The organism is Azohydromonas caseinilytica, from assembly GCF_012927045.1.
Taxonomy (GTDB): Bacteria; Pseudomonadota; Gammaproteobacteria; order Burkholderiales; family Burkholderiaceae_C; genus Azohydromonas; species Azohydromonas caseinilytica.
In genome coordinates, this window is record NZ_JABBFW010000017.1 from 1 (window position 1) to 56853 (window position 56853).

At 68.7% G+C, this 56853-nt stretch carries 49 protein-coding genes and 5 pseudogenes (1 of these 54 only partly in view); 23 read left to right on the plus strand and 31 right to left on the minus strand.

Features of this window, described 5'->3' with window-relative positions; translation table 11 throughout:
* Positions 1-370: 370 nt before the first annotated feature.
* Positions 371-1090, minus strand: a complete 720-nt coding sequence (locus tag HHL10_RS20145; protein WP_169162199.1) for a pirin family protein — start codon at positions 1088-1090, stop codon at positions 371-373.
* A gap of 112 nt (positions 1091-1202) precedes the next feature.
* Positions 1203-1685 (minus strand): MBL fold metallo-hydrolase, encoded by a 483-nt coding sequence (locus HHL10_RS20150; RefSeq protein ID WP_169162200.1) that lies wholly within the window; start codon positions 1683-1685, stop codon positions 1203-1205.
* A 139-nt stretch (positions 1686-1824) separates the two neighbouring features.
* Between HHL10_RS20150 and HHL10_RS20155 the strand changes: the two genes are divergently transcribed.
* The gene (locus HHL10_RS20155; protein WP_169162201.1) at positions 1825-2091 is read left to right on the plus strand and encodes a dodecin; all 267 of its coding nucleotides are present in this window, start codon (positions 1825-1827) and stop codon (positions 2089-2091) included.
* Positions 2092-2755: 664 nt separating this feature from the next.
* Entirely contained in the window at positions 2756-3952 is a 1197-nt protein-coding gene (locus HHL10_RS20160; RefSeq protein ID WP_169162202.1) for a porin family protein, read from the plus strand.
* A gap of 253 nt (positions 3953-4205) precedes the next feature.
* Here HHL10_RS20160 and HHL10_RS20165 read toward each other — a convergent pair whose 3' ends face one another.
* Positions 4206-4778, minus strand: coding sequence for an MBL fold metallo-hydrolase (locus HHL10_RS20165; RefSeq protein WP_169162198.1), 573 nt, complete (start codon positions 4776-4778; stop codon positions 4206-4208).
* A gap of 24 nt (positions 4779-4802) precedes the next feature.
* On the opposite strand from HHL10_RS20165, the pseudogene HHL10_RS31235 reads away from it, so the two are divergent.
* Positions 4803-5063 (plus strand): annotated as a pseudogene (locus HHL10_RS31235) (YciI family protein); the annotation flags it as partial.
* A gap of 92 nt (positions 5064-5155) precedes the next feature.
* Here the strand turns inward: HHL10_RS31235 and HHL10_RS20175 are convergent.
* The 3 genes from HHL10_RS20175 to HHL10_RS20185 all read right to left on the minus strand — a co-directional run bounded on the left by HHL10_RS20175 (position 5156) and on the right by HHL10_RS20185 (position 8291).
* Complete coding sequence (locus HHL10_RS20175; RefSeq protein ID WP_169162204.1) at positions 5156-5623, minus strand: RrF2 family transcriptional regulator; 468 nt, start codon at positions 5621-5623, stop codon at positions 5156-5158.
* A gap of 67 nt (positions 5624-5690) precedes the next feature.
* Positions 5691-7967, minus strand: coding sequence for a nitric-oxide reductase large subunit (locus HHL10_RS20180; RefSeq protein ID WP_169162205.1), 2277 nt, complete (start codon positions 7965-7967; stop codon positions 5691-5693).
* Positions 7968-8003: 36 nt separating this feature from the next.
* Positions 8004-8291, minus strand: a complete 288-nt coding sequence (locus HHL10_RS20185; RefSeq protein WP_169162206.1) for a DUF2249 domain-containing protein — start codon at positions 8289-8291, stop codon at positions 8004-8006.
* A gap of 319 nt (positions 8292-8610) precedes the next feature.
* Between HHL10_RS20185 and hemN the strand changes: the two genes are divergently transcribed.
* The 3 genes from hemN to HHL10_RS20200 all read left to right on the plus strand — a co-directional run bounded on the left by hemN (position 8611) and on the right by HHL10_RS20200 (position 11751).
* Positions 8611-9996 (plus strand): oxygen-independent coproporphyrinogen III oxidase, encoded by a 1386-nt coding sequence (gene hemN, locus HHL10_RS20190; RefSeq protein ID WP_205833135.1) that lies wholly within the window; start codon positions 8611-8613, stop codon positions 9994-9996.
* A gap of 248 nt (positions 9997-10244) precedes the next feature.
* Entirely contained in the window at positions 10245-10700 is a 456-nt protein-coding gene (locus HHL10_RS20195; protein WP_169162207.1) for a hemerythrin domain-containing protein, read from the plus strand.
* A 331-nt stretch (positions 10701-11031) separates the two neighbouring features.
* Positions 11032-11751 (plus strand): response regulator, encoded by a 720-nt coding sequence (locus HHL10_RS20200; protein WP_169162208.1) that lies wholly within the window; start codon positions 11032-11034, stop codon positions 11749-11751.
* 239 nt (positions 11752-11990) lie between these two features.
* On the opposite strand, the gene HHL10_RS20205 is transcribed toward HHL10_RS20200, so the two are convergent.
* Both HHL10_RS20205 and HHL10_RS20210 read right to left on the minus strand, forming a co-directional pair.
* Complete coding sequence (locus HHL10_RS20205) at positions 11991-13409, minus strand: TAXI family TRAP transporter solute-binding subunit (RefSeq protein ID WP_169162209.1); 1419 nt, start codon at positions 13407-13409, stop codon at positions 11991-11993.
* 169 nt (positions 13410-13578) lie between these two features.
* A complete protein-coding gene (locus HHL10_RS20210; RefSeq protein ID WP_205833138.1) occupies positions 13579-13743 on the minus strand; it encodes a hypothetical protein in 165 nt (54 codons plus the stop codon).
* 269 nt (positions 13744-14012) lie between these two features.
* On the opposite strand from HHL10_RS20210, the gene HHL10_RS20215 reads away from it, so the two are divergent.
* From HHL10_RS20215 to HHL10_RS20225, 3 genes are all read left to right on the plus strand, one after another.
* Positions 14013-14303 (plus strand): hypothetical protein, encoded by a 291-nt coding sequence (locus tag HHL10_RS20215; RefSeq protein ID WP_169162210.1) that lies wholly within the window; start codon positions 14013-14015, stop codon positions 14301-14303.
* Positions 14304-14371: 68 nt separating this feature from the next.
* A complete protein-coding gene (locus HHL10_RS20220; RefSeq protein WP_169162211.1) occupies positions 14372-17311 on the plus strand; it encodes a Tn3 family transposase in 2940 nt (979 codons plus the stop codon).
* 128 nt (positions 17312-17439) lie between these two features.
* Positions 17440-19107: a site-specific integrase gene (locus HHL10_RS20225; protein WP_169162212.1), complete on the plus strand. Its 1668-nt coding sequence runs from the start codon at positions 17440-17442 to the stop codon at positions 19105-19107.
* Positions 19108-19344: 237 nt separating this feature from the next.
* On the opposite strand, the gene HHL10_RS20230 is transcribed toward HHL10_RS20225, so the two are convergent.
* Together HHL10_RS20230 and HHL10_RS20235 are read right to left on the minus strand one after the other, a co-directional pair.
* A complete protein-coding gene (locus HHL10_RS20230) occupies positions 19345-19830 on the minus strand; it encodes a MaoC family dehydratase (RefSeq protein WP_169162213.1) in 486 nt (161 codons plus the stop codon).
* Positions 19811-20446: a TetR/AcrR family transcriptional regulator gene (locus tag HHL10_RS20235; RefSeq protein WP_169162214.1), complete on the minus strand. Its 636-nt coding sequence runs from the start codon at positions 20444-20446 to the stop codon at positions 19811-19813. The genes HHL10_RS20230 and HHL10_RS20235 overlap by 20 nt, the downstream gene beginning before the upstream one ends.
* 156 nt (positions 20447-20602) lie before the next feature.
* Here HHL10_RS20235 and HHL10_RS20240 point away from each other — a divergent pair, with 156 nt between their 5' ends.
* Both HHL10_RS20240 and HHL10_RS20245 read left to right on the plus strand, forming a co-directional pair.
* Positions 20603-21760 carry an MFS transporter gene (locus HHL10_RS20240; RefSeq protein ID WP_169162215.1) on the plus strand — a complete coding sequence of 386 codons (1158 nt, stop codon included), beginning with the start codon at positions 20603-20605 and terminating at the stop codon, positions 21758-21760.
* 377 nt (positions 21761-22137) lie between these two features.
* Positions 22138-23070, plus strand: coding sequence for a pyridoxal-phosphate dependent enzyme (locus HHL10_RS20245; RefSeq protein ID WP_169162216.1), 933 nt, complete (start codon positions 22138-22140; stop codon positions 23068-23070).
* Between the two features lie 103 nt (positions 23071-23173).
* Here HHL10_RS20245 and HHL10_RS20250 read toward each other — a convergent pair whose 3' ends face one another.
* The 3 genes from HHL10_RS20250 to HHL10_RS20260 all read right to left on the minus strand — a co-directional run bounded on the left by HHL10_RS20250 (position 23174) and on the right by HHL10_RS20260 (position 26909).
* Positions 23174-23581, minus strand: a complete 408-nt coding sequence (locus tag HHL10_RS20250; protein WP_169162217.1) for an ester cyclase — start codon at positions 23579-23581, stop codon at positions 23174-23176.
* Between the two features lie 141 nt (positions 23582-23722).
* Positions 23723-25720 (minus strand): Ig-like domain-containing protein, encoded by a 1998-nt coding sequence (locus HHL10_RS20255; protein WP_169162218.1) that lies wholly within the window; start codon positions 25718-25720, stop codon positions 23723-23725.
* Positions 25721-26003: 283 nt separating this feature from the next.
* Positions 26004-26909, minus strand: coding sequence for a MurR/RpiR family transcriptional regulator (locus HHL10_RS20260; RefSeq protein ID WP_375138966.1), 906 nt, complete (start codon positions 26907-26909; stop codon positions 26004-26006).
* A gap of 117 nt (positions 26910-27026) precedes the next feature.
* Here HHL10_RS20260 and HHL10_RS20265 point away from each other — a divergent pair, with 117 nt between their 5' ends.
* The 5 genes and pseudogenes from HHL10_RS20265 to HHL10_RS31390 all read left to right on the plus strand — a co-directional run.
* Positions 27027-28991, plus strand: a complete 1965-nt coding sequence (locus tag HHL10_RS20265) for a bifunctional 5-dehydro-2-deoxygluconokinase/5-dehydro-2-deoxyphosphogluconate aldolase (RefSeq protein WP_169162220.1) — start codon at positions 27027-27029, stop codon at positions 28989-28991.
* Positions 28988-29782 carry a 5-deoxy-glucuronate isomerase gene (iolB, locus tag HHL10_RS20270; RefSeq protein WP_169162221.1) on the plus strand — a complete coding sequence of 265 codons (795 nt, stop codon included), beginning with the start codon at positions 28988-28990 and terminating at the stop codon, positions 29780-29782. The genes HHL10_RS20265 and iolB overlap by 4 nt, the downstream gene beginning before the upstream one ends.
* A 41-nt stretch (positions 29783-29823) precedes the next feature.
* The gene (locus tag HHL10_RS20275) at positions 29824-30798 is read left to right on the plus strand and encodes a Bug family tripartite tricarboxylate transporter substrate binding protein (protein WP_169162222.1); all 975 of its coding nucleotides are present in this window, start codon (positions 29824-29826) and stop codon (positions 30796-30798) included.
* Positions 30799-30833: 35 nt separating this feature from the next.
* Positions 30834-31817: a tripartite tricarboxylate transporter substrate binding protein gene (locus tag HHL10_RS20280; protein ID WP_375138967.1), complete on the plus strand. Its 984-nt coding sequence runs from the start codon at positions 30834-30836 to the stop codon at positions 31815-31817.
* 51 nt (positions 31818-31868) lie between these two features.
* A pseudogene (locus HHL10_RS31390) lies at positions 31869-32076 on the plus strand (Tn3 family transposase); the annotation flags it as partial.
* On the opposite strand, the gene arsC reads toward HHL10_RS31390, so the two are convergent.
* The 14 genes and pseudogenes from arsC to HHL10_RS20350 form a co-directional block, all read right to left on the minus strand.
* Entirely contained in the window at positions 32060-32485 is a 426-nt protein-coding gene (gene arsC / locus HHL10_RS20285; RefSeq protein ID WP_169162223.1) for an arsenate reductase (glutaredoxin), read from the minus strand. The pseudogene HHL10_RS31390 and the gene arsC sit on opposite strands and share 17 nt — an antisense overlap.
* 57 nt (positions 32486-32542) lie before the next feature.
* Positions 32543-34324, minus strand: a complete 1782-nt coding sequence (arsA, locus tag HHL10_RS20290; protein WP_169162224.1) for an arsenical pump-driving ATPase — start codon at positions 34322-34324, stop codon at positions 32543-32545.
* Between the two features lie 141 nt (positions 34325-34465).
* Entirely contained in the window at positions 34466-35167 is a 702-nt protein-coding gene (locus HHL10_RS20295; RefSeq protein ID WP_169162225.1) for a MarC family protein, read from the minus strand.
* The gene (locus HHL10_RS20300; RefSeq protein WP_169162226.1) at positions 35164-35643 is read right to left on the minus strand and encodes a BCCT family transporter; all 480 of its coding nucleotides are present in this window, start codon (positions 35641-35643) and stop codon (positions 35164-35166) included. Before HHL10_RS20300 ends, HHL10_RS20295 begins: the two co-directional genes overlap by 4 nt.
* A 78-nt stretch (positions 35644-35721) precedes the next feature.
* Complete coding sequence (locus tag HHL10_RS20305; RefSeq protein ID WP_169162286.1) at positions 35722-35994, minus strand: fumarylacetoacetate hydrolase family protein; 273 nt, start codon at positions 35992-35994, stop codon at positions 35722-35724.
* 32 nt (positions 35995-36026) lie between these two features.
* The gene (locus HHL10_RS20310; protein ID WP_169162227.1) at positions 36027-36731 is read right to left on the minus strand and encodes a GntR family transcriptional regulator; all 705 of its coding nucleotides are present in this window, start codon (positions 36729-36731) and stop codon (positions 36027-36029) included.
* Between the two features lie 56 nt (positions 36732-36787).
* Positions 36788-37540, minus strand: a complete 753-nt coding sequence (locus HHL10_RS20315) for an aspartate/glutamate racemase family protein (protein WP_169162228.1) — start codon at positions 37538-37540, stop codon at positions 36788-36790.
* A gap of 35 nt (positions 37541-37575) precedes the next feature.
* Entirely contained in the window at positions 37576-39006 is a 1431-nt protein-coding gene (gene hydA, locus HHL10_RS20320; protein WP_169162229.1) for a dihydropyrimidinase, read from the minus strand.
* A 33-nt stretch (positions 39007-39039) separates the two neighbouring features.
* Entirely contained in the window at positions 39040-39783 is a 744-nt protein-coding gene (locus HHL10_RS20325; RefSeq protein ID WP_169162230.1) for a maleate cis-trans isomerase family protein, read from the minus strand.
* Positions 39784-39815: 32 nt separating this feature from the next.
* Positions 39816-40994, minus strand: coding sequence for a serine hydrolase domain-containing protein (locus HHL10_RS20330; RefSeq protein ID WP_169162231.1), 1179 nt, complete (start codon positions 40992-40994; stop codon positions 39816-39818).
* 60 nt (positions 40995-41054) lie between these two features.
* Positions 41055-42236, minus strand: a complete 1182-nt coding sequence (locus tag HHL10_RS20335; protein WP_169162232.1) for a serine hydrolase domain-containing protein — start codon at positions 42234-42236, stop codon at positions 41055-41057.
* A gap of 17 nt (positions 42237-42253) precedes the next feature.
* A complete protein-coding gene (locus tag HHL10_RS20340) occupies positions 42254-43558 on the minus strand; it encodes an MFS transporter (protein WP_169162233.1) in 1305 nt (434 codons plus the stop codon).
* A gap of 354 nt (positions 43559-43912) precedes the next feature.
* Positions 43913-44856 (minus strand): annotated as a pseudogene (locus HHL10_RS20345) (transposase); the annotation flags it as partial.
* A 655-nt stretch (positions 44857-45511) separates the two neighbouring features.
* A complete protein-coding gene (locus HHL10_RS20350; protein ID WP_169162234.1) occupies positions 45512-46444 on the minus strand; it encodes a LysR substrate-binding domain-containing protein in 933 nt (310 codons plus the stop codon).
* 129 nt (positions 46445-46573) lie between these two features.
* On the opposite strand from HHL10_RS20350, the gene HHL10_RS20355 reads away from it, so the two are divergent.
* From HHL10_RS20355 to HHL10_RS31395, 4 genes are all read left to right on the plus strand, one after another.
* Positions 46574-47956 (plus strand): L-serine ammonia-lyase, encoded by a 1383-nt coding sequence (locus HHL10_RS20355; RefSeq protein ID WP_169162235.1) that lies wholly within the window; start codon positions 46574-46576, stop codon positions 47954-47956.
* Between the two features lie 111 nt (positions 47957-48067).
* On the plus strand, positions 48068-49288 hold the full coding sequence (gene sstT, locus HHL10_RS20360) for a serine/threonine transporter SstT (RefSeq protein ID WP_169162236.1): 1221 nt from the start codon (positions 48068-48070) through the stop codon (positions 49286-49288).
* A 225-nt stretch (positions 49289-49513) separates the two neighbouring features.
* Positions 49514-49867 carry a hypothetical protein gene (locus tag HHL10_RS20365; RefSeq protein WP_169162237.1) on the plus strand — a complete coding sequence of 118 codons (354 nt, stop codon included), beginning with the start codon at positions 49514-49516 and terminating at the stop codon, positions 49865-49867.
* A 42-nt stretch (positions 49868-49909) separates the two neighbouring features.
* Positions 49910-50230 (plus strand): hypothetical protein, encoded by a 321-nt coding sequence (locus HHL10_RS31395; RefSeq protein WP_375138968.1) that lies wholly within the window; start codon positions 49910-49912, stop codon positions 50228-50230.
* 103 nt (positions 50231-50333) lie between these two features.
* Here the strand turns inward: HHL10_RS31395 and HHL10_RS20375 are convergent.
* A pseudogene (locus tag HHL10_RS20375) lies at positions 50334-50846 on the minus strand (tyrosine-type recombinase/integrase); the annotation flags it as partial.
* Here HHL10_RS20375 and HHL10_RS20380 point away from each other — a divergent pair.
* Together HHL10_RS20380 and HHL10_RS20385 are read left to right on the plus strand one after the other, a co-directional pair.
* Positions 50845-51147 (plus strand): annotated as a pseudogene (locus HHL10_RS20380) (integrase core domain-containing protein); the annotation flags it as partial. The pseudogenes HHL10_RS20375 and HHL10_RS20380 sit on opposite strands and share 2 nt — an antisense overlap.
* A gap of 58 nt (positions 51148-51205) precedes the next feature.
* The gene (locus HHL10_RS20385) at positions 51206-51433 is read left to right on the plus strand and encodes a hypothetical protein (RefSeq protein ID WP_169162238.1); all 228 of its coding nucleotides are present in this window, start codon (positions 51206-51208) and stop codon (positions 51431-51433) included.
* Positions 51434-51448: 15 nt separating this feature from the next.
* Here HHL10_RS20385 and HHL10_RS20390 read toward each other — a convergent pair whose 3' ends face one another.
* Entirely contained in the window at positions 51449-54352 is a 2904-nt protein-coding gene (locus HHL10_RS20390) for a monovalent cation/H+ antiporter subunit A (RefSeq protein WP_169162239.1), read from the minus strand.
* Between the two features lie 342 nt (positions 54353-54694).
* Here HHL10_RS20390 and HHL10_RS20395 point away from each other — a divergent pair, with 342 nt between their 5' ends.
* The gene (locus HHL10_RS20395) at positions 54695-55159 is read left to right on the plus strand and encodes a hypothetical protein (RefSeq protein WP_169162240.1); all 465 of its coding nucleotides are present in this window, start codon (positions 54695-54697) and stop codon (positions 55157-55159) included.
* Positions 55160-55682: 523 nt separating this feature from the next.
* Here the strand turns inward: HHL10_RS20395 and HHL10_RS20400 are convergent.
* Positions 55683-56567 carry a transglutaminase-like domain-containing protein gene (locus HHL10_RS20400; RefSeq protein WP_169162241.1) on the minus strand — a complete coding sequence of 295 codons (885 nt, stop codon included), beginning with the start codon at positions 56565-56567 and terminating at the stop codon, positions 55683-55685.
* Positions 56554-56853 carry the 3' portion of a zinc-binding metallopeptidase family protein gene (locus HHL10_RS20405; RefSeq protein ID WP_310734638.1) on the minus strand. The gene runs 951 nt beyond the window's last position, so only the last 300 of its 1251 coding nucleotides appear in the window; its start codon lies beyond the right edge, outside the window; its stop codon occupies positions 56554-56556. The genes HHL10_RS20400 and HHL10_RS20405 overlap by 14 nt, the downstream gene beginning before the upstream one ends.

Consider the following 56853-nt stretch of genomic DNA (forward strand, 5'->3'; position numbering starts at 1 on the left):
ACAACCGCCAGCGCCGCCATAGCCGGCTGGGCAACGTGGCGCCAGCGGTCTTTGCGCGACAACATTTCCACAACGAAGGGGCGCGGGCGGCTTAAAAGTCGCTGTCCACTCTTGTCAGGACACCTCACGTGGGCAGCTTTCCGGCCCCCAAACGCGGCCGAACCATCTTGCTGCAAGTCCTTGCCGCACTTGGGGAAGCCGCCACAGCGTTGCGGTCGGCCTGAATCGGTACTCGAATAGGAACCTCAGATTAGTGCGCTTATCCGAGAGCCTTGAATGCTCTGCCGGTTTGATGAACGCGGTGGAAACGGTGGAGCAAAAGGCGGCCTTGCTTGCCTTGCCCTGTCTTGCCTATCGGACTGCGAGCGCCTTATGGAAGGTCGAACCACAGCCAAGCGGCCGCCGTCATGGGCTTGATGACGAGGTGGCGAACCGTGGCCAGTTGCAGCGCATTGCCGCCACGCAGTTCCAGCGTCGTGGCCCCTGCCTCCGCGTCTACTTCCACGATGCCTTCGAGCAGTTGCAGCCAGCCGAATCGTCCTGGCGTCAGGGTATATGCACACTGGGTCCTTGGTCCGGCCCGACTGGCCCAGATCCGTACCGGCGCCCGAAGGTGCAGTGTCTCCTCGAGTTCACCAGGGCCTACGATCAGACGGGGCCGAGTCGATCCAGGCTGGAGGGCTCCGCGCAGCAGTTGGTAGCGCGGTGGCGCGCCGTTGGCGTCGGCATGCAACCCGATCTGGAAGAGATGGGTCGGCACGTCCGGCGACGGATTGCGCTCGGCGTGGCGAATGCCGGAGCCGGCGCTGATGAACTGCACGTCGCCCGCATGCAGCAGTTCCCGATGGCCGGCAGAGTCGGAATGCTCGAGCGTACCGGCCAGCATGAACGTCAGGATGTCGAAGTGGTCGTGCGCATGCTTTGGGAATCCGGAGCCGCCGGCGATCACGTCCTCGTTGATGACCCGCAGGGCACGGAAGCCCATTCTGGTCGGGTCATTGAAGCTGCCAAACGAGAACGTGTGGTGCGCGTCGAGCCAACCGGTCTTGGTTCGCCCTCTCGCATGCCGGTCATGGAAGACATCTGCCACAGCTCGACACCTCCAAGGCACTGCGCCGGGCAGGCAAGCGTGGCGCATACGACTCGATGCAGACCAGCTTGCTTCTTCGGCGCCGACTGCAGGGCACGTTGCGACCCTGCCTTCAGATCTCCATCAGATCACGTCCGACGACGACAGGCCCGCCGTAGTGCCGGCGCACCCCGTCGGTCCACATCGCGTCGGTGATCGAGTCGTCGTCACCGGGTACGAAACGCGACAGCACCAGCGTCTTCACGCCGGCGGCGGTGGCCACGCGGCCCACGTCCTCGGGCACGGTGTGGCTGTCCATCATGTGCTTGCGCAGCGTCACCGCGTTGGGCACGCGCGCCAGCAGCCGGTCGATGCCGGGCTCGTACAGGATCTCGTGGATCAGCACGTCGGCGCCTCGGGACAACTCGATCAACTCGGGCGAGTACGTGGTGTCGCCCGAGACGACGATCGAGCGGTCGGCCGTGTCGAAGCGAAAGGCGTAAGCCTGTTCGATGGGCGGATGGCGCACGCGAGCGGCGGTGACCGTCACGTCGGCGTTGCGCAGTACCAGCCCCGGGCGGTCGATCTCGTGCGCCACCAGCAGCCGGAAATGCACACCGCCGACCGCTGCTGCGCACTTGAGGCGGATGCCGCCGGAACCGGCAGGCAGCTTGCCCTGATGGGTGACCGCGACTCGCCGGTGCCTGCCTTCGCAAGGCTGCCGTAGACCAATCCCGCGGCCAGGAGAACAACGCATGTCGAACCACGTCTACAAGCTCATCGACTTGGTGGGCTCATCCACCGCCGGCACTGACGATGCCATCCGCAACGCCATCGAGACCGCTGCGCTCACGCTGCGCCACATCGACTGGTTCGAGGTCGTGGAAACGCGGGGCCATGTGGTGGATGGCCGCATCAGCCACTACCAGGTCACGCTCAAGGTCGGGTTTAGGCTGGCGCCTGAAGAGGAGGGTGGCGCAAACGCGGGTAGCGACATCGGTATCGTCGCCGGCAGGGCCTGAGGCCACTGCTGCGCCTCAATGATCAATCTTTCCCATCGCCGCCGGCTCCGCAACGACCGGCGCTTCTTTCGCTGGCCAGCGAGCAACGGCATGTCAGGCCTGCTCGGCGTGCCCGTGAGAGCAAGGCAATTGGATTGCTCAACAGACGTGACGCGCCCCCCCCGCTGGGCAGCGGCGCCGCCAGCCCTGACTCGGGAGGGGCCGCGTTGGAGTGGGCTGCATCGGGCACGGGAGGATCGCCCAACCGGCTTGCCGTGATGCCGCCCCAGGCCTGCCTGGCCTGAACCACTTGCCGCCGGCGGGCGCTTTTTCCCGGCGCCGCACAAGACTGCGCTGGTTTCCAATGAATCAGAAATTAACCGGGCTGCTTGAATTCCGTATGGATCAGCGTCGTGCTTGGCGAAATCGCTGTTCCGCTTTTAGGGGCGCGTGCACCGGTTAACGATCAGCGTGGCGAAATCGAGACGGCCTGAAGCAAACACCCCGGCCTGCAATACGATGACACGCCACTTCATGAGCCATTTTCCAGGCAAGGCTTGCCAATAGGGGCGTGGATCGAGAATCGCTGACCCGGCTTGAGAGCGGCATCGGAAATTACTGTTGGAGGTTTGCAGTGATGGCGTCAATGCAAGGCGTGCGCCTGTGGTGCGCAGGAGGAGTTTTCTTGCTGCTGGCGGCTGCGGCGCAGGCTCAGACGAGCCCATATTATCTGGGGGCTGCCGTATCGCGCAGCCACGATTCCAACATATTTCGTTTGCCGCAGACATTGGGGCCGCAATCGGATTCCTTCACAACCCGATCCGCATTGGCCGGCCTGGACAAGCCTCTCGGGCGCCAGCGGATATTCACGGATATTGCGGTGCGTCAGCAACGTTTTGGCCGCCTGCAGGAGCTCGACAATACGGGCCATGGCGCCACTGCTGGGCTGGACTGGGAAACCGTGGGGCGGTTTTCCGGCCAGGTGAAGGCCGGCACCGACAAGTCGCTGGCCTCGTACGGTTCGCCCTTTGCCGCGTCCGCCCTGCACGAGCGCAACATCCAGCGCGAGAGAACCTTCAATGCCAGCGTGCAGCGCGGCACGGTGCGCAGCACGCTGCAGCCGTTCGTGGCCTACAACGCCCGCAAGACCGAGTATTCCGCGCCGGCCTACCGCTTCCGCGACAACGAGCGGCGCGGCTTGCGCGCCGGGGTTCGTTGGCGGCCCAGCGACCGTCTGACCGTGGGCGCCGCGGCGGTCGGTGCCCGAGGCAAGTATCCGTATCCGCGCGTCAGGACGACGGCACAGGCGTTGCCCGACGAGTACACCAGCCGCGGCATGGAGTTCACCGGCGACTGGAGCGTCTCCGGTGCGAGCCGGCTCGACGGCCGCATCGCCTACGAGCAGCGCCGTTACGAGTTGGCCAGCCGGCGCGATTTCTCGGGCCTCAACGGACTGCTGCGCTGGCAATGGCAGCCCACGGGCAAGCTCGCGTTCACCACCTCGCTGCTGCGCGACGCGGACGACAGCGATCGCTTCGTCGGTACCGACGTGACGGACCTGGCACAGGCCGGCTCGAGGGTCACCAACTCGGCCATGGTGGATGGCACCTGGAGTGTGACGGCCAAGGTCAGCGTCAATGCCAAGGTCCGCTACAGCAAGCGCAAGCTGGTCAACCCGTCGGTGGACGCCTCGGGGGGAGTGCAGAACCTCCAAGGCAGCGATACGACCCGCCTGTCCAGCGTAGGGCTCACGTGGGCGGCCACGCGCAACCTCTCCGCCGGCTGCAATCTGGGGCGCCAATCACGCAGCACCGATTCCAGCTTGAGCTTTCCGTTCAAGGCCAGCACGGTGAACTGCGAGGTACAGGCGCTGCTCCGCTGAGCCGCGATATTCATCGCAAGCACCACACACTCGGGCACACCGGCACCGATCGAAGCAAGCCGTGGGACGAGCGCAGCCACAGCGCCCAGCCCCGGGCCCTTGCTGGCGTTCGTCGACACGGGGCCCGCCTGACTACCGGCTGGCCGGGTAGTGATCGCTGCGGTGCCCGACGACGGCGTTGGCGTCCGGAGCCGCATGATGGTGGCAACGCCGGCCCGGCCGCCATACGCCGCGGGTTGGGTGCCAGGCGGGCCTACTGCGCGGTGCCTGTCACGCAGCGGGCCAGCTCGCGCAGCAGGGCGCCGCCGTCGCCGTGCCAGGCACTACCGTGCATGCACGCCAGCGTGCGCGGCCGCTCAGCCGCGAGCCGCTGCAGCGTCGCCGCGGTCTGCGGCGCATGGGCGAAGTCGTCCAGCACCTGCCGGAACGCCTCGCTCGGGCCCAGGATGTCGGCTTCGCTGCGCGCCGGCCCGCCGCTGCCCGGCTGGGTGAAGAGGTCGCCGCAGAAGAAGGTGCGCGTGCTTGTGTCCATCATCAGCCCGCATTCCCAGCCGTGGGGCGTGTGCGGCGTGCCGAACCAGCGTACGGTGTGGCGGCCCAGCGTCAGGTCCTCGCCATCGGCCAGCGCCCGCGGCGGCCGGTCGGCGAGATCCTCCATCGATACCATCGCCGCGATGCGGCCGCACAGCGGCTGGGCCTGCGGGGCGACGGCCAGGAACTCGTTCATGGCGCCGCACTCGTCGGCCTCGACGTGCGACAGGGCCACGTAGCGCAGCCGCTGCAGCGGCAGCACGCGCTCTCGGCAAGCGGTGCCAACGCCGCGCATGCAGCACTCCTGCGCCCAGGACGGTCCAAGGGTGTGCGCGTGCGTGCTTCCGGCAGCCAGCGCACCGTGACCGACGGTCCCGCCGCCGAGGCCAAGGCGCTGATCGCCGGCTTCTGGATCTGGGAAGTGGAGTCGATGCAGGAAGCGATCGAGTGGGTCAGGTGTTGCCCGATCCTGATGAAAGGCAAGTCGGAGATCGAGATGCGACAGGTCTTCGGAGTCGAGGACTTCGGCGACGAGGCCTCCACGCCGGAGTTTCGCGAGCGCGAAGAGCGTCTGCGCGCGATCGCTCACCAGCGCGGGGCCTGGGTCGTCTACGTGCAGGCCGACTACGGTGACGATCCGGCCATCGCTCTATACGACAAGCCACATGCGGCTCAGGTGACCGGGACAGTCGACTCGGGCAGCGAGCGGTGGAACTCCAGGGCCTGCACCAGGGCAGGGCGGTTGGCCATCACGTCGGCCAGCGTGTAGCGGTCCAGGACCCCGTGAAACGCCTGCACGGCTTGCGCGAGCACATCCTGGAGCCCGCAGCAGCCCGAAACGATGCAGTGGCCGCCACCCGCCTCGAAGCACTCCGCAGGCACCGCGCTGCCTTCCGTGTCGCGCACGACCTGCCCGAGGCGGATGTCCCCGGGCTGCATGGCCAGCGTCATGCCGCCGCCCTTGCCCCGGATGGTGGCAATCCAGCCCTGCCTGCCCAGGAAGTGCACGACCTTGACGAGATGGTGCTCGGAGATGCCGAAGGCGGTGGCGATTTCCGCGATGGTGGACTTGCGGCCCGAGTTCGCGGCCAGGTACATCAGCACGCGCAGGCTGTAGTCGGTGAAGGCGGTGAGCTTCATGGCGGGTTGCCCGGTGTGTTCCTGGTTCTGATGTGAAAAAGGAGGGCTGGGGCCCTCCCTTGCGGACCTACCGCTCGACCGCGGCCACGGGCAGGGGCGGCACCGGCGCCCCGCGCCTGGCCGCCGGCCGCAGCAGACGCCAGGCGTACAGCGCCAGGCACACGCTGCCCGCGGCGAACACGACGTCACCGGGCACGCGCAGCCACACCAGGGTTTCCATCACGGTGGAGTGGATGACTTCCGGCGAACGGGCGTACCACAGGCCCTTGCTGATGCTGGCCCAGGCCTGGTAGACGCCCGCGGGCAGCAGCGACAGGAACACCATCATCGCCAGGCCCGCGTTGAGGCCCCAGAAGGCGGGCTTGAGCAGCCGGTCCGCATGCAGCGAGCGCTCGAAGAGCCCGCGCAGGCAGAACAGCATCAGCCCGATGCCCAGCATGCCGTAGACGCCGAACAGCGCCGCGTGGCCATGGGCCGCCGTCATGTTCAAGCCCTGCACGTAGTACAGCGCCGCGGGCGGGTTGATGGCGAAGCCCAGCAGGCCCGCGCCCACCGTGTTCCAGAAGCCCACGGCGACGAAGCACAGGATGGGCCACTTGTAGGCATCGAGCCAGGGCACCGAGCGCGAGCGGCGGTACGTCTGCATCGCCTCCAGCCCGATGAGGGTGAGGGGCACGACTTCCAGGGCCGAGAACACGGCGCCCACGGCGATCACGGAGGTCGGCGTGCCGGTGAAGTACAGGTGGTGCAGCGTGCCCAGGATGCCGCCGAAGAGAAACACGATGGTTTCGGCCACGATGGCGCGGTTGGCGCTGGCCGGGCGCACCAGGCCCAGGTTGGTGAAGATCAGGGCGATGACGGCAGTGGCGAACACCTCGAAGAAGCCCTCGACCCACAGGTGCACCAGCCACCAGCGCCAGTACTCGATCATGGAGTAGTGGGTGTGCTGGCCCCAGGTCAGCGACGTGGCGTAGAAGCCGCCGATGCAGGTCGCCGACAGGAACACCATGGCGATGAGGCCGCGGCTCTCCGACGGCCGCTTGAGCGCCGGCCACAGGGCGCGGCCCAGCAGAAACACCCAGAACAGCAGGCCCACGAACAGCAGCAGCTGCCATACGCGGCCCATGCTGGTGAACTCCAGCCCCTGGTTGCCCAGCCAGAACGAGAAGTCCGTGCCCCGGTGCTGGAGCGTGCCCAGCCAGCCGGTGAGGGTCGAGCCCAGCACCACGACGATGAGCGCCCAGAACAGCGCATCCACACCGAGCTTCTGCAACCTGGGCTCGCGGCCCGAGAGCAGCGGCGCGATGTACAGGCCCGTGGCGAGCCATGCCGTGGCGATCCAGAAAATGCCGACCTGCGTGTGGATGGTGCGGCTGGTGACGTAGGGCAGTACCTCGGCCAGCGGGATGCCGAAGAAGGCCTGGCCCTCCACCGCGTAGTGCGCGGTGATGGCGCCCATGGCGATCTGCAGCAGCATCAGGCCGATGACCACGAAGAAGTACTTGCGCGTGGCCTTCATCGAGGGCGTGGCCTTGAGGCCCAGGAACGGGTCGGCCTTGGGCGGCTGGGCCTCCTCCTCGTGCTGGTCGCGGCCGTGCAGCCACAGCATCGCGGCGATGCCCGCCAGCAGCAGGATGATGCTCACCATCGACCACATCGCCGCCGACGTCGACATCGTGTTGCCCACCAGCGGCTCGTGCGGCCAGTTGCTGGTGTAGGACAGGCCCGTCTCGCCCGGGCGGTCCGTGCTGGCGGCCCACGACGACCAGAAGAAGAAGGCGGCCAGCGCCTGCCGGTCGGCCTGCTCGGGCAGCGCGCCCTCGACCATCGCGTACTGCTCGCGCAGCGCGGCCAGCGATGCGTCGCTGCCGAAGAGCGCCTCGTAGTGGCTGGCGACCTCGCGGATGGCCTGCGCGCGCTCGCTCGACACCTTCACGGCACCGCTGGCCTCGTCATAGGTGTTGCGGCGCATCTCGGTGCGAACCTGCGCGTCCACCACCGCCCTGGCGTCATCGCCAAGGGCCTGGCCGCCGCTGTGCTGCGCGGCGCGTATCTTCTGCAGCGCCACGGCCTCGCGGTGCAGCCAGTCGGCCGACCAGTCCGGCGCGACGTAGCTGCCGTGGCCCCAGACGGTGCCCAGCTGCTGGCCGCCCGCGGCCATCCAGGCCTGCTGGCCGCGCTGGATCTGCTCGCCGGTGAAGAGAACGTCACCTTGCGCGGTGGCGACCGACTTCGGGATGGGGGGTGCAAAGAGATAGATCTGCCATCCGAGGTACCCGAGAGCCCCGAAGGACAGGACGAAGATGAGGCCGAGCCATCGCCACAGCCTGCTGTTGGTCTTCATGATTGATCCTGAAATGGGTGGAGGCTGCGGACACGTTCACGCGCCGCCACAGGAGCCGCAGCAGCGACCGTCGCTGCGGGGCCGGGTGTGCCTGGTGATGCGCACTTGCCACACCTCGGGGCCGGTCTGCAGGTAGGCCCAGGTGAAGAGCCCGGGCTGCTCGGCCTGCAGCTGGTAGTACAGCGGCCGGGGATCGTGGTCGTTGACGATGTCCATGGACTGGGCATCGCCGAGCGCACCGAAGGTCTGGAAGATGAGGGGATGGCGCTCGCGAGGGGGGATGGTGCGAACGTCGATCGTCGTACCGGAGGTGGGCTGGGTCATCAGGGCTCCGTGGTGGTTGGTTGAAGGTGTATTTCGGATGCACCTAATGTAGGAAGCCGACCTGCCCGGTTCCTTGAACCAGTTCAAGAAACGCCAGCCTGCTGCGACTGCGGGCTACGCGTTGCCGTTTGCTGCCGAGCGGGCTGGAAAACGGGCGGATGCCCAGTGGCCAGACGTTGCCACGACCCGTGTCCTGGCCATTCAGCCCTTGCCTGGCCTGGGTCGCTCCATGCCGGGTGACTTGCGCTTGACCAATGTCAAGATGCCGGATGGGGGCGCAGGGGAACATGCGGCCATGTCTACCGTTGCCGCTCGACCCATGGACGCTCGATCAGTGCTGACCGAGGACCTGCTGCGCCAGTTCGATACCCCGGGCCCTCGGTACACCTCGTATCCGACAGCCGACCGCTTCTCGGAAGCGTTCGGCCCTGCCCAGGCGGTGCAAGCGATCCTGGACCTTGGCGCGGGCAGCGCCACGGCGCCGCTGTCGCTGTACGTGCACATCCCCTTTTGCGAGGCGCTGTGCTACTACTGCGCGTGCAACAAGATCATCACCAGGCACCACGAGCGTGCCGCCGAATACCTCGACGCCCTGGAAAAGGAACTCGCCCTGGTGGCGGGTTCGCTGGGCCCGGGACGCCCCGTGTCGCAGCTTCACTTTGGAGGCGGCTCGCCGACGTTCCTGTCGGACGCCGAGCTCGCCCGGCTGATGAAGGCGCTGGGCGAGCGTTTCCACTTCACCGCGAACTCGGAGATCTCCATCGAGGTCGACCCGCGCACCGTGTCGCCAGCGCGGCTGGAACACCTGCGCGGCCTGGGCTTCAATCGGCTGAGCTTTGGCGTGCAGGACTTCGATCCCGATGTCCAGGAGGCCGTGCACCGCGTGCAGTCGTTCGACAGCGTGCGTGACCTGATGCGCAGTGCCCGCGCGCTGGGCTTCGTCTCTATCAACGCGGACCTCATCTACGGGCTGCCCAGGCAGACGCCACGGAGCTTCGCCCGCACGCTGGAGCAGATCGGCGAGCTGCGACCCGACCGCATCGCGCTGTATGCCTATGCGCACTTGCCCGAGCGCTTCAAGCCCCAGCGCCGCATCGACGGCGCCGACCTTCCCAGCCCGTCGCAGCGCGTGGCCATGCTGGGCGAGGCCATCAGCGGCTTCCTGGCGCGCGGCTACGACTACATTGGCATGGACCACTTTGCCCTGCCGGAAGACGCCCTGGCCAGGGCCAAGCGCGAGGGCCGCCTGCACCGCAACTTCCAGGGCTACAGCACGCAGCCCGATTGCGACCTCGTCGCGCTCGGTGTCTCGGCCATCGGCCGCATCGGGGCGACGTACTACCAGAACGCCAAGACACTGCCGCAGTACTACGAGAGCCTCGCGCGGGACGAGCTGCCGGTGGTGCGCGGCTACGCCCTGGACAGTGACGACCGGCTGCGCCGCGACGTGATCATGGCCCTGATGTGCCAGGGCCGCCTGGAGTTCGGCGCCATCGAGCGCGCCCACGGCATCCGCGTGGACGACTACTTCGCGGCTGAACTGGCATCCATGCAGGCGCTCTCGCAATCAGGCCTCGTCGAAATCGGCGAAGGCCATGTCCAGGTCACGCCCTCGGGCTGGTTCCTCGTCCGGGCCATTGCCATGGTGTTCGATCGGCATCTGCGCGCTGCCAAGGAGCGCAGCCGGTTCTCCCGGGTCGTTTGAGTGCCGTGCAGCAGGAAACCAGGTAGCGCGGCGTGCGGCTGCTCGGTCCAGCGCCGCGCCCTGCCGCCAAGGCCCACGCCGGAGCGCTGCGCCCAGACCCGAGGCGATGCAGCGCCTGGTGACTCCCGGCCAATGGTCGAACCCGTGACAAGCGCCGCGCGCAGGCCTTGCTCGCACGCCGCTTCGTCGGCGCGAGGCGAGGCGCCCACTTAAGATGCATCCACCGTGCATCAATTGACGAGCCGTTTGTGAACATCGACAGATTCAAGGACCAGCACACCCAGATCCTGGACTCCATCGCGAAGCTGCGGCGCCATGCGCATGCGGGAATCGCCGAGCACGCCGACCAGATTGCCCAACTCATCGTGTCGATGAGCGCCGTGATCAAGCTGCACCTGGCCGCGGAAGATCACACGCTGTACCCTGCGCTCGAAGCGGCCAGCAACCCTCAGCTCGCCCGCCTTGGACGCCAGCTTCAGATCGAGATGGCCTCGATCGCAGCGGACTACGGTGCCTTCGCGCGCCAGTGGAACACGGCCTCCCAAGTGCGCGCCGACCCGGAGGGTTTCCGGGCGCAGGCCAACCAGGTGCTGCGCACCTTGTACGAGCGCATAAAGCACGAGAACCACGATTTCTACCCGGCGGTCGAACGCAGCGCGGGTCCGCTCGCGCGCACGTTCACTTCAAGGGAGGGCTTCAGATAGCCATACCCAACGCCAGGCCCTACAGGAACAGCCCAGCGGCAGCGCCGACAGTGTGCCGGTGCAACCGACTGCGGACAGTGCAACGCGCGAGCCGATGACGCGGCGGGAGCACCATGGCAGCGGGCGCTCCGCGGGCGGATGAACGCAGGGCCCATGTGGCGCTTGCGAGCCGGGCGCGGGCCTGCATGTGCTGCCCGAGCGTCTCCAACCCGGCAGCCCAGGCAAGACCGGCACGGCGGCAGACGGTCAACCATGGCAGGCAATGTGCTTGTCCCACGCATGTGCGCGGCACGAGAGCGCTGCGTGCGCTACCAAATGCATGGGAGTTGCAGTGGAAAACATCCTCATCCTGGAAGACTTGCCGCAAATACGCACCTGGCTGAAGTGCCTGGCCAGCGAGCTGTTTCCCGCGGCCCGCATCTCGGAAAGCGCACGGGTGCATGACGCCCTGGGCCTGGTCTCCGTGGTGGAGTTCGACTTGGCGCTTGTCGACCTGGGGCTGCCCGACGGCTCGGGCGTCGATGTCGTCGCCGCGCTGCGCGAGCAGCAGCCGCAGGCCCAGTCGGTGGTCGTGAGCATCCATGAAGACGACGAGCACATCTTCCCTGCGCTGCAGGCCGGCGCCTATGGCTACATCCTCAAGGAGCAGCCGCGCGAGCACATCGCCGAGCAGCTGCGGCGCATCAGCCAGGGCGAGCCGCCGCTGTCGCCATCCATCGCACGCCGGGTCATGGCGTACTTCGCCGCGCTGCCCAGGCCCGACGCCGACCTGACACCCCACGTCAAGCTCACCGAGCGCGAGCGCGACGTGCTGCTGCGCGTGGCCAAGGGCTTCACGCTGCCGGAGATCGGCGTGCAGCTCAACCTCTCCCGCCACACGATTGCCGACTACGTCAAGCAGATCTACCGCAAGCTCAATGTCAGCTCGCGCGCGGAAGCCGCCCTGGAAGCCCAGCGCCTGGGCCTGTTCGGGCGCAGCAGCAGCCCTGCCACGACCGCCAGGCCGGTAACGCCGCCGTCCTCGCCTTGGCCGGGAACCCGCAGGTTCTGAGGGCTGCCTCGGCAACGCCGGTCTGCGCGGTTCATCAGCCGCATCATGGACGCCAACTCGACTCCTTCGTCCGCCGACGCCGGCCTGCCACCCGGGTACATGAAGGCCATGGCCCATCAGGAGCCACGGGCGCACCGCGGTGAACCGACGCTCGGGCGGCCCAGGCACGAGGTGCCTATGCGATGCGCCCGGTTCGGTGCCCAAGCCGCGCTCGTGAATCGCCGCGCCGCTGCGCGCGCTCAGTGCGCGGACAGCGCCGGCAGTGCCGCATCGTCCTTCCGGGCGTTCCGGGGCCGTTCCTGCAGCCGCCGGCGCACCAGCTGGATGTGGGTGCGCAAGGCGTACAGCTCGTCGGCGTAGGCCAGGGGCAGCTGGACACGACCGGCGCGTGACTCAATGTCCTCGAGCTCGCGCAGCAGCTCCTCGATGGGGCGCCTGTCGCCAGCCTCCTCGATCGCGCGCAGCTGCCCGTACCAGCGGAAGACACGAGAGCGGACGCGGAATTCGTACAGCGGAGGAACGACGCGCGACAGCGGCAGCAGCACCGCGATGATGGCCACCAACGCCACCCACATGCGGTCGAAAAGGTTCGCGAGCCAGAACGGCACGTAGCGCTGCAGCCATGGCGGCCCGTCCCTGTAGAAGCGCTGGGCCTCGGCCGCGATCGGGCGCTCGGTATTGAGCGGCCCCGGGAACTCGCCCTTGCGCTGGAACCAGCCGGCCTGCCCATGCACCTGCTGCGCGGCCTGCACGAAAAGCTGCATGAGCGCGGGATGCAGCGACTCGCGCGCGACCAGCGTGGCCGTGGGCGCGATGAGGTGGATGTCCCGCGGCGGCACGTCGGCGGCCAGGTCGGCCACGCCGCGCGGCAGCACGACGTGGCTCATGAAGGGAAAGCGCCGCGCATAGGCCTCGCCGTGGACGAAGTTCGCGAGCTGGATGCCCGGTGTGCGCAGCAGCATCTGCACCATCTGGGACTCCGGTGCCGACGCGAGGACGATGGCATCGAGCCGGCCGTCGAGCAGCTCGACGACGGCCGGCGTGAGCGGCTGGCGCGATAGCGTGAGGGCCCCGGGCCCGAGCCCGTTGGCTTCGAGCAGTCGCTCCATCAAGGGCGGCACGCCACTGCCGGGCGCACCGACGTTGAGCCTCCAGCCACCAAGTTGCGCGAGGCTGGTCAGGGCAGGACTGGCCGGCCGAGCCGCGTTGGGTCGGGCGGTACGGATGGCGGCGGACATGGGTGCCGCGAGCAGGCGTCGCGCCGAGTCCTCCCGGTAGAACAGCCAGATCGGCTCGTAGAACATGCTGCCCAGCGACACCAGGCCGTCGTCGGCCGCTGCCGTAGCACCGCCTTGCGCGAACCCGATGTCCACGCCGGAGTCGGCGTCGTGCAGCAAGGCGGCATTCTCCGCGGCGCCCTGTGTCGGGCGCAGCTCGACGGTGATGCCGTGCTCCTGCAGGATCGCGGCATAACGGCGGCCGAACTCGGCGTAGGCGCCCTGCGCGACGCCGGTGGCGAGCGTGACGCGGCGCGGCGGCGTCGGATCGAGGATCCAGTAGGCGAGAGCGAGCAGGGCCAGTCCGAGCAGCACGAACGGCCCGGCGGTGACGGCGACATCGCGCAGCGACAGCAGCGTGTTGCGCAGCATGGCAGGCATGGCTTGAAGGCAAATTGGCGGACGACGTCCTGGCGTGCCAGCGGTGTGCAAGCTGGCTATTGTCCCCGGTCTGTGCGCCGGTCGCCATGATGTGAGTTCGAGTGCAAGCTCAACTTCCGGAACACTGCGGGTGGAGCTTTTCGTCGTTGATCGGTCGCGGCAGCAGCTGTCACGACGCATCCTTCTGCCGCGGCAATGCGCCAGCTGCGCGCCTTTCCAGGCGTGCCCCGGACAGCGCAACCGCTTCATGGAGCTTTTGCTCGAGCAGCTGCCGCGGCGGCAGCCCGGTAAGGGACTCGGCCACGTGGATGCCGGTCTGGTCCAGCTCCAGCAAAGCGCTCCTGCAGCCCCAGGAACTCCAGGATGCACGGGTCCTTGAGCACGAGAGCCGGGCTCATTTCACCTGGGTCGCGCAGCGCTGCCGGTTCGGTGTCGTGCGGCGCTGCGAAGCCGCGCCGGGATGCCGTGCGGCGAGCTTAGCGGCCAGCGCCGGCCATCTTCTTGAACCGTTGCAGTGTCGGCGGCCACTCAGCCTGACGCGATCGGTGCAGGAGGCAGCCGCGGCTGCATCGGCGCACCACCGCATACCTCAAGGAGAAGGCCATGGACTCGAAATCGAAGTTGCGCGCGCTGGCGCTGGTGTTGGCCCTGGTGGCAGCAGCGGCCGGCACGGGCTGGGCGCTGCAGCTGCCATTGGCCGTGACGATGGCGACTACCAGCCCCGTAACGCCCCGGGCAACCACGCCAACCGAGGCGCCGGACGGCGCCATGTCGGGCGGTCAGGCTCGGAGCACCCAGGAGATGGGGTGGACGGACTTTCCGTGCAAAAAGGTGCGCTTTGCTCCGCGCTCCTGTTGCGGCAGGGTAAACCCTGGGCTGATGGCATCGGTGTAGGCGATGCGAGGGACACGGCACGGGACCGCCAGTAGAGTCAGCGTCCCTCCTCACGCGCCGGGGCAGCCATGTCCGCTTTCGCTGATCGTTTCGTCGGCTGCGATGCTCTGCCGTCCCGGCTGAGCGATTTCGACCGGGAGCACTTCTTCACGTTGTCGAAGGCCGACGTGCAGGCGCTGCAGGAGCAGTTCCGCGAGGAACACCGGCTGGCTGCCGCGCTGCTGGTGATGTTCATGCGGGTGGCTGGCCGGTCGCTGGACGGCTTCACCATGCTGCCGCGCAACCTGCTGCGCTATGCCGCCGAGGCGCTGGGCGTCGCGGCACCATCCATCGCGAGCCTGCGCTCCATCTACAAGCGCAAGCAGACGCTGTTTGCCCATCAGCGCTGGGCCAGGGACTACCTCGGTCTGACGGAGCTCGGCCCCGATCAGGAGCGCGAGGTGGTGGCGATGCTGGAGGTGCAGGCCCAGGCTGCTGCGCACACCGATGACCTGGTGCAGGCAGCCCGGCAGTGGCTCTTCGGCCAGCGCATCGTGATCCCTTCGTCGCGACGGCTGCTCGACTGGGCGCGCGATGCCTTCGCCAAGACCGAGGCGCAGGTCGCGATCACCATCGCGCAGGCCGTCGGGCACGCCGACGCCGCGCGGCTGCTTGTCGTGGTCTATGCCTTGCGGCCCGGCACCGATGTCACGCATCTCGAGTGGCTCAAGACGCCGCCGCGGCGCCACAGCCCCACGACGCTGGCCGAGACCATGGAGAAGGTACGGTACCTCAAGTCATTGCGCGTGCACCAATGGGACCTTTCGGGCGTCATGCTGCAGAGGCAGCAGGCCTACGCACGCCAGGTGCGCGCCCGCCGTCCGTACAAGTCGCGCGCGCTCCACACCACCACGCAACTTGTCGAGGTGGCATGCTTCCTTCACGTGACGCTGCTGGAGCTCACCGATGCCGCGCTGCACCTGAGTGGCCGGCGTACCCGGCAGCTCGCGCGCACGGCCGCCGAGCGGGCCCGCACACGGCACGCCCGGGAGAGCGCGGATGCGCTGCGCCAGGCGGTGCAGGCCAGGGCCTTGCTGCACGACGACACCAGGGACTGGCGCAGTCGCGTGCTCGAAGCCCGCGAGCTGCTGGCCGGCATCGGCGACGGCTCGCCGGTGAGCTTCGCGTCCCGGGTACGACAAGCGCTGGCCGAGGATTCCACCCGGGTACACGCCTGCCTTGCGGTCCTGGCCGATCTGGAGTTCCGTGGCGGCGACAAGGATGCCGGCTTCGCGCAATGGCAGGCCTGGCAAGCGTTGCGCCAGCGCGCACAGGACAAGGCTGCAGCGCCCGGCGAGCTGCCCGACGTGGGTGCGGCATGGAGGAGCCTCGTCCACGACGCCGACCCTAAGGCCGGCTGGCGGGCATTCGAAGCCAGCACGATGCTCGCGCTGCGACGCAGCCTGCGCCGCGGCTCGGTGTGGATCGACCACTCGCTGAGCTTCCAGGGCCGGGAGCAGATGCTCATCCCGGCGCAGCAGTGGCAGCAGCAGCACAGGAAGCACGTCGAGCTGCTGGGCGTGCCGGTCTCCTTCGACAGCCTGCTCATGCCGCTGGTGGCCAACATCCATGCCGGCATGCAGGCGCTGGTCCTGGCGCTGCGGCGCGGCAAGGTGGAGATCGGCGCAGACGGCATGCTGCACCTGCCGGCGCTGGCCGCGCTGCCCGACGACGGCGAGCCCGTGCGCACGCGCGAAGCCCTCTACCGGCGCATCGGCGATGTGCAGCTGCCCGACGTCATCCTGGAGGTAGACGCGGCCACCAACTTCAGCGAGGCGCTGCTCGGACACCGGGCGGCATCGCCGGCCGAGCTCACCGCGATGTACGGCGCGCTGCTGGTGCATGGCACGGACCTCGATGCCCGGGGCGTCGCGCACATGATCCCGGGCCTGGAGCCCGCGCAGATCATTTCGGCCATGCGCGCCATGGAGGGCAGCGGCCGGCTGCGCCGGGCCAACGAGCGCGTGGCCGGATACCAGTCCAGCATCCCGCTTGCGGCACTGTGGGGCAACGGCGACAAGGCCTCTGCCGACATGCTCGCGCTCGATGCCTCCCGGCACCTGTGGAGCGCCCGTGTCGATCCGCGCAGGCGCACCTACGCAGCGGGCATCTACACGCACCTGCGTGACCGCTGGGGCATCGTCTACGACCAGCCCATCGTCCTCAACGAGCGCCAGGCCGGCGTGGCCATCGAGGGCGTGGAGCAGCACAACCGTATCGAGGATCGCCTGCGGCTGTCCTTGCTCGCTGTGGACACGCACGGCTACACCAACGTTGCCATGGCGGTGGCCAAGCTGCTGGGTTTCGACCTGTGTCCGCGCCTGAAGGACCTGGCCGAGCGCAAGCTCTACCTGCCACGCCCGTTCAACATCCCCGAGGAGCTCGACCGCATCACCGAGCGGCGGGTGTCGCTCAAGGCCATCGAGCGGGGCTGGCCCGAGCTGCTGCGCGTGGCGGCATCGATCCGCAGCGGCCGGGTGTCGGCGGCGCAGATGCTGCAGCGCCTGGGCTCCGCGGCGCAGGGCGACCCGCTGCACCGCGCCGCCGAGCACCTGGGGCGGCTGCTGCGCACGGTGTTCCTGTGCGACTACCTGACGGTGGTGGACTTCCGGCGCGAGATCCACATGCTGCTCTCACGAGGCGAGTCCGTGCACCAGCTCCAGCGCGCCGTCTACAGCGGCCGCATTGCCCCCGAGCGCGGCCGGCGCCCCGACGAGATGCGCGCCATCTCCGGCGCGCACGCGCTGCTGACCAATGTCGTGCTGGCGTGGAACACCGCGCGCATGCACGAGGAGGTGGAGAAGCTGCGGCGCGAGGGCGTGCGCATCGACGACGACTGGCTGCGGCGGATCGGGCCGGCGAACTTCGGGCACATCAACTTCCGCGGCACGATGCGCTTCGGCGTGGAGCGGTTCGCTCAGGCGCTGCTGCACGACAACAGCGCCGCGACCCGCTTGCGAACCGGCTGACCAAGGCCTCCCGCCACCGCAGCCCACGTGCGGCCTGGTCCCGACGTAGCCCTCGCGTATCTACTGCGGGGGGATAATCCTTCTTATCCCACTATCGACGCCAAAAACTCAAACTTGATGCCGGCCCGATGACCCAGGCTGCACTGCAGCTGCCTGACGCCGCGGCGCTGTCCGCGCTGCGCGCCTGGCACGAGGGCCTGTCCTCGCGCCAGGCCGTCGAGCGCTTCATCCCCGATCGCCGCGCCGCCGGCGGCTCCTCGCGCTCGGTGATCGGCGCCGTGCGTCGCCAGATGGCTGCGTTCGCAACCAGCCGACAACGCGACGACCTGGCACGGCTCTTTGCCGGGGCGGCGCGCAAGGGCGCGGATGCGGCTCGCGTGGTCGCACTGGCCATCGAGGCGCTGCGCGGGGCGCCCGTGCCCGAGCCGCTCATCGGCGATGACGTCGCGCGCTGGCTGCCCGCACGCATCGCCGCGGTGCTTCGCAACAACGGCATACGCACGCTGGCCGAGCTGACGCTGCGCGTGCCGCGCAGGAAGCGCTGGTGGGTGGGTATCGACGGCCTGGGACAGGCCATGGCGCGTCACATCGAGGCCTTCTTCGCAGCACACCCACTGCTGACCGAACGTGCCCGCGCGCTGGTGGTCGCAGCACCCGGCAGCGGCCTCTCGCCGTGGGAGCGCATCGCCGTGCCGTGCGAGGTCAACGGCACCCTGGGGCTGTACCGCGCGCCGCGGGCTTCGTGCTCGCTGCGCGCCGACAACGACTACGAGGCCGTGCAGGCCTGGCTGTCGTTGCACGAGGCGCCGGCCACGCGGCGCGCGTACCGCAAGGAGGCCGAGCGGCTGATGCTTTGGGCCATCGTGGAGCGCGGCGTGGCGCTGTCGTCGCTGGCCACCGAGGACGCCGTGGCCTACCGGGCGTTCCTGCGCCATCCCACCCCCAAGGCACGCTGGATCGGCCCGTCGGCGCCGCGCACCTCGGCGCAGTGGCGGCCCTTCACGGGGCCGCTCTCGGCCCGCTCGGCGGCCTACGCGCTGTCGGTGCTCACGGCGCTGTTCCGCTGGCTCATCGACAAGCGCTACGTGCTGGCCAACCCGTTTGCCGGCGTGCGCGTGCGCGGCACGCGAGCCGCAGCGATGGACACGACGCGGGTGTTCTCCGACGGCGAGTGGACCCTCGTGCGCACCGTGGCCGAGGGGCTGGAGTGGTCCTACGGCTGGGAGGCGGCGGCCGCGCAGCGCATGCGCTTCGTGCTGGACTTCGCCTACGCCACGGGGCTGCGCGCGAGCGAGCTGGTGCAGGCGGTGCTGGGCAACGTCGAGATCGACGCCCAAGGCGCCGCCTGGCTGCACGTGCTGGGCAAGGGATCGAAGGCCGGCAAGGTCGTGCTGCCGGCCGTCTCGCGCACGGCGCTGGAGCGCTACTTGGTGCAGCGACGGTTGCCGCTGGACGCTGCGAAGTGGCCACCCGCGACACCGCTGCTGGCCAGCCTGCACGGCGAGGCCGGCATCACAGCCACGAGGCTGTGGGTGGCGATGAAGCGCTTCTTCGCCACGGCGGCGAGCGTGATCGACGAGGTGAACCCGGCGCTGGCGGCCAAGCTGCGCCGCGCCACGCCGCACTGGATGCGCCACACGCACGCCACCCATGCGCTGGAGCGCGGCGCTGACCTCACTACCGTGCGCGACAACCTGCGCCACGCCTCGGTGGCCACCACGTCGCTGTACCTGCATGCCAACGAGCAGCGGCGAGCCCAACAGATCACGACCGCGTTCTCCGGCGCCGGGCGATAGCGCCCCACCCACCGCCAAAGCGCACCAATCTACACGCGAAAAATGGCTGAGCCGTAATTCAGAATTTCATAAGTGCTTGTCGCGCATGGACTTTTTCAGGAAAAGCGCACCTTTTTGCACGGAAAGTCCGTCCACCCCGAGATCGACGGGCTCGAAGAAATGTCAGCCACGGGCGCCGCATCACTGCCACGGTAACTTCAGCGGCGGCAGTCCACCCACGCTGGGCAGTTGCAAAAGTCACGGCTCAGTGTGGCCGTCCGTTACCACGGGCCGCCGGAACACCAGCAGCCGTGCCGTGGTGCGCTGCACGCACTCGCCACGCTGGTTCAAGGTTTCCGTCAGGCAGCTCACGATGCCCCGGTCGGGCTTGGAGCGTGACGGCGTGATCTCCTGCACCGTGGTGCTCACTCGCAGGATGTCGCCGGGACGCGTGGGGCGAGGCCAGGCCAGCTCGGTGCCGGCACCGATGACGCCATTGCCGAAGGGCAGGCTCTCCACCAGCAGCCTCATCGTCAGCGCCGCCGTGTGCCAGCCGCTGGCAGCCAAGCCGCCGAACACGCTGTCTCGGGCCGCCGCCTCGTCCAGATGAAAGGGCTGCGGATCGAAACGGGCCGCGAAGCTCTTGACCTCGTCCACGTCCACGACGAGGGTGCCGCTCTCGAAACGGTCGCCCACGGCCAGGTCTTCCAGGTACAGCGATCGCTCAGGGGTGGGTACTGCCATGGCGTTCCGGGGTCAGGTCAACGGACCGGCTGGCTGCAAGCGCCGCATCCAGCATCACTTGCGCCGCGCCGCGTGCCGTTTCGGCAGCCTCGGTGCCGGCACCAAACTGCGAGGCGGCCAGGGCGCCGTCATAGAGCAGCGCGAGCTGCTGCGCCAGCGCGGCGGGATCGGCCACGCCGGCTTCCCGCGCCAGCGACGTGAACAGCTCGCGCAGCCAGCCGCGCGCCTCGTCGCACACCGCCTTCACCCCCGTACTGGGCTGCGTTTCGGCAGTGACGCGCGTGAACGCACAACCCCGGAAGCCCGGCGTCGCCATCGCCTCGCGCAGTCCGTCGAACACGCCCAGCAGCTTCTCCCGCGGGGTGGCGCAGTGCGCCACGCGCTGCGTGATGCGTGTCTTGCGTGCTTCGTGCCGGGCCTGCAGGTAGGCGCGGACGAGCTCGTCCTTGCTGCCGAAGCAGTCGTACAGCGAGGCCTTGGCCACGCCGGCACGCTCGATCACGCGGTCGATGCCCACGGTGTGGATGCCGCCCTCGTAGAACAGCTCGTCCGCCGCGGCCAACAGCCGCTCGCGCGCCGAGCGGCGCTCGGGTCCAGCATTGCGTCTGGTTGCCATGGCTTGAATTTACCAGACAGGTCTGTACACTTCAAGCAGACAGACAGATCGGTCTGTTTGCCTGTATTCCCTCTGCCAGGAGTCCCCATGTGCTGCGCCAGCCCCACATCCACGCCTCTACAGGCCTTGCCGAGAGCGAGGCGGCTGCCGCCCCATGTGGCGTTTCTGCTCAAGGCCTCGATCGCCCTGAGCTTCCTGGCCGGCTCCAGCGCGCCCACCCCGCTGTACGCGCTCTACCAGGCGCAGTGGGGCTTCTCCGCGACCATGCTGACCGTGGTGTTCGGGGTCTATGCCATCGCGGTGCTGCTGGCACTGCTGGTGGCCGGGCGGCTGTCGGACCATGTGGGCCGGCGCCCGGTGCTGATGGGGGCCGCTGCGGCGCAGGCGCTGACCATGCTGGTCTTCGCCTCGGCCACCGACGTGGGCGATTTGCTGCTGGCCCGAGTCCTGCAGGGTCTGTCCACGGGTGCTGCGGTCGCCGCGGTGGGCGCGGGGCTGCTGGACCTGGACCGTACGCGCGGCGCCGTCGCCAACGCCGTGGCGCCCATGCTGGGCACGGCGCTGGGCGGCATCCTGGCCGGCTCGCTGGTGCAGTACCTGCCGCAGCCGACGCATCTCGTCTACGCCGTCATGGGCGCGGTGTTCGTGCTGCAGGGCGTGGCGGTGGCGTTCGTAAGCGAGACGGCGCAGCGGCGTCCCGGGGCGCTGGCTTCGCTGCGGCCGCAACTGAGCGTGCCGGCGCCGGTGCTCAAGCCGCTGCTGTTGGTTGCGCCGGCCGTCGTGGCGGCTTGGGCGGTGGCGGGCTTCTACGGCTCGCTCGGGCCGACGCTGCTGCGCAGCCTGGCCGGGTCGGCGTCTTTCCTGCTGGGCGGGCTGGCGCTGTTCGTGCTGGCCGGCAGCGGTGCGCTGGCGGTGCTAGCGCTGCAGCAGCGCTCCGCGCAGCGGCTGCTGCGCATCGGCACCAGCGTGCTGCCCGCCGGGCTGGCCGTGGTCATGGCGGCGCTGGCGACGCACTCCGTGGCGCTGTTCCTCGTCGGTACCGCCATCGCGGGTGCAGGCTTCGGCACGGCATTCCAGGGCGCGCTGCGCACCTTGGTGGGCCCGCTGGCCGCGCACCAGCGTGCCGGCGTGCTGTCGGTACTGTTCATCGTGTCCTACCTCGCCATGGGGGTGCCGGCGATCGTGGCCGGCTGGCGCTTGGCCCAGGGCGGGGAGATCCTCGCCATCGCCCAGGCCTTTGACGGCGTGGTGCTGGTGCTGGCGATGCTGGCGCTGCTGGGCACGTTCGTCCGGCAGGAAGCGGCGGCGTCATGAGTCGCGGCTCGGGCCTGCCCATCGCTGGCGCCGCATTGAGCGCCACTGTGCAGTTCAGCCAGCAACTGCTCCAGGGGCGGTCCCCTGCAAGGCTTGTGTGGGCCAGGCTCGTCACCCGCGACGTTCCAGGATCACGAGCCGCATGCCGGCCGGCAGGCAACCCGGCAGGGCGAGGACCGCGGCAAAGGTCGGTTGCGGGCACCCAAGGCCGACGATGGGCGCGTTCCGACGCTGCTCCCACTGTTCCCAGGTCGGTTGCAGGGGCCAGGGCAGCGCCGCTGGCCTTGGGCCGGGTACGCTGTCTTGAGAAAATCGGTTGCTTGCCCGGCGTGCGAGGTTGAAGACTTGTCCGGGCTGCGACGTCTTCTCCAGCGCCCATGCCCATCCATCTGCACACCCCGCTCGTCGAATCCGATCCCTTCAGCCACCCCGGCCAGCGCGTCTGGCTGAAGCTGGAGGCCCTGCAGCCCAGCGGCTCGTTCAAGCTGCGCGGTGTCGGGCATGCCTGCGAGGTGCACGCTGCGCGTGGCGCTCGACGCCTGCTGTCGTCCTCCGGCGGCAATGCGGGACTGGCCGTGGCGTATGCGGGGCGGCGGCTGGGCCTGCCGGTGCTGGTCGTGGTGCCGGAGTCCACGCGCGAGTGGCCCAAGAGCCTGATGCGGCGCCAGGGGGCGGAAGTCGTGGTTCACGGCAAGAGCTGGATGGAGGCCAACGAGCACCTGACGGCGCTGCGGCAGCCCATGGACGCCTTCATCCATCCGTTCGACGATCCCCTGCTGTGGGAAGGCCACGCCTCCATGATCGCGGAGGCCGCAACGCAGGGCCCCAGGCCCGACGCCGTGGTGCTGTCCGTGGGCGGTGGCGGCCTGATGTGCGGCGTGCTGCAGGGCATGCACGCCGTGGGCTGGCAGGACGTGCCGCTGGTTGCCGTGGAGACGCTGGGCGCGCACTCGCTCAACGCTGCGGTGGACGCTGGCCAGTTGGTGACGCTGGAGGCCATCACGAGCGTGGCCACGTCGCTGGGTGCCCGGCGCGTGTGCGAGCGTGCATTCGAGTGGACGAAACAGCACGAAGTCATTGCCACGACCGTCACCGACGACGAGGCGGTACGGGCCTGCCTGGACATCGCGGACGAGCACCGCATCGTCGTCGAGCCCGCTTGCGGCGCTGCGGTAGCGGCCGCCGTGCAGCGCCGCGTTCCTGCACTGCAGGGCGCATCCAATGTGCTCGTGATCCTGTGCGGCGGCGTCGCCACCACGTATGGCGACTTGCAGGCACTGGCCGCTGCGCGCCAGGAGGAGGCGATCTGAGACTTCGCAGTGCGCGCTATGGGGCAGGGCAGTGCCGCTCAGGTCGTGGCCACTGCGCTGCGCTACATGTGCTGCCTATCGGTGCCGGGCGAGCGTTGCGCTGTCATGCCGCAGGCACACCGAGCTGCCGCAGTTGCGAAGCGGAGTCCCGGGCACCCCAGCGGCGCTTGATCTTGCCGCCCTCGATCTCGAAGAACTCCATCGCCACCAGCTCGTAGGACTTGCCCGTGGGCTCATGCCCGAAGGCCGGCCTGGTGAAGGTGCCGGTCTCGGTGTACCTGGCGGCCACGATGCGCCCTTCGGCCACGAGTTCCTCGATGCGCAGTTGCATGCCGTAGCCCTCGATGAGCTGGCGCCAGACGGGCTCGACCTTCTCGAACAGGCCCTTGCCCATGACGCCCTGGATTTCAGCGTCGTCGGCCAGCAGGCCGCGAAGCGCTTGCAGGTCTCCACGGTTGAACGCATCCACGTAGCGGATGACGACGGCCTTGTTCTCTTCCTCGGACGACATGGCGTTCCGTTTCTTGTGCAGTTGTCGCGCTCAGTTTGCCGCATGGGCAGACACACCGGCGGGCTGCGGCAGTTGCGCTGGCCAAGCGCCGTAGCCTCCTTGGAACGATCGCGGACAACGCTGCCCGCTTGCGTGCCGACGCTACGGCCGCGTCGCCACGATCTCCACCGCGGCGTAGTTCCACTGGTCCGTCGTCGGTGCTTCGTCACGGATCGTGACCAGGGCATTGGCCGTGGACGGCGTGGCAGTCGCCTGGACCCAGAACGTGTCGCCGACCGTGCTGTCCACCCGTTGGTGCAGGAGGATCTGCCCAGCCACGGGCACCCGGCTCGTGGCCCGGTCCCAGTCGTTGCCCACGGCGAACACCCAGTTGCCGGCCGAAATACCCGGCAGGTAGATCTCCGGGGCGCCTTCCGGCGCACCGGCCCGGCCGGTGACGCCGGTCCCCGCTGCATTGCTGAACGCGATCACGACCAGCGCGCCGTGATACCCGGTGGCCATGGGCCGCGCGGTGACGGTCACCCGGCTCAGCACGAAGCTCGCCTTGGCGGCCCAGATTTCGGAGGTGCCGAGTTGGGTGTTGGCGCGCATCACGAGGCGCCAGGCCAGGCCGGCGCCGCTCACGCGGGCGGCCTGCCTGATGTCGCGCGGACCATCGTAGGCAACGAAGGCGACCAGCAGGTCCGACTTGTCCGTGGTCGAGAACGGCGGCGTCGTCATGGCGTCGCTGCCGTCGCGCGACGCCAGGGCGTCGATGCGGATGGCATTGGGTGGTCGCGAGTTGTCCACCGTCACGCGTACGGCGGGTGAGGTGCCCGTGAGCCCGTAGGCATCGGTGGCCCGTGCGGCGATCTCATGACTGCCGTCGGACGCGGTGCGGCTGTCCCAGTACAGCAGGTAAGGTGCGGCGGTCAGGCGCGCGCCCACGGGAGCGCCGTCCACATAGAACTGCACGCCGGTGATGCGCGACGACGACGCCACCGAGGCGCCCAGTGCCGTGACGGCAGACAAGGTGGCGCCGGCTTCGGGACTGGTGAGCGTGACGCTCGGCGCCACGGTGCCGCCGTTGGCGACCTTCACCCGCGCCACGGGCGAGGTGCCGGTGCGACCCGAGGTCGGGGCAGTGGTCTGCACCGCCAGCCAGTGCACGCCGTCGGGCACGGTGGCCGTGTTCCAGGCCAGGGTGAAGGGCGCGGCCACGCGCCGACCCAGGGGCCGCCCATCAAGCAGGAACTGCACGCTGCTGCCGGCGACGGTGCCGGCCTTGAGCGTGACCGTGCCGGTGACCTGGCTCAGGTCCGCAGGGGAAGCCAGCCGGATGGCCGGTGGTGGCGGCAGTTTGGGTACGACCTGCCTCAGCTCCGTGACGGTGTTGCCGCTGATGCGGACCAGCACGTCGGTTTCGTTGTTGCTCTCGTCGTTCTCGGCCAGGAAGTTGTCCGGGTCCACCACGGCGCGCAGCCAGTAGGTGCCATCGGGCACGCCGGCCAGGGAGATGGACTGCCCCGGGTCGCTCCTGTCGTACTCGTCCACGGCGCCAATGTTCAAGCCCTGCAGCGACGTCGGGTCGGCGCACGAGCCCAGGTTGCCCAGCTCGCCGGCGTGGGGCAGCTCGGGCGCGTAGATGAAGGAATCGTGGATGCAGAAGCCGATCTTTGCGCTGCTGGCCACCGGGCGTCCCGGGCGGCCGTCGCTGCCGACGGCATAGAGGCCAAAGCGGGCAAACGGGAAATGGAAGTGCCCGTGGGCCTCATGAAAGATGAAGCCGCCAGCGACGCGGACGCGCCGCGCCAGGGTCCACTTGCCGGCCTCGAAGGCATAGACGTACTGCGTGCCCAGGTAGGCACCGGAAGAGGCGTTGTACTCGGGCTGGATCACGAGCGGCCCCGAGCCGCCGTTGAAGGTGTTATGGGTGTACTGGAACACCCGGTCGGCGCCCGTGCCCACCACCGCCATGCGCCCCGGCGGGATGACGACGCTGAGGTCGGGATCGTGCAGCGCCTGCGCCTGCGCCTGCGCCTGCGCACCGCCGCGCACGGGTGCAGTCCCTGCCAGCAGGACCAACATCACCGCGCTCAGCAGGACCGCGGCGATGCCGTGCAGACGCAGGACGATGCTTGCCGCCAGTGCGTGTGTCATCCCGGGCTCCTCCTCGCGCGGGCGATCGTGCGCCGATGTGCTGCAGCCGGGGTCGATGAATACGACGTCAGGCGGGGTTTATGGGCAACTGCATGACAGACAGGCTCAACCGCTGGCAACCCCTTCAAGGTGTGCAGGTCCGCCAGCACGGACTGGTCCGACGCCCAGCGCAAGTGCTTCGTGCACGATGGCTGCCCATGCCGGCGGCTCGCTGTCGAGCAGCGTGCCGTCGCCATCGAGGCTGACCGCCGAGAATCGCGAAAGGGGCGGGGGGCCCATCGGGTCAGCTGTTTTGGCCCTGGTGTTGTCCGTTCACCGGCGCAGCGGGCTGCCTGCCGTAGGCCAACTCCATCCGGTACGCCAGCCCCAGGAACAGCGACTGTGCCAGGCACAGCGTGCTGGTCAGTGAGCGAAAGCCGAACGTCGCGGCGTCCTGCACCAGCAGCGTCACGGCCGCATTGGTTGCTATCGGGCTGAGCTTGCTGTCGGTGATGGCCAATACCCTGGCCCCTCGCTGCTGCGCCGAGCGCACGATCTCCAGCGTCTCGCTGGCGTAGGGCTCGAACGAGACGGCGACCAGCACGTCGCCCTGGGCCAGCGCGTGCAGTTGCCCGAGGTGCATGTGTCCCAGGCCACTGAGCCAGTGCACGGGCTTTCCCGTGTGCTGAAGCGCATAGGCCAGGTAGGCACCGACGGGGAATGACCGCCGGGATGCGGCCAGCCACAACGCGGGCGCCTCCAGCATCAGCGCCACCGCCTCGTCGAAACGTTCATCCGACAAGCCGCGTTCGAGCGCCTGGAGGCTGTCGACACTGCCCTGGATCACCTGGTGCGCGATGAGCGCCGCGGACATGGCGCCGGGGTCGCTCTGCACCAGATCGCGGATGCGGTGCTGGTAGTCGCGGTTGGGCGCCAGTTGCTGTGCGGCACTGCTGCGAAAGAGCGCCTGCATCTCGGAGTAGCCCGAGAAGCCGAAGTGCTTGGCAAAGCGCACGACGGCGGACGGCTGCACCTCGCACTGGCGCGCCGTTTCCTGGATGCCCTCCAGGGCGATCTGCTCGCGACTCTTCTCCACGTGCCGGGCAATGGTCTTGAGCTGGCGGCTCAATCCCTCGTAGCCGTCGTGCACGGCAGCCAGGAACTGCTCCGCGCTGGCGAACGGCGGCGCTGCTCGGTCTTCACGACTCACGGGCATTTTCTACTTTCCAATTTTTAGAAATTATGTTCCATTCCAGGCTCGATACGGGCCACCGGCAGCGGCTTGCGCCAGCGGCCGGTTCGCCAAGCCAACCTCTCCAGTGACGCCATGAGCACCTTGCCTTTCCCAAGTGACCGAGCCTTCGATGTTGCCTGCCTTGGCCGGCTGGCCGTCGACCTGTACGCGCAGCAGTACGGCTGCAGCCTGGAGGACGCCACCACGTTCGCCAAGTACCTGGGGGGCTCGTCGGCGAACATGGCCTTCGGCACGGCCCGGCTCGGGCTGCGCTCGGCCATGGTCTCGCGCGTGGGCGATGAGCAAAACGGCCGCTTCCTGCTGCGCACGCTGCAGCGCGAGGGCTGTGACGTCAGCCAGGTGCAGACCGACCCGCAGCGCCTCACAGGCATGGTGATGCTGGGCATCAAGGACCAGGACACCTTCCCGCTGCTGTTCGTGCGCGAGAACTGTGCCGACATGGCCATCGACGCGCAGGCCCTCAGCGAGGACTTCCTGGCCCGGTGCCGCAGCCTCGTCATCACCGGCACGCACCTGAGCACGTCCACCGTGCTGGAGGCCAGCCGCCGCGCGCTGGAGATCGCGGGCCGCCATGGCGTGGTGCGGGTGCTGGACATCGACTATCGCCCCGTGCTGTGGGGACTGACCTCCAAGGGCGACGGCGAGACCCGCTACGTCGGCAGCCAGGCCGTCAGCCAGCACCTGCAGGCGCAGCTTGGCGCCTTCGAGCTGATCATCGGCACCGAGGAGGAGTGGATGATCGCCGGCGGTGTGGACGGCGACCTGATGGCCTGCCTGCGCCGGGTACGGGAGTGCACCGCCGCCGTGCTGGTGGTCAAGCGCGGGCCGCTGGGCTGCAGCATCATCCAGGGCACCATTCCCGCCGCGCTCGACGACGCGCTCACGGTGCTGGGCGAGCGGGTGGAGGTGCTCAACGTGCTCGGCGCCGGGGATGCCTTTGCCTCGGGACTGCTGTACGGGCTGCTGACCGGCAAGGACTTCCAGACCTCGGCCCGCATTGCCAACGCCTGTGGCGCCATCGTCGTCTCGCGCCATGGCTGCGCGCCGGCCATGCCTACCCTTGCGGAGCTGGAGCACTGGTTCAGCGGACATCGCCATCCCCGGCCCGACCGGGACCCGGTGCTGTCGCACCTGCACCGGGTCACCGCCCGCCGGGCGCAGTGGCCGGAGCTGATGGTGCTGGCCTACGACCACCGGTCCCAGTTCGAGGAGCTCGCCCGCCAGGCGAAAACTGACGCGGCTTGCATCCCGCAGCTCAAGAAGCTCATCACCCAGGTGGTTGCCGACGTCGGGCAGGACCCGCGCTGCCAAGGCCGGCTCGGCGTGCTCATCGACGGACGGCTGGGCGAGGCCGCGCTGCACGATGCCACGGGACGGGGCTGGTGGGTGGGGCGCCCCATTGAGCGCCCGGGCTCGCGGCCGCTGCGCTTTGACGGTACCCACTCGCTGGCGTCCGAGCTGGTGCATTGGCCGCAGGAGCAGGTCGTCAAGTGCTTGGTGTTCTACCACCCCGACGACGCGCCGGCGCTGCGCGCCGAGCAGGAAGAGTGGCTGCAGCAGGTCTGGGAAGCCACCCGCTCCAGCGGCCATGAGCTGCTGCTGGAGGTGATCCCGCCCACGGACATGCTGAGCACCGACGACACCGGGGAAGCGGTCGTGCGGGCCATCCGCCGCCTGTACGCGCTGGGCCTCAAGCCCGAATGGTGGAAGGTGCCGGCCATGTCGGCTGCGAACTGGCGGGCCCTGGACACCCTGGTGCAGCAGCAAGACCCGTACTGCCGCGGCGCCGTGATCCTGGGGCTGTCGCAGCCGCTGGAGCAGCTGCTGGCAGCCTTTGCCCAGGCCCGTTCGCCCATCGCCAAGGGCTTCATGATCGGACGCTCGGTGTGGGCCCAGCCCAGCCTGGCGTGGCTGCAGGGGCAAATCGACGACGCCGAGTTCCGGCGCCAGGTCGGTGCCAACTTCCTGCGGCTGATCGAGGGCTGGCGCGCCAGCCGCGGTGCCCAGGCCCTGTGCGCCGAGGAGGTGACGGCATGAGCCTGCTCGTCAAGGCCAACAAGAGCGGCCGCGTGGTGGCCGAGGTGACGCCGCAGTCCGCGCACTGGCGCTATGTCGGCTTCCGGGCACTGCGCCTGTCCGGTGGCGACGTGGAGAGCTTCACGACAGGCAGCACGGAGCTGTGCATCACGGTGCTCACCGGAACCGTGGATGTGCAGCTGGGTGACCGGACTTACAGCGCGCTGGGCAGCCGTGCCTCGGTGTTCGACCCGGTCAGTCCCACGGCCGTGTACGTGCCGCCGGGCCGGTCGGTGCGCATCGCGGCGCGCGGCCCGGCGGAGCTGGGCTTGAGCAGCGCACCGGCCAGCGGCCGTTATGCCGAGCGCGTGATCGAGCCGACGCAGATGAGGCGCAGCGTGCGCGGGCAGGGCAGCAACACGCGCCATGTCTGCGACATCCTGCCCGAGTCCGAGCCGGCCGAGCGACTGCTGGTGGTGGAGGTGCTCACCCCGGCCGGCCACTCCTCGAGCTACCCGCCGCACAAGCACGACAGCGCCAGCGAGCAGGAGACGTCGCTGGAGGAAACCTACTACCACCAGCTCCGGCCGGAGCAGGGCTTCGCGTTCCAGCGCGTCTACACGGACGACCGCAGCCTGGACGAGGCGATGGCGGTCGAGCACCGCGACACGGTGCTGGTGCCGCGCGGCTACCACCCCTGCGTGGCGCCCCACGGCTACGACCTGTACTACCTCAACACCATGGCCGGCCCCGAGCGGCGCTGGGCGTTCCGCAACGACCCGGCCCACGAATGGATCGTGGCCTCCCGCTGAGCCGCGCGCCGCCACCACAACTCGACCACAAGGAGACAACGATGAGCCTCAAGACCCACCTGGCCGGCGTGCTGGCCACCGGCGTGTTGGCCTGCAGCGTCAGCGCCCAGGCGCAGACCTTTCCGGCGCAGCCCGTGAAGTGGGTGGTGCCGTACGCGCCCGGCGGCACGACCGACGTGATGGCCCGGCGCCTGGCCGACAAGATGAGTCGCGACATGGGCCAGCCCGTCATCATCGAGAACAAGCCCGGCGCGGCCAGCATCATCGGCGCCACCGCGATCGCCCGCTCGGCACCGGACGGCTACACGGTCGGGACCGCGGATTCCGGAACGCTGGCGTTCAACCCGGCGATGTACGCCAGCCTCACCTACAACGCCGAGAAGGACTTCACCTTCATCGGCGGCCTGGGAAAGATGCCGCTGGTGCTGGCGGTCACGCCCAACTTCCCGGCCAAGAACCTCCAGGAGTTCATGGCGCTGGTGCGGCAAAAGCCCGGCGGCGTGTCCTCCGCCTCCTCCGGGCCGGGATCGCCGCTGCACGTGGCCCTGGAGATGTTCAAGCAGCGCACGGGCGCCAACATCCTGCACGTGCCGTACAAGGGCTCGGCGCCGGCGCTGCAGGACCTCATGGCAGGCCAGGTGGACTCGATGTTCGTGGACCTGCCGCCGAGCCTGTCGATGATCAAGAGCGGCAAGCTGCGCGTGCTGGCCGTGGCCACGCCCCAGCGCCTGCCGCTGCTGCCCGACGTGCCGACCATGGCCGAGGCCGGGCTGCCCGGCTTCGAGGCCTATGCCTGGCAAGGCCTCGTCGGCCCGGCCAAGCTGCCCACCGCACTCGTGGAGCGGCTCAACCGCGACCTCGTGACCGCGCTGCACCACGGCGACACCCGCACCAAGCTGGAGGAGCTCGGTATCCAGCCGATGCCGATGACGTCCCAGCAGTTCGCCGATTTCGTGCGCAGCGAGCAAAAGCTCTGGGCCGGTGTGATCAAGACGGCCAACATCCACTTGGATTGAGCCTGGATACCAAACCTCGTCGACAGGGAACAGAGATGGACGGCCATACCTTACTCAGCCGCCGCACGCTCTGCGGCATGCTGGCGGGCGCCTGGGCCTGTGCGGCCCTGCCTGCCGCAGCGCAATCGGGCGGATACCCGGCCAAGCCCATTGAACTGATCGTGCCCTTCGCCGCAGGCGGGGGAACCGACGTGCTGGCGCGCGCGCTGGCCGAATCGGCCCGCAAGCACCTGCCCCAGAGCTTCGTGGTGGTGAACAAGGCCGGCGCCAGTGGCGGCGTCGGCTGGGCCGAGCTGGTCAATGCCAGGCCTGACGGCTACAAGCTGGCCATCATCACGGTGGAGCTCACCATGATCCCCCACATGGGCCTGGTGAAGTTCACGGCCGCCGACCTGGTGCCGATCGTGCGCCTCAATGCCGATCCAGCCACCATCGCGGTGCGCAACGACTCGCCGTACAAGACCATCGAGGACTTCATCGCGGGTGCGCGCCGCAGCGCCGGCACGGTTCGCGTGGGCAATGCGGGTTCCGGATCGCTGGGCCACCTGGCCGCTGCGGCCCTGGAGGACAAGACCGGCACGCGTTTGAGCCATGTGCCGTATCGTGGTGCATCACCCGCCGTGATGGACCTGCTGGGCGGCCATATCGAGGCCGTGGCGGTGACCCCCGTGGAGGTGGCCACCTATGTGGCCGAAGGCAAGGTCCGGCCGCTGGCCGTGATGGCCGACCAGCGCATTGGCGGCAACTGGGACCAGGTGCCCACGCTCAAGGAGCGCAAGATCGACCTGGCGGTGGGCGGCTGGCGCGGCCTGGCTGCACCGAAGAACACGCCGCCCGAGGTCATTGCGGCGTTGCGCTCCGCGATGGCCAAGACGCTGCAGGAGCCCGCCATGAAGGAGGCGATGGCCAAGCAGAACATGGGCGAGGGCTACCTCGACGAAGCGGCGTTCAAGGCGCTGATCGCACGCGACAGCGCGACGTTCAAGCAGTTGATCGACAAGCTCGACATCAAGCCATAGCACCACGTCTGGCAAGCGTGAAGAGGACCGTCGTACACAACCGTTGTCTTGGCAACCAAGAATCCGGGACGGCTGCTTCGCACGGTGTTCCTGTGCGACTACCTGACCTGGCCGTGGAGGACTTCCGGCGCGAGATCACACGCTGCCCTCCCGCGGCGAGTCGGTGCACCAGGTGCAGCGCGCGGTCTACAGCGGCCGCATCGCACCCGAGCGCGGCCGGCGCCCGGACGAGATCCATGCCATCAGCAGCCGCGCCGCACCCCGCTGTCGTGCACGACCTCGCCATCCGACTTGGTGAAGGGCGCCAACTGGCCCACCGGCAACAGCTCCAGCACGCCTTCAGACGGCCGGCACAGCTTGGTGCCCAGCGGCGTGACGACCACCGGACGGTTCATGAGGATGGGGTGCTGCACGATGAAGTCCAGCAGCTGCTCGTCGTTCCATTTCGGGTCGGCAAGGCCCAACTCCGCGTAGGGGGTGCCTTTCTCGCGCAGCAGCGCGCGCACGCCCTGGCCCGTGGCGGCCACCAGCTCGCGCAGCTGCTCCTTGCTGGGCGGGGTCTTCAGGTACTCGACGATGGTGGGCTCGATGCCGGCGTGGCGGATGAGGGCCAGCGTGTTGCGGGAGGTAGCGCAGGCGGGGTTGTGGAAGATCGTGACGTCGGTCATGGGGCTTGGTTCTCTCTTGTCGTCTTGCGGCATGGCACGGGCCGTGCCGTCGCGGGCTCAGCTCTGCTCGCTGGCTAGCTGCTCGAGCGCATCGATGCCGATGGGGGGCTCGGGGCACCACGGCACCACGAACGCCCGCTGCGCCAGGCTACCGGCCACGCGCTGCATCTGCGCGTGCTCGCCCGCGATGCGGCTGCGCAGCACCGGCGAGGCCGTGCCCGAGGCGGCCAGGCTGCGGTTGACGACCCAGGCAAAGGGCTCGATGCGCGCGCGGCGCAGGTCCTCCTGCAGCGCCGCGGCCTCCGACACCGGCGTGGTCTCGGGCAGCGTCACCAGCACGATGCGGGTGTAGCTCGGGTCCTGCAGCCGCATCAGCGGCGTGACCACGCGGGTGCTGGCCGCGCCCTCGAAGTCGCGCACCATCTGCCGGTGGTAGGCGCCCGTGGCGTCCATGAGCAGCAGCGTGTGGCCCGTGGGCGCGGTGTCCAGGATCACGAAGGCGCTGCGCGCCTCCGAGACGATGCGCGAGAAGGCATGGAACACCGCCACCTCCTCGGTGCAGGGCGAGCGCAGGTCCTCCAGCATCAGCGCGCGCGCCGCCTCGTCCAGGCCTCGGCCCTTGGAGGCCATGATCTTGTCGATGTAGCGCTGCGTCTCGGCGTGCGGGTCGATGCGGTCCACCTGCAGGCCCGGCACGCTGCCGTCCTCCAGCGTCGCGGCCAGGTGCGCGGCCGGGTCGGTGGTCGAGAGGTGCACCGACTTGCCGCGCTCGGCCAGGGCCACGGCCAGCGCTGCGGCGATGGTGGTCTTGCCCACGCCGCCCTTGCCCATGACCATGATCAGCGCGTGAGGCGCGCGCGCGAGCTCGTCCACCAGGGCGCCCAGCGGCTGCACGCCCGCCATGGCCGCCGGCGCGGCCGCCTGCGGCGGCGGCGCGGCAGCGTCGTCCAGCAGCGCGCGCAGCGCCGGCAGGCCCACCATGTCGAAGCCCCGCAGCGGCACGAGGCTGCGAGGCAGGGTACGCAGGTTCTCGGGCATGGCGTCGAGCGCGGCCCGCTGCTGGGCCTGCAGCGCCGCGGCCACGGCATCGTGGCCGGCGTCCTCCATGAGCGCGCCGTTGATGGCCAGCCACTGGTTGGCCAAGCCCAGCGCCACCAGTTCGGCGCGCGTGCGTGCGGCTTCCTTGAGCGCCGGCGCGTCCGGCCGAGTCACCAGCACCACGCGCGTGCGCTGCGCGTCGGCCAGGGCCTGCAGCGCCTGCCGAAACCGTGCCTCCTGCATCTTCAGTCCCGAATGCGGGCCCAGGCACGAGGCGCCGCGATCGTTGCCCTCCAGGAAGCCGCTCCAGGCCTTGGGCAGGCTCAGCAGCCGCAAGGTATGGCCGGTGGGGGCCGTGTCGAAGATGACGTGGTCGAACCCCTGTGCGCCGTCGGCGAGCAGCGCCACGAACTCGTCGAAGGCCGCGATCTCCGTGGTGCACGCGCCCGAGAGCTGCTCGCGCACCGTGGCGCGCTCGGCCTCGGTGCTCCCAGGCGCCATCTGGCCGATCACGCGCAGCCGGTACGCCTCGGCCGCAGCCTCCGGGTCGATGTTCATGGCCTGCAGGTCTGCCGCGCCGGGCACCGGGCGGGGGTGGTTGTCCAGCGGCGTGGCGAGCATCTCGTCGAGGTTGGAGGCCGGGTCGGTGCTTACCAGCAGCACCCGCCGGCCCGCGTCGGTGAGCGAGAGCGCGCAGGCGCACGACAGCGAGGTCTTGCCCACGCCCCCCTTGCCGGTGAAGAAGAGGAAGGGCGGCGCGCCGTCGAGCAGCGCCAGGAGATTGGTGGCAGATGCGGTCATGGGTGTTCTTCTTGGAAAAAGTCAGCTCTTGCAGCCGCAGGTGTTGAGCGGCCGGCGGAGCCGAGTCGCCCGGGAGAATCCACATGTGTAACGCCTTGGGGCCGTGAGCGAGCAGCTGGACCGGCGGCCTGCACCGCGCGTTCACGGCCCGGTCTGCCCAGCTCGAGTCATCACCTCCAGCAGCAGTTCGCTGGCTCCAACCCAGACGATCTGCACGCCCAGGCACAGCAGGATGAAGGCCGACAGCCGCAAGAACACCACCGTGCCCGCCTCGCCCAGCGGCCGCAGGAGGTGCTGCGCGTAGCGGAATGCGAAGTACATCAACACGCCGACGGAGGCCAGTGCAAGCACGCCTCCTGACAGGCTCGCCAGCGAAAGTGTCATGCGCGGATTAGGCAGCGTCACGCCGACGGTGATTGCCGTCGCGATGGACCCCGGGCCGCAGCTGATGGGAAAGGTCAGCGGGTAGAAGGCTTGGCGGCTCGCCTGCTCAGCCGTGAAGGCTTCGGCAATGCCGGTCCCTTGGTCCAGCGGCTGCTGCGTGGACGACAACAGCCTCCAGGCAGCAGTGGCGACGATCAGGCCGCCACCCACACGGACGATGGGCAGCGAAATGCCGAAGAAGTCGAGCACGTACGAGCCCACCAGCATCGAGCCCACCAGCAGCAAGAACGTGTTGCGCGCGATGCGGCGCGCCAGCAGCCGCCGGGTGGAGACACTCGCCCCTTCGGTCATGCCCAGGAAGATCGGTGCCGTCGCCGCCGGATTGAGGATGGGCAGCAGGGCCGCAAGCACAAACAGGTAGCTTCGGCCAAGCGCAGCCAGGATCTCCCACACGTTCATGGCTTCTCCGGTGGCCTGCTGGGCAATTCGACCGACAGGTTCTCGAGTCGACGCCCCAGGGCGCGTTCGTGGCGTTCATGCGCTGTCCAGTTCGTGCGCCCCCCGCGCCACGGCGCGACGATCGTGCGTGCGGCAACACCCGGCAGCGGCAGCTCGCCGTAGTGGAAGATCGGCTTGGCTACACCCCAAAACACCAGGCCGTTTCCCATGCCCGCAGCGAAGAGCATGGAAAACCAGGCGCCGCGGGAGAACTCCGACTTCTCGTCCTCGCCGCCAAGCCGAAGCCGTCCATGGCGGCCTCCCGCCAACGCGATGGCCGCTCCCACGAGGGCCAACACCACCCACGGATGGAACCAGCCGAAGTTGCGGGTGATGACGTTCAAGGCGTTGTCGAAGACCGCGGCCAGACCTTCGGGCGCAAGCACGCTCCGCAGCACGACGGCAACGATCAGGCAGGCCGAAACAGACAATTCCAAGGTGCACTCCGGGCACAGCGAGGCGGGCAACTTCTCATTGCCAGTGCAGAGGCGCAATAGCAAGGCGGGTGCCTAGTTTCATGGGCGCATGCGATGTGAAGTGGCCATTTCCGGTGGTGAAACGATCCTCAAACCGTCGAAGCTCTTGCCCTTGGTCCACTGGCCGTTGCGCTGGGTCTGCCAGCTGCGCTCGGACAGGTCGTTGGCCAAGCAATAGCCAGCCACTTGCGCCTGCGCCTGCGCCTGCGGGACTTGGCGGCAAGTGCTGCCGATCACGATCGCCAGTTCCATTTCCCAATCCGTTGCCTGCGAGCCCTCGGGCAATCGCAACTCGTCAGGCGGCCCGGCGATGGCCGTGACGGAACAGTCTCATGCGGCCCCTTTCAGGCGAAGATGCTTTCGAGATCGGCTTCGCTGTTGCCGCCTTCGAGGTCGAGGCTGCTCTCGATGTGATCCAAATGATGCAGCATCAACGACTGCGCTGCCTCCACGTCGCCACGTTTGATCGCGGCCACGATCTCCTCGTGTTCGTCGGCGCGGCAACTGGTGGCAGTGGGCGCGTCGTAGAGGGAAATGATCAGGCAGGTCAGCGTGGAGAGTTCGCGCATGCTGCGCAGCAGCGCCGAGTTGCCGGCAAGCTCGGCCAGCAACACGTGGAACTCGCCGGACAGGCGCACGATGGCGCGCTTGTCCTCGCGGCGGCGCGCGTCGGCTTCCAGGTCGAGGTGTCGGCGCAGGCGCTGCTGCTTCACGTCGTCGATGGTGGCCACGAGCCGGCGCAGCACACCGGGCTCGATGAGCCGGCGCGCCTCGAACACGTCCTGCGCCTGCTCGCGGGTCGGCTTGGCGACGAAGGCGCCACGCTGCGGCACCAGCTCCACGACCTGGTCGTGCGCCAGCCGCGCCAGCACCTCGCGGATCCGGGCGCGGCTGGTGCCGAAGATGGTGGCCAGGCGGTCCTCGCCGAGCTTGGTGCCGGGCAGCAGGCGATGTTCCAGGATGGCCGCCGAGATCTTGTCGACGATCTCGTCGAGCGTGTGTTCACGCGCCGCGGCGGCGTCGGCGCGTGCAGTGGCTTTGGAAGGCATTGCGCTGGATTCTAAAGTGGGGGTCCGCGGGCTCGCGCAGGCGCAGCAGACGAGTTTCACCTGCGGTCCGTTCCGGCCAGCAGGCGGACCATGGCCTCGCTGAGGCCTTGGCTGGGCTTGAGCGGGGGCGGCGCGAAGCTGCCGCTGCGCGCAGGCACCGGCACCAGCGACACCAAGCTCTGCGCATGGCACACGGCGCTGGAAACGCCATCGACGACCGGCACGGGAATGCGCGACTTGATCGAGCGCGCCAGGCCCGCCAGAGGTGCGCCGGCGATGATGATCACGTCCGCGCCATCGTCCTCCACCGCCGACAGGCACAGCGCCTTCAGCCGCTCGGCATGGTCTTCCTGCACCCGGCCGATGTCCTGCAGCGGCCGGTCTAGGCTGCGGATGCTGGCCAGGCGCTCGGCGAGGCCGTTGGCCTGCACCGTCTCGCGGTACCACGCCTGGATGCGGGCCGAGATGGCGATGATGGAAAAGCGCTGGCCCAGCAGGCAGGCGCTCATCAGCGCCGCCTCGGTCAGGCCGACGACCGGGATGTCCAGCGCCTCGCGCAGGCCGGCGATGCCCGGGTCGCCGAAGGCGGCCACCACGATGGCGTCGTGCTCGCGCCAGTGCTCCGCGGCCAGCGTGGCGGCGGCGTAGGCGCCGATCAGCGACTCGAAGCGCGTCTCGATGTAGGCCACGCCGAAGGGCGCGGTGAGCACGCTGATGCGCGTGTCCGGCGCGGCCGCGCGCTGCGCCTCCGCCGCGATCAGGTCGGAGACGCTTTGCGAGGTGTTGGGGTTGATGAGCAAGAGGTTCATGACGGACTCCTCGGGACGGGGACAAGGACTTCGCATCAGGCCGCGTCGGGCCGTGCCGGCAGCAGGCTGGGCCGGCCGCGGCGCAGGAAGCGGCCCGCGCCGGGACGGGGATGGAAGTCCCGGCCGTCCCACACCACCTCGCCGCCGGCCAGCGTCAGCGCCGGCCAGGCCTGCAGCTCGATGCCCTCGTAGGGCGTGTAGTCCACGGCGTGGTGCAGCGCTTCGTTGCGCAGGGTGCGCGGACCGTGCTGCCACACCACCAGGTCGGCATCGCTGCCCACGGCGATGGTGCCCTTGCGCGGGTGCAGCCCGTAGGCCTTGGCCGGGTTGGTGGACGTGAGCTCGACGAAGCGGTTGAGGGTGATGCGGCCCTTGAGCACGCCCTCGGAGTACAGCAGCGGCAGCCGGGTTTCGATGCCGGGGATGCCGTTGGGAATGTGGCGGAACGCCACCTCCTCGCCATTGGGCCTCTTGCCCTGCGTCCCTTCGAAGTTGAAGGGCGCGTGGTCGGAGGAGAAGATGGTGAACAGCCCGTCGGCCAGGCCGTTCCAGATCACCTGCTGGTTGTCGCGGTTGCGCGGCGGCGGGCTGCACACGCAGCGCGCGCCCAGGTAGCTGTCGTCGATGCCGAGGTCCTCGGCCGTGAGGAACAGGTACTGCGGGCAGGTCTCGGCGAACACGTTCAGCCCATGCGCGCGCGCCCAGCGGATCTGCTCCACCGCTTCGCGGCCGGAGACATGCACGATCATGATGGGCACGTCCACCAGCTCCGACAGCGCGATGGCGCGATGCGTGGCCTCGCGCTCCACCAGCAACGGCCGTGCGTGCGCGTGAAAGCGCGGCGCGGTGCGGCCACCGGCTTCCAGCCGCTTGCTCAGCCACTCGATGCAGTCGGCGTTCTCGGCATGGATCATGGCCATGGCGTCGTGGCGCCGCGCGACTTCCAGCACGTCCAGGATCTGGCCGTCGTCGAGCTTGAGGTCGTCGTAGGTCATGTAGATCTTGAACGAGGTGTAGCCCTCGGCGATGAGCTGCGGCAGCTCCTCGGCCAGCACCTGCGGCGTGGGGTCGCTCACGATCAGGTGGAAGGCGTGGTCCACGTGGGCGCGGCCTTCGGCGCGATGGTGGTAGTCCTGCACCGCGGCGCGCAGTGACTGGCCCTTTTGCTGCGCCGCGAACGGGATCACGGTGGTGGTGCCGCCGCAGGCCGCGGCGCGCGTGCCGCTGTCGAAGTCGTCGGCCATGCGCACCGGCGCCTCCATCGGCTGGTCGAGGTGGCAGTGCGCGTCCACGCCGCCGGGCGTGACGGTGCGGCCGGCGGCATCGATCTCGCGCATGCCGCGCGGCAACTCCAGGCCGAGCTGGACGATGCGGCCGGCGCGGATGCCGATGTCGGCGTCGAAGGTGTCGCTGGCCGTGGCGACCCGCGCGTTGCGGACCACGAGGTCGAAGGGTTGGGAGTCCATGGTATCGGTCACAAGAAAGAGGTCTCGGTGGCTTCAGGCGGCACGGCGCAGCGGCTGCTCCTCGAACAGGCTGCCCCAGCCCTGCAGCGCGCGGGGGTCGGCGCCGGCCAGCTGCAACGCCTTCCACACCACGGTGGCGACGGTGTCGTAGAGCGGCACGCCGGTCTCGGCTTCCAGGCCACGGGCCAGCTGCGCCGCGCGCAGATTCGTGCAGAAGGTCGTGATGGCATCGGGACGCAGCGCCGCCACCTCGCGCACCAGCGCGCCCAGCGTCTCGGGCGTGACCTCGGCGAAGCTGAAGTTCACCTGCAGGCCGAGGTGACGCTCGGCCACGCAGTCGATGCCGATGGCGGCATAGTTCTCGACGATGCGCTGCTGCACCTCGGGCACGTAGGGCGTCACCAGGCCCAGCGTGCGTGCGCCGCGCAGGCGCAAGGCTTCGTTGAGTGCCAGCACCGAGGTGGTGGCGGGAATGCCGGTGGCTTCGGTGATGCGCCGGCACAGCGTCTCGTCGGTGTCGAAGCCGAGCCAGCCGGCGGAGGTGCCGCTCCAGCAGATCACGTCCACGCGCGCATCGGCCAGCAGCCGCGCGGCTTCGAGGATCTTCGTGTCGTCGAACTGGCGCAGCGCGGCGTCGCGCAGCGAGATCTCCGTCACCGTGAAGCGCGCGAAGTGCGCGGAGGCGCCGGGAACGCGCGAGACCATCTCGCTGGTCAGCGGCTCCAGCGCGGTGTTGGAGGAGGGGGTCAGCACCCCGATGCGGTGGCGTTGGGTCATGGCGATGGGTCCTGTGGCGGTGCGGGCGCGGCTCACAGCCGCGGCGTGTCGGTAGGGTCGGCGGTGCTGCCGGGCACGCCCTGCGTGGCGCGGGCCTGGTCGAGCTCCTTGCGCAGCGCGTCGCCGCGGCCGGCGGCGTCCTGCGCGCCACGGTCGATGGCGGGCAGCACGTAGTCGTTGACGATGCGCCTGAAGGTCTTGACGTTGTCGGCGTCACGCAGCCCGCCGTCGATGGACAGCAGGCTGGTCATGACCACCACCGTGCGGCGCTGGGGCAGCACGGCGATGAACTGGCCCTTGAAGCCCATGGCGTCCACCTCGGGTTCGCTGCGCACGATGTGGTTGACCCACCAGTAATGGCCGAAATCCGGTGCCGCCTGCGGCGTGGTCATCTGCCGGACCCACGCCTGCGGCACGAGCTGGCGGCCCTGCCAGCGGCCCTGGTCCATCACCAGCTGGCCGATCTTGGCCATGTCCATGGGACGCAGGCGCAGGCCCCAGCCGCTGGAAACGAGCCCGGTGGCGTCGGCGCGCTCCCAGGCGGCATTCGTCATGCCCAGCGGCTCGAACAGCCTGCGGCGCGCGTACTGCTCGACGGGCATGCCGGCGCTGGCGCTGAGCATGGCCGCGGTGATCACCGGGTTGATGTCGGTGTACTCGAAGCTGCGCCCGGGCGGCTCCTTCTGCCGGGTGCCGGCGGCGAGCTGCAGCCGGTCGGGCGCGCCGTAGTAGATCGGATCGTCCTTGGGCTTGAAGTCGTAGTGCAGGCCGCTGGACATGCTCAGCAGGTGGCGCAGCCGGACCTCGCGCTTGTCGGCGAAGCCCGCCGCCACGGCCGGACGCCAGCGGCCCACCACGTCGGCGGCCCGGTCGTCCAGCGACAGCTTGCCCTCCTGCACCAGTATGCCCGCCAGCAGCGAGCTCACGCTCTTGGTGATGGAGTAGAGCTCGTAGTTGTGGCCGCGCTGGAGCTGGTCGCCGTAGCGCTCGAAGACCAGCTTGCCGTCCTTGACGACGAGCAGGCTGCGCACGTCGAGCTTTTCATGGCGCAGCCACTGCGACAGCTCGACCAGCTTGGCCGAGTCGATGCCCACCGCCTCCGGCGCGGCTTCGGGGAAATCGGTGGGCGCGGTCTGGGCGTGAGCCGCCGCGGCGATGAAGAGCGTGGCGGCCAGCGCCAGGACGCGCCGCACGGGTTGCAGTCGATTCATGGGGTCTTGTCTCCTCGGTGGCGCGCAGCCCTTGCAGGCCGCGCGCATGCCTGGGGCGGCTCAGTGCTCGGGGTTGTCGTTGAAGGCCAGTGCCGTGCCGGGGACGCCCTGGGTCTGCCGTGCGAGCTCCAGCTCGCGGCGCAGCGCGGCCTCGCGCTCGGCCGACGCCACGGCCGGGGCGGCCGGGCGCAGCGCGGGGAGCACGAACTCGTTGACCATGCGCCGGTACAGCTGCAGGTACTTCGCATCGCGCAGCCCGCCGTCGGTGGACATGATGCTGTTCATCACCACCACGGCGTTGTGCTGCGGCAGCACGGTGATGAACTGGCCCTTGAAGCCCATCGCGCCGAACTCGTGCTCGGACTTCACGATGTTGTTGACCCAGGTGTAGTAGCCGTAGTCCGTCGCGGGGCCCGAGGGCATGGTCATGCGCTGCACCCAGCTCTCGGGCACGACCTGGTGGCCGTTCCAGCGGCCCCGCTGCAGCATCAGCTGGCCGAGCTTGGCCATGTCGATGGAGCGCAGGCGCAGGCCCCAGCCGCCCGAGACGGCGCCGCGGCCGTCCGCGCCGTCCCAGCGGTAGTGCGCCATGCCCAGCGGCTCGAACAGGCGCGAGCGGGCGTAGCGGTCCTCGGCCTGGGCGGCGGCCTGCGCCACGGTGGCGCCCACCAGCACCGGGTTGACGTCGATGTAGTCGAAGTCGCTGCCCGGCGCGCTGCGCACGCCGGCGCCCGCCGCGACGGCCAGACGGTCCTTGACGCCGTAGTACAGCGTGTCGGTGCCCTCGACCAGCTTGTAGGACAGCCCGCTGGACATGGACATCAGGTGGCGCAGCTCGATGGCCTTCTTGTCGGCCAGCGCCGGCGTTAGGTCGGGACGCGCGGCGGCCAGGCGCGGCGCGACCGGGTCGGTGTCGGCCAGCTTGCCGTCACCCACCAGGGTGCCCACCAGCAGCGCGCTCACGAACTTGGTCACCGAGTACAGCTCGTGGTTGCTGTCGCGGTCCACGCCGCTGGCGTAGCGCTCGAAGACGAGCTTGCCGTCCTTGACCACGAGCAGGCTGCGCACGTCGAGCTTGTCCCGGCGGATCCACTCGGAGAGCTGGACCAGCCGGCCTGAATCGACGCCGACGGCCTCGGGCACCGCGGCGGGGATGTCCGCCGGGGCCGCCTGGGCCCGCAGCGGTGCCGCCGCCAGGCCCGCGGCCAGCACGAAGGTGGCCTGGAGAAGGAGTGGTTTCATGGTGGCGGCTCCTTCGATCAGACCGGGAGCTTCTTGCTGTAGTCGATCAGCAGCGTCGAGCACACGAACAGGCCCGCGCCGGCCGCCGCGAAGAGCATCAGTGCCATGAAGTACGAGCCCGTGGCCTGCACGATCAGCCCGACGATGATGGGCACGCCGATGCCCGCGCAGTTGCCGCCCAGGTTCATGGTGCCGCCCAGGAAGCCCACGCGCTCGCGCGTGCCCAGGATCGACGGGATGCACCAGAACAGGCCGCACCAGCGCAGGAAGAACAGCGTCACCGACAGCAGCACGACCACCGTCACCGGGTCCTTGATCTGCGCCACCATGTAGATGGAGACCGTGGCGATCACGGAGGCGATGCCGAACAGCGTGCGCAGCACCTTGCCCTGCGAGGCCCCGGCGGCGCGCCACTTGTCGGCGATCCAGCCGCCCACCATCTCGCCCACGAAGCCCGAGAAGAACATGATGAAGACGGCGCCGCCCATCTGCTTGATGTCGAAGCCGTGCACCTTGGAGAGGTAGTTGGGCATCCAGGTCAGCAGGCCGTAGAACAGGGCGTTGAAGCACATCCAGCCGAAGAACATGCCCCACACCGAGCGGTAGCGGAAGAAGTCCAGCACGCGGCCGCTGGCACCCTGGGGTGCGTTGGCCTGGTCCTCGGCGTGGGCGGCCTCGATGTAGCGGGCCTCGGCCTCGTTCACGCCGGGATGCTCGCGCGGGTGGTTGCGGATGTAACTCCAGGCGAAAAGTCCCGCCACGACGGTGCCGACACCGGCGATGACGAAGGCCAGCCGCCACGAGCCCAGCGCGGCGATCAGCGCCGAGATCAGGATCGCGCCCAGCGCGGCACCCAGGGGGGCGCCGCCGTCGAGCAGCGTCGCGCCGCGACCGCGCTCGTTCTGCGTCATCCAGATGCCGTTGAGCTTGCCGCCGGCCGGGTAGATCGGCGCCTCCGCGGCGCCCAGGCCCAGGCGCGTCACCAGCAGGCTGACCCAGCCGGTGCACGCCGCGGCGATGGCCTGGAAGAAGCCCCAGCCCAGCGTGGCGCCGGCAATGGTCACGCGCGGGCCGAAGCGGTCGGCCAGCATGCCGCCAGGGATCTGCATCAGCGCATAGGTCCAGAAGAAGGAGCTCAGCAGCAGGCCTTGGGTGGCGGGGCCGATGTCGAACTCCTTGGCGATCAGCGGCATGGCCACCGACAGCGAAGCCCGATCGATGTAGTTGATCGAGATGAGGAACAACATCATCAGGAAGATCTTCCAGCGCACCTTGGTGGGCTGGAGCGCGGGGTTGGCGAGCGTCGCCGTGTTGGCTTGCATCGATGTCTCCAATGGTCAGCGCGCCCTCTGGGGAGGTCTCTGGCGGGGTGTGGAGCGCGTCTGGGGTGGTCGGGAGGGCAGCCTAGGGCGGTGTCGTGTCCAACAAGCAGCGAAGGCTGTGGATGCAATCTAGGTGTCGTCGCCATAGGTGTCAACAAGAGTGTTGACAATACTGTCATCAGTCATGGCAAACCCCTAGGAGCCTGGGCGGCAGAGTTTTCTGAGACTACCCAGCGTGCCGATGTTCAAGGTCTGCCACGGTATCGCGGTGGGTATGATCTAGGCTGTGTCTGACGGCGGCCGGTGAAGGATTGCTGCGGTGACGTTGGAGGGCATTGGAGGCTGTGGAGCCCTTCATGAGGCGCTCATCGTGCTCATACGGCGCAGGTTCAGCGCCATGCACACGAGCTTCCACTCGGCCTGCACCCGATGCAGGCCGCGCAGGCTGAACTGCCTGAACCCGAGCACGCTCTTGATCCAGCCGTCGGGTGGCTCTGCGATCCATTTGCGCCGCCGGTAGGCGGTTTTTCCTTCATCGCTTTGCAGCTTGGCCGACATGGCGGCCGTGTGCGGATCGGTCTCGAGATTGAGCTCGGCGTGCTGCTTGCCCTCGCGTCCAAGCGCGATCACCCACTCGGTGGTCGGGCCCTGGAGCTGCTTGAAGTTCTCTTCGCTGCGATAGCCCGCATCGGCCAGGTCTTGCTCAGGCAGTGAAGCGGTGTTGGTCTCGATGGCTTGCAGCACAAGGCAGCAACTGACCGCCGTCCGCCGCGTTGTTGCCAAGTTCGGCGGCTTGTGATGATGTGCGCCGTGTCGTCCACCGCCGTTTGCGCGTTGTAGCTGGGATCGAAGCCACCGCCGGTGCGCTTCATGATGCGGCTGTCGGGGTCGGTGAAGTTCTCCTGCGCCTTGGGCTCGGGCACGCCGAAGTCGCGCTTGTAACGCCCGCCTTTGGGCTTGCCGTCCGGGCCGCGCGGGCGTCGGTCGTCGTCATCGCTGCGCCCGCGCTCGGTGTTGGCCTCGCGCTGGCGCTGCTCCAGCCGCTCACGGGCTTGCGTGATGGCCTTCAAGCGCACCTCGCGCCGCTGGATCTCGGCCGGAATGTCGAGCTCGGGCTCGTTGGCCTCGGCCTCATCGATGCTCTTGGCTCGCTGCAACAGCGCATCGATCTGGGCCTTGAGCTCAGCCTCGGCCAGCTGCATGCGCTCATAGCTCATCGCCTTGTGGCGGCTGGCGTTGGCCTTGGTGCCGTCGATGGCCACCGTGCCGAGCTTGACCAGCCCCATCTCGCGCGCGAGCCAGTCCTGCAGCGAGGCTGGCAGCAGCATGAGCTGGTCGGGTGCGTAGGGGCGGCAGCTGGTGGCCATCAGGTCAATGCGCGGGTCGAACCTTCGATTGTCTGTGACCCCGTTCTGCCGCCCAGGCCCCTAGACCAGCCGACCACCAGGCGCAGCCCTGTGTATGCATGCTGGCGCAACCATAGAGCTTGGCCGCAGTCGGCTTGCAGCTCCACATGCGTGCAGCGGCGTGTGCATAGGTGCAATCGTTTCTAAATAAACAACATACTGGTAGTTTCTGCCCCGGCGCTGATGGCATCTCTATCCCTGCCGTGTGATGGTCAGGGAAGCCGGCTTTCCTGCCGAGCCTTGTCTTTGTCGGCGCGTCTTTGGCGGGGAGAGGTGGGGAGGAAAAATCCGGCCTTCCCGCCCAACCCTGGCCTCCCTCACGGCCGTGACTACTTCAAGGCAAGCTGAGGCCCGGCCGTGTTCTTCCTGCACGCGCCGTGTTTCAGGTTGAGTCAGGACAAGACAGGGCGGAGCAGGAGAAGGGCTGGGTAAAAAATAGAGCTCGGGTATGTTGCTTAAAAAGGCTCTCCACGTTTGCTGCTGGAGTGAGCCTGCCCTGGCGTGCGCAAAGTGAGCTACTGCGCAATATCCGCAACCTGACCTGTACCTACACACGCACATGTGGTTGCGCCTCGCGGGCTTCCGCCACGATCCAGTCATGGACCGCCAATACCCGCCGGTCGTCCAGCGCGCCTGCGCCATAGACCAAGCAGTAGCGCTTGCCCGTGCGCACCGACTGCGCAAATGGCGCAACAAGTTGACCGCTGGCCAGTTCGTCGGTGGTCAGCGTGCGCCGGGCGATCGCCACGCCCATGCCGGCGATGGCGGCCTGTATCGTGATCTGGTTGCGGTTGAACATGTAGCCGCGCCGCACGTCGACATGCGGCGCACCGATGGCGCGAAGGTAGCGTTCCCACTCGGCGTAGGGCGCGCTGCCCCGCCAAGCGGTCATGTCGTGCAATAGCGGATAGTGTTCGAGACGGTCGGGAGCCTCCAGCGGCGGCCGCCCATGCATCAGCGCCGGTGCACAAACCGGAAAAATCTCCTCTTCGATCAGCACGGTGCTCTGGAAGCCGGGCAGCGCGCCGTCATTGAGATCGATCGCCAGGTCGAACTCGCCCTCACGCAGCGACCGGGTGCTGTCCTCGGCTTCCACCTGCAGCTCGATCCCCGGATAACGCTGCATCAGCCGCGGCATGCGCGGCAGCAGCCAGGTGGCGAGGAAGGAGGGGAGTGATCGCAGCCGCACCACACCGCTGAGCGCACCGCCGCGCAGGCGGCCAATTGCCAGGTCCACCGCCGCGTAGGCCGGCTCGACCGCCCCCTGCAGGCGCCGGCCCTCGTCGGTGAGCTCGATGCGGCGCGTCAGGCGCCTGAACAGCTTGAAGCCCAGCCAGGCCTCCAGCGCCTTGATCTGCTGACTCACCGCGCCGGTCGTGATGTGCAGCTCTGCGCCTGCCTCCGTGAACGAGAGGTGCCGCGCCGCGGCCAGAAACACCTTCAGCCGAGCATGCACTTGCGACGGTGCGCCGATGTTCATGCTTCAGTTTTCCTAAACCGGAAGGAAGAAATCATCGTTTGAACCGCGCACTTCTGCCAACCATACTGCGCCGCCATCGGCCCTCCGCCGGGCAACGTGTAAGACAAACTGAACCCAGCCGCCACCTCCATGTCCATCAGCGCACTCGACCTGTTCAAGATCGGCGTCGGCCCCTCGAGCTCCCACACCGTCGGCCCGATGCGCGCGGCGCACGACTACGCGCGGCGGCTCGAAACCGAGGGCTGCCTGGCGGCGGTGCGGTGCGTGCAGGTGAAGCTGTACGGCTCACTCGCGGCTACCGGCATCGGCCACGGCACCGACCGCGCCGTCGTCGTCGGTCTCAGCGGCGAGCGGCCCGACCGCGTGGACCCCGATCGCATCGGCGCCATCGTCGACGACGTGCGCCGGAGCGGGACGCTGCAGCTGGGCGGCCGGCATGCCGTGGCCTTCGACTGGGAGCGCGACCTGCGGCTGCTGCCGGTGTCGCTGCCCCACCACCCCAACGCGATGCGCCTGAGCGCCTGGAGCGAGGACGGGGTGGCACTGGCCGAGGACACCTACTACTCGATCGGCGGCGGTTTCGTGGTCAACGAGGCGCAGGCCCGCAGCGGCGCCACCGGCGCGGCCGAGATGAGGGTGCGTTACCCCTTCGACAGCGCCGCCGAGCTGCTGGCGATCTGCCGCCGGCACTCGCTGCGCATCAGCGAGGTGATGCTGGCCAACGAGCTGGCGTGGCGCAGCGAGGACGAAACGCGATCCGTACTCGGGCAGATCTGGGACGCCATGCGGGGCTGCGTGGCGCGCGGCATCACGCAGGAGGGCATGCTGCCCGGAGGCCTCAACGTGCGCCGCCGCGCCGCGGCGCTGCACCGCCGGCTGCAGGAGCGTGAGCGCGCGGGCAACCTCATCAGCCAGACCTTCGCGGCGCTGGACTGGGTCAACCTCTACGCGCTGGCCGTCAACGAGGAGAACGCTGGCGGCGGCCGCGTTGTCACCGCGCCGACCAACGGCGCGGCCGGCATCATCCCCGCGGTGCTGCACTACTACATGCGGTTCCAGCCCGGCAGCGACGAGCGCCACGTGGTGGACTTCCTGCTCGCGGCGGCAGCGGTCGGTACGCTGCTCAAGAAGAACGCGTCGATCTCGGGTGCCGAAGTCGGCTGCCAGGGGGAAGTCGGCTCGGCCTGCGCGATGGCGGCGGCCGGGCTGACCGAGGTGATGGGGGGCACGCCCGAGCAGGTCGAGAACGCCGCCGAGATCGGCCTGGAGCATAACCTGGGGCTGACCTGCGACCCGGTGGGCGGGCTGGTGCAGGTTCCGTGCATCGAGCGCAATGCCATGGCGTCGGTCAAGGCCATCAACGCCGCCCAACTGGCGCTGCGCGGCGACGGCGCGCACGCGATCTCGCTCGACCAGGCCATCCGCACCATGCGCGACACCGGGCGCGACATGCTCGACAAGTACAAGGAAACCTCGCGCGGCGGGCTCGCGGTCAGCTTCATCGAGTGCTGACGCGGCGGCCCGCACGCCCATCCTGCCCCCGGGGCTTGCAGGTCCGGCAGCGCGACCGGACTCTCTTTTGCTTTGCGCATACACACAGGCACCCGCCACAGGAGACAACTCATGAATACGGCCGTACAGGCGCTTCCAAGATTCCTGGCACGCACCAGCCTCGTGACCCAGATCGCGATCGGCCTGGCCTGCGGCATCGCCCTGGCGCTGCTGGCACCCGGCGCGGCGCGCGCGACGGCGCTGCTGGGCGACCTCTTCATCGCCGCGCTCAAGGCGGTAGCGCCGGTGCTGGTGCTGGTGCTCGTGGCGGCGGCCATCGCCGGCCACGAGAAGGGCCAGCCCACGCATGTGCGGCCGATCCTGCTGCTCTACCTGCTCAGCACCCTGGCCGCGGCGCTGGTGGCCGTCGTCGCAAGCTTCCTGTTCCCGACCACGCTGGTGCTCAACGCGCCGCCGGTGGCTGGCGAGCCGCCCGGCGGCATCCTGGGCGTGCTCAAGAACCTGCTGCTCGGCGCGGTGAGCAATCCGGTCAAGGCGCTGCTGGAGGCCAACTTCATCGGCATCCTGACCTGGGCCATCGGGCTGGGCGTCATGCTGCGCCATGCCACCTCCGGCACGCGCCAGATGCTGTTCGACCTCGCCGACGCGGTGTCGTCGCTGGTCAAGGTCGTGATCCGCTTCGCGCCGTTGGGCATCTTCGGGCTGGTGGGGGCGACGCTGGCCGAATCCGGCCTGGGCGCGCTGGTCGGCTACGGCCAGCTCCTGGCCGTGATGATCGGCTGCATGCTGTTCGTCGCGCTCGTGGTGAACCCGCTGATCGTCTACTGGAAGACGCGCCGCAACCCTTACCCGCTGGTCTTCCTGTGCCTGCGCGAGAGCGGCATCACGGCGTTCTTCACCCGCAGCTCGGCCGCCAACATCCCGGTCAACCTGGAGCTGTGCCGGCGGCTCAAGCTGCACGAGGACACCTACGCCATCTCGATCCCGCTGGGCGCCACCATCAACATGGCCGGCGCGGCGATCACGATCTCCGTGATGACGCTGGCAGCGGCGCACACGCTGGGCATGCAGGTGGACATCCCGACGGCGCTCCTGCTGTGCATCGTCTCCTCGCTGGCGGCCGCCGGCGTCTCCGGCGTGGCCGGCGGCTCGCTGCTGCTGATCCCGATGGCCACGAGCCTGTTCGGCATCTCCACCGACGTAGCGATGCAGGTGGTGGCCATCGGCTTCGTGATCAGCGTCGTGCAGGACTCTGCCGAAACCGCGCTGAACTCCTCCACCGACGTGCTGCTCACCGCGGCGGGTTGCCCGGACGAGTACCAGTTGCCGTAGTCCGCGCACCTGCGCCACCCGGGCGGGGCGGACGGCGCCAGCGGTCCGCCCCTTCGGGCGGCAGCCGCCATGCGGGAGCGCGAGCAGGGCTTCGGGGCTCCAGCGTGATAGTTTTTTGCCTGCGGCCGGGGTCGGCCAGCCATGACGGCGAATCGACCCGGGGGATTTGATCCGGATTGCCGCCCCCGACCTACCGTCGAACGCGGCTAAACAGGAGGAAGACCAGTGTCTTCGACCATCGCCTGCACGGCCCCCGAGGCGGTGCTGCAGTGCCAGCTCATCCAGTCGGGCTCGTACCGTGAGCAGCTCACCATCGCCCCCATTGCGGACCGGCCGCACAGCTTCGACGTGCGGGTCACAGGCTGGCTGGACAACGCCCGCCATCCCATGGGGCGTCACGTCCGCTACCGCACCACGCTGGACCACGCCGCCCTCACGCGACTGCATGAGGCCCTGGGCGCGCTGCTGCAAGCGCAGCCGGCCCTTGCCAGCGGCCTCGATTCGCAGCCATGTTCTACCGGGCCGTCTTGCTCGCCGGGCACCACCCGCGCCGCAGCCGGGCTGCACGTCACGCCATAGAGACTGTCGGCCCGCATTGCGGCACTGGAGGAGGGGCCGGGCGTGGTGCCGCTGGGCCGCCCTGACGACCGGACCTGCTTCACGAGATCCTGGAGCGAACTGCTCGAAGCAGTGGCCGGCAAGTCCGTGGCCCTGGAAGAGCTCGCCCGCCAGATGATCCAGCGCGAGGAACTGCACGCGGCCAACGTCGGCAAGATGCTGCGCAAGCCGGGCAACATGGCGTGCTTCGTGCCAATCGCGGCCGTGGCCGAGATGGCCCCGCAAGGCGTTCCCGGCGCCCTGGTCGCGGACATCATGCTGAGCATGGACATGGGTGAGCTGGGGGTCTCGTACTTTTCCGCAATTTTGGTGCGCTTTGCTTGAAAAAATCATTGCGCATCAAGCACTTGGGAAATTTTGTATACACAGGTGCCGCGTGCACGGGCGCAAGAATGGTGCGCTTTGACGGTGCCGCGCGCAGGGCTGCTCAGCTCTGCGGGGTACTGAAGGCCGCCGCCATCTCGCGTGCGCGCTTGGTGTCGTCGCCATGCAGGTAGGTCGAGGTGGTGGAGATCGAGGCGTGCCGCAGGTTATCCCTGACGGTGGTGAGCTCGGCGCCAAGCTCAAGTGCGTGCGAGGCATGGGTATGTCTTGTCCAGTGCGGACTGGCCCGGCGCAGTTTCTCGGCCAACTGCGGGTTGTCGGCCTCGATGACGCTGGCGGCGGCGGCGAAGAAGCGCCGCATCAAGGCCCACAGCCGCGTCGTCGTGATGCCGCCGGCCTCATCGGCCAGGCGGCCCACCAGCGGCGTGTCGGGCGCCCAGCGCGCGGGCGTCACGGACAGCCCGCGCTGCACCAGGTAGCGCTCCAGTGCCGTGAGGGCCAGCGGCGGCAGGACCTCCTTGCCGGTCTTGGCGCCCTTGCCCACAAGGTGCAGCCATGCTTCCTGACGCGCGTTGGTCTCGATGGCGCCCAGCGTTGCGCCCACCAGCTCGCTCGCGCAATACGTCAGTATTCGCTACACCGAGCGCTTGGCGGAGGCAGGCATCGAACCTTCGGTTGGGAGCGTTGGGGATTCCTACGACAACGCACTGCCCGAGACGATCAACGGGTTGTACAAGGCCGAAGTGATCCATCGTCGCTCATCCTGGAAGAGCAAGGAAGCTGTTGAGCTGGCAACGCTGACCTGGGTCTCCTGGTTTAACCACCACCGGCTGCTGGAGCCCATCGGCAACATCCCGCCCGCGGAAGCCGAGGCCAACTACCATCGTCAACTCGCCGAGTCGGCCGTCCCGGCCTGACTCACACCAACGAGCCTCCGAGATTCCCGGCGCGGTTCAGTTGCTAGGGCTGTTCTCGTTGGTGACGCTGCTGGCCAACCGACTCGTGCGCAATGGCTGCCTGCCCATGCGCCAAGCTGTCTGGTACGTCAAGACCGCTCCAACCTTCAGCGATGCACTGGCGGCCGTGCGCGCCCACTGGTGGTGCGCTATCGGTTTGTCAACATCCCATTGCGAGCGCGACATCATCAAAGTGCCTCGCAGCGTATTTCGCCGCCTGCACGAGGCGGCTTGCTACGCTGCGTAATGGCCAAAGCGAAGCTCAGGCGCTCTCCTTGCTAGGGTTGTTGTCTTCAGGCCGCCGCCGCACGCGCAGCGACAGGTGCGCGATGGCGGTGAGCAGCAGCAGGGTTGAGCCCACCACCACGGCGAACACGCCCAGGTCGAAGAAGGCGGCGCTGGGCAGGTGCACCTCGCCGATGAGTGGCAGCGTGAAGTGCGCAGTGTGCGTGGTCAGGAACGGATGACCCAGCGCCAGCGCGCCCAGCCCGCTGAACAGCGCTAGCAACAGGCCCACAGCGACCCAGCGTGCCGGACGCAGGTGCATGCGCGCCTCCACCCAGCGCGTGCCGTCGGCCATGTACTGAGCAATGAAGGAGATGGCCACCACCAACCCGGCCACGAAGCCGCCGCCGGGCTGGTTGTGCCCGCGCAGGAACAGGTGCACGGCGAACATCGCGGCCACCGGCAGCAGCAGCCGTACCAGCACCGCAGGCACTTCCAGGTAGCGTTGTTCTCCGAACGCCGCACTGGGCCGCCCACTCAGGTCGCTGTGCACGTTGCCGCTGACCAGCCACTGCTGCACGGGCTGGAGAATCACTTCCTGCGGCGGACGGAAGCGCCGCAGCAGCGCGAACACGGTCAAGCCCACGATGCCCAGTACGGTGATCTCGCCCAAGGTGTCCAAGGCGCGGAAGTCCACCAGCAGCACGTTGACCACGTTAGTGCCACCGCCGCGCGGCAGCGCGTTCTCCAGGAAGTAGGGCGAGATGCTCAACGGCGCACGGCGCGTGAGCAGCGCGTAGGACAGCGCCGCCAGCCCGGCACCCAGCAGTAGCGCCAGCACAAAGTCGAACCACCGCCGCCGGGCTACCCGCTCCAGGGTGCGCGGATCGTCCTTCTCCACGCGCCGGGGCAGCCAGCGCAGCCCCAGCAGGAACAGCACCAGCATGACCACCTCGACGGCAAGTTGCGTCAGCGCCAAGTCGGGCGCGGAGAACCAGGCGAAGGTGATGCACAGCGCTAGGCCCACGATGCCCAGCATACCCAACGCCGCCAGGCGGTGGAACTTGGCCTGCCATGCCGCGCCGATGGCGCTGGCGCCGGCAATCAGCCACAGCAGCACGAACTCCAGCGCGACCGGAACGCGCGGGCGGTGGCCCCACTCCAGCGGCACGATCAGCACCGAGCCCAGCGCGGCCGCGCCGGTGATCACCAGCATCCAGAACAGTTGCGGCTGCAGCCGCCGCGTGCCGGCCCAGCGCCGCCCGCGCCAGGCCAGCCTGGTCACCCAGGCCAGGCCGTACTCGAACAGCCGCTTGCTATTGACGGGCATCAGCGGCGCAGCCTTGGCGCGGCGGCGCTTGAAGGCGTCGGCGTAGCGCAGATAGACGACCAGGCCACCCGCCGTGGCGACCAGACTCATCAGCAGCGGCGTGTTGAAGCCGTGCCACTCGGCCAGGCTGTACTCGGGCAGCGTGCCGCCCACCACGGGCCGCGCCGCCGTGGCCAGCATCGGGCCGACCGACCAGGCCGGCAGCGTGCCCACGACCACGCAGGCCAGCACCAGCAGTTCGATGGGCAGCCGCATCCAGTGCACCGGCTCGTGCGGCCGGCGCGGCAGGTTGCGCGCGGGCGGGCCGAAGAAGACGTCGTGCCCGAAGCGCAGCGAATACACCACGGCGAACACGCCGGCCAGCGTCGCGGCCAGCGGCAGCGCGGCCTCCACGCCCGGATGCGAGCTCACGAACACGGTCTCGGCGAAGAACATCTCCTTGGACAGGAAGCCGTTGAGCAGCGGCACGCCGGCCATGGCCGCGCAGGCCACGATGGCCAGCGTGCCGGTGACGGGCATGCTGCGGTACAGGCCGTCCAGGCGCCGCATGTCGCGGGTGCCGGTCTCGTGGTCGATGATGCCCACCGACATGAACAGCGAGGCCTTGAAGGTGGCGTGGTTCATCATGTGGAACACCGCCGCCACGGCGGCCAGCGGGCTGTTGAGGCCCAGCAGCAGCGTGATCAGCCCCAGGTGACTGATGGTCGAGTAGGCCAGCAGCCCCTTGAGGTCGTTCTGGAACATGGCCGCGTAGGCGCCCAGCAGCAGCGTGGCCAGGCCCGCGCCGCCGACGGTCCAGAACCAGGCGTCGGTGCCCGCGAGCACCGGCCACAGCCGCGCCAGCAGGAACACGCCGGCCTTGACCATCGTGGCCGAGTGCAGGTAGGCCGACACCGGCGTGGGCGCGGCCATGGCGTGCGGCAGCCAGAAGTGGAAGGGGAACTGCGCGCTCTTGGTCAGCGCGCCCAGCAGGATCAGCCCGAGCGCGAGCGGGTACATCGGGTGCGCGCGCACCGTGTCGCCGGCGGCCAGCACGGCGTCGAGATCGTGGCTGCCGACGATGTGGCCCAGGATCAGCAGCCCGGCCAGCATCGCCAGCCCGCCCGTGGCCGTCACGGTGAAGGCCATGCGCGCGCCGCGCCGCGCGTCCTTGCGGTGGTACCAGTAGCCGATGAGCAGGAAGGAGAAGACGCTGGTGAGTTCCCAGAACACCACCAGCTGCATCAGGTTGCCGGCGGTCACCACTCCCAGCATCGCGCCCATGAAGCCCAGCAGCAGCGAGTAGAAGCGGGCCGCGGGGTCTTCGGGCGAGAGGTAGTAGCGCGCATAGACGATCACCAGCAGCCCCATGCCGCTGACGAGCATCGCGAACATCCAGGCGAAGCCGTCGAGCCGCACCACGACGTCCACGCCCAGACCGGGCAGCCACGACAGCCGCTCGCTCAGCACCGCGCCGCCAGCCACCTCCGGGTACAGCAACGCCAGCGGCACCGCGACGGCCAGCGCCACGGTCGCCGCCCAGAGCGATTCGGCGTTGCGTGCATTGGTGGGCAGCAACGCCGCAATGGCGCTGCCCGCGAACGGCAAAACAAGAAGGAACAGGAGGGACATCAAGTCAGAGAATGGCGCAGGTATCGCAGCGCGAGACGGCATCATCCATCGCTGTCATCAGGTCGACTCGGGTCGGCAATGATTCTTGTCCCGGCATCTGTGGCTGCGCGAGTGCGGGCGCTCGGGCCCAAACCGACAGAGGCAGCGCGCATGCCTGGTGGTGAGGACTGGACCGGCGTGGTGCTATTGCGCCGTGAAGGGTTGGAGCCTCCGAGAACCGGGGCGGTTCACTGGCAATGTGCGAGGTGCCGTTTGACAATCCCACTATTGGGAATATTTCCATGACATAGAGCCAAGCAGGAGCGTCATTTGCTTCAGACTAAAAACCTATAAGGATTCTCCATGACAAACCTTTCCTTTCCCATGATCAGTCCCGACACGCTGCACCCCTTCATGCAGCCCTACATCCGCCTGACGCAAAGGAATATGCAATTGTTCACCAGCTTCTCGGCCTCACCGGAAATGGTGACGCTTTGGCTGCAAAATGCCCAGAAAATGGTGATCCATGCGGCCAAGAGCACGGCGAACGGCAAATCGGGCGAAGAGCCCCAGAAAATGGTCGAGCAGGTCCAGAACAGCCTTTCGGACGTCGGCCAATCCAAGGCCTTTGCCGGGCTGGTGCAGGGGTTGATGCAAAGCCACATGCAATTCCTGATGGACCTGGCCCAAACCAACGTGTCGGCCATGAGCCAGGTGCCGGCCAAGATGATGGAAAACATGCAGCAAGCCGCCACAAAGACCTTGTCCGAGCCGGCATCCCACGAGGAGTCCCCGCGACGCAGCAGCAGCCGGCGCAAGGAACATTGACGCCAGCCGGCCCCTGGGCCGGGCCGGCACCGGGGCCCTGCGCCTTTTCCGCACCCTTCGGCATCAGGCAAAGGCCCTCGTTTTCCAGGCAGAAACCAGCGGAAATTGAAACCTAGAATCGGGTAGCAGGCCCACAGACCCAATATCCCATTCCAAGCCCACTTCACGGCCACCCGGCATCCGCCGCGTGGCCGCTTCCATTTCCACCGCCATGGCAGATAATCCCATGAATGAAAAACCCGCCCACGGATTGCTCCGAGGGCGGATTGCCAGCCATCCAACAGAAAGAAAAGACAGATTCGGTACGGGGTTAGCCCCTCAGCATTCCGGTCTGAAATCACCTTGCAATCGGATGACGTCTTGAATCTACTCTCTTTTCATTCAACAGCAAGGCCGCACGACGAGGACAGTAGGGCCTTGCAAGGATTCAGGCCTGGACGGAGCCGGCATTTTCCGTATTTCGGCAGCCGCCCCATGTTTCCCAGCGGCATTTTCGCGCTGGGCACGGGGCAAAGGCCAGGGATTAATCCGCGCAGTCGCAGCGGCCGTCGGTGGAAAGCGCGAAGTCGCCATGGCGCGGCCGTTCGAGGCCCTGCTGCACGTCCTCGACGGCCACGGCCCGGACCAGCGGGGCATGCAGGGACTTGACGCCTCCGAACATGGTCGCGAAGGCGACGTCGGCCGCGTCCCGGCCGGTGCCGATGCGCACGAAGCCCATGGGGATGCCGGTGCCGGAGGCATCGAAGATGTACCAGCGGTCCCCCAGGTACGCCTCGACGTAGGCATGGAAGTCCGGCGGGCCCAGGGCCGGGTCGGCGCCATAGTCGGTGCCGGTCACGAACCGTGCCGGGATGTTGAGGGCGCGGCACAGGGCGATCATCAGGTGGGTCAGGTCGCGGCAGACACCGGCCTGCTCGATGAAGGTCTCCACCGCGGAGGTCCTTGAGCTGGAGACGTTGGACGTGAAGGCGATGTGCCGCTGCACCCACTTCATGATCGCCTGCACCCGGCCATGCCCCTGCCAGAGGCTGCCGAACTCCTTGATCGCCAGGCGCATGAGCCGGTCCGACTCGCAATAGCGGCTGGGGTAGATGTAGTGCATCGCCGCCAACGGCAGGCTGCGCACGGGCACCTCGGCCAGCTGTGCGGGGTCGGCGTGGTGGTGCGTCAGGTCCACGGTGGCCGTGTAGGCCACGCGCAGCTCCCCCGGCAGCGCCCGCAGCCGTAGGTAGCGGTTGCCCGTGCCCGGGTCGGTCTGCACCTGCGCCGCGACCGGCTGGCTCACGGCGAGATGCTCGGCTGACACCTTCTGGCAAGGCGTGTGGGCCGGGTGGATGTTGAACACGAAGTCCGCCCCCTGCGGGTCGATCGCATAGCCCAGCTCGATCTGCAGCTCAATGCGCACCATGGGTGTGCTCCCGTGTCTGTGGCCCGCGCACGCGGCGCCGGTGCGCGTCGGCGGCCGTGGCCGCCACCGACCGGTCCTCGTCCGGGGCCGGCGCGTCGCGACCCGACGCCGACACCACGCAGTGGATGAAATGGAGCTTGGCCACCGCGGGGCGCGGCAGCACGAAGGGATAGAAATCCTGCTGGCCCATGGCGGCGGACATCTCGTTCATCACGCCCGTGATGTCGATCCACGCGTGCAGCAGCTCCAGGAAGCGGCCTGCGGCGGCGGCGTCGGGATCCCACAG

What these genes read in the sequence shown, in the direction of transcription:
- HHL10_RS20265 (WP_169162220.1), top strand. Translation starts at nt 27,027, where the DNA reads ATGAGCACCTTGCCTTTCCCAAGTGACCGAGCCTTCGATGTTGCCTGC.
- HHL10_RS20390 (WP_169162239.1), bottom strand. Translation starts at nt 54,352, where the DNA reads ATGTCCCTCCTGTTCCTTCTTGTTTTGCCGTTCGCGGGCAGCGCCATT.
- HHL10_RS20205 (WP_169162209.1), bottom strand. Translation starts at nt 13,409, where the DNA reads ATGCCTGCCATGCTGCGCAACACGCTGCTGTCGCTGCGCGATGTCGCC.
- HHL10_RS20165 (WP_169162198.1), bottom strand. Translation starts at nt 4,778, where the DNA reads ATGCGCGGCGTTGGCACCGCTTGCCGAGAGCGCGTGCTGCCGCTGCAG.
- HHL10_RS20275 (WP_169162222.1), top strand. Translation starts at nt 29,824, where the DNA reads ATGAGCCTCAAGACCCACCTGGCCGGCGTGCTGGCCACCGGCGTGTTG.
- HHL10_RS20175 (WP_169162204.1), bottom strand. Translation starts at nt 5,623, where the DNA reads ATGAAGCTCACCGCCTTCACCGACTACAGCCTGCGCGTGCTGATGTAC.
- HHL10_RS20245 (WP_169162216.1), top strand. Translation starts at nt 22,138, where the DNA reads ATGCCCATCCATCTGCACACCCCGCTCGTCGAATCCGATCCCTTCAGC.
- HHL10_RS20180 (WP_169162205.1), bottom strand. Translation starts at nt 7,967, where the DNA reads ATGAAGACCAACAGCAGGCTGTGGCGATGGCTCGGCCTCATCTTCGTC.
- HHL10_RS20340 (WP_169162233.1), bottom strand. Translation starts at nt 43,558, where the DNA reads ATGCAAGCCAACACGGCGACGCTCGCCAACCCCGCGCTCCAGCCCACC.
- HHL10_RS20350 (WP_169162234.1), bottom strand. Translation starts at nt 46,444, where the DNA reads ATGAACATCGGCGCACCGTCGCAAGTGCATGCTCGGCTGAAGGTGTTT.
- HHL10_RS20250 (WP_169162217.1), bottom strand. Translation starts at nt 23,581, where the DNA reads ATGTCGTCCGAGGAAGAGAACAAGGCCGTCGTCATCCGCTACGTGGAT.
- HHL10_RS20215 (WP_169162210.1), top strand. Translation starts at nt 14,013, where the DNA reads ATGGACTCGAAATCGAAGTTGCGCGCGCTGGCGCTGGTGTTGGCCCTG.
- HHL10_RS20235 (WP_169162214.1), bottom strand. Translation starts at nt 20,446, where the DNA reads ATGGCAACCAGACGCAATGCTGGACCCGAGCGCCGCTCGGCGCGCGAG.
- hydA (WP_169162229.1), bottom strand. Translation starts at nt 39,006, where the DNA reads ATGGACTCCCAACCCTTCGACCTCGTGGTCCGCAACGCGCGGGTCGCC.
- hemN (WP_205833135.1), top strand. Translation starts at nt 8,611, where the DNA reads ATGGACGCTCGATCAGTGCTGACCGAGGACCTGCTGCGCCAGTTCGAT.
- HHL10_RS20230 (WP_169162213.1), bottom strand. Translation starts at nt 19,830, where the DNA reads ATGGCAGTACCCACCCCTGAGCGATCGCTGTACCTGGAAGACCTGGCC.
- HHL10_RS20220 (WP_169162211.1), top strand. Translation starts at nt 14,372, where the DNA reads ATGTCCGCTTTCGCTGATCGTTTCGTCGGCTGCGATGCTCTGCCGTCC.
- arsC (WP_169162223.1), bottom strand. Translation starts at nt 32,485, where the DNA reads ATGACCGACGTCACGATCTTCCACAACCCCGCCTGCGCTACCTCCCGC.
- HHL10_RS20225 (WP_169162212.1), top strand. Translation starts at nt 17,440, where the DNA reads ATGACCCAGGCTGCACTGCAGCTGCCTGACGCCGCGGCGCTGTCCGCG.
- HHL10_RS20330 (WP_169162231.1), bottom strand. Translation starts at nt 40,994, where the DNA reads ATGAATCGACTGCAACCCGTGCGGCGCGTCCTGGCGCTGGCCGCCACG.
- HHL10_RS20280 (WP_375138967.1), top strand. Translation starts at nt 30,834, where the DNA reads ATGGACGGCCATACCTTACTCAGCCGCCGCACGCTCTGCGGCATGCTG.
- arsA (WP_169162224.1), bottom strand. Translation starts at nt 34,324, where the DNA reads ATGACCGCATCTGCCACCAATCTCCTGGCGCTGCTCGACGGCGCGCCG.
- iolB (WP_169162221.1), top strand. Translation starts at nt 28,988, where the DNA reads ATGAGCCTGCTCGTCAAGGCCAACAAGAGCGGCCGCGTGGTGGCCGAG.
- HHL10_RS20185 (WP_169162206.1), bottom strand. Translation starts at nt 8,291, where the DNA reads ATGACCCAGCCCACCTCCGGTACGACGATCGACGTTCGCACCATCCCC.
- HHL10_RS20255 (WP_169162218.1), bottom strand. Translation starts at nt 25,720, where the DNA reads ATGACACACGCACTGGCGGCAAGCATCGTCCTGCGTCTGCACGGCATC.
- HHL10_RS20355 (WP_169162235.1), top strand. Translation starts at nt 46,574, where the DNA reads ATGTCCATCAGCGCACTCGACCTGTTCAAGATCGGCGTCGGCCCCTCG.
- HHL10_RS20335 (WP_169162232.1), bottom strand. Translation starts at nt 42,236, where the DNA reads ATGAAACCACTCCTTCTCCAGGCCACCTTCGTGCTGGCCGCGGGCCTG.
- HHL10_RS20315 (WP_169162228.1), bottom strand. Translation starts at nt 37,540, where the DNA reads ATGAACCTCTTGCTCATCAACCCCAACACCTCGCAAAGCGTCTCCGAC.
- HHL10_RS20295 (WP_169162225.1), bottom strand. Translation starts at nt 35,167, where the DNA reads ATGAACGTGTGGGAGATCCTGGCTGCGCTTGGCCGAAGCTACCTGTTT.
- sstT (WP_169162236.1), top strand. Translation starts at nt 48,068, where the DNA reads ATGAATACGGCCGTACAGGCGCTTCCAAGATTCCTGGCACGCACCAGC.
- HHL10_RS20325 (WP_169162230.1), bottom strand. Translation starts at nt 39,783, where the DNA reads ATGACCCAACGCCACCGCATCGGGGTGCTGACCCCCTCCTCCAACACC.
- HHL10_RS20155 (WP_169162201.1), top strand. Translation starts at nt 1,825, where the DNA reads ATGTCGAACCACGTCTACAAGCTCATCGACTTGGTGGGCTCATCCACC.
- HHL10_RS20400 (WP_169162241.1), bottom strand. Translation starts at nt 56,567, where the DNA reads ATGGTGCGCATTGAGCTGCAGATCGAGCTGGGCTATGCGATCGACCCG.
- HHL10_RS20395 (WP_169162240.1), top strand. Translation starts at nt 54,695, where the DNA reads ATGACAAACCTTTCCTTTCCCATGATCAGTCCCGACACGCTGCACCCC.
- HHL10_RS20310 (WP_169162227.1), bottom strand. Translation starts at nt 36,731, where the DNA reads ATGCCTTCCAAAGCCACTGCACGCGCCGACGCCGCCGCGGCGCGTGAA.